The following is a 56,885-nucleotide window of genomic DNA, read 5'->3' as shown; positions in this document are numbered from 1 at the left end:
GAGGGGGGACGACCCCCCTCGAACCCCCCGACGGACTCGGGCGCACCGGCCTCCGCAGGCTCCGGCCTGCCCTCGTCGTACGAGGATGCTGGCGCCAATGATGGTTCCGCCAAGCCCTCGCCGATCGACCAGGCGAAGCTGGGCCGGCTCCACATCCTGGAGGTGCAGCGTCTGATCCGCTTCATGCCCAAGCCGGTGATCGCCCTGGTGAACGGTTGGGCGGCCGGCGGCGGACACTCGCTGCACGTGGTCTGTGACATGACGCTGGCCTCTGCCGAGCACGCGAAGTTCAAGCAGACCGATGCCGATGTCGGCTCCTTCGATGCCGGCTACGGCTCGGCCTACCTGGCCCGCCAGGTGGGGCAGAAGGTGGCCCGCGAGATCTTCTTCCTCGGCCAGACCTACGACGCCCAGCGCGCCTACGAGATGGGCACCGTCAACAAGGTGGTCCCGCACGCCCAGCTGGAGGACGAGGGCCTGGAGTGGGCGCGAATCATCTGCGGCAAGTCCCCGACGGCGCAGCGGATGCTGAAGTATGCCTTCAATGCCATCGACGACGGGTTGGTGGGCCAGCAGATCTTCGCCGGCGAGACCACCCGCCTGGCGTACATGACCGACGAGGCCATGGAGGGGCGCGACTCCTTCCTGGAGAAGCGGGACCCCGACTGGTCCGCCTTCCCGTACTACTACTAAAAGGTGCCACCACCCCTTGTCATCAGCCCCCAAAGGTCGCCAGTCCGGTCGGGGTCCGCAAGCCCACCCGTGGCCATGAGACGCGGTTGGTCGTCCGTACTGGTCCGAGTTTCGCTCGTCTGACGGGCCAAACTCGGACCAGAACTCCTGTCCAAGGGTGTTGTCCGGTTGTTGGCAGGGTCGGCCCAAGCCTTCCGCCAATCCGACGGGGAGCGCATCCTCGTGGCATGCACCGCCGGACCACCATCCCCGAGCCGCTCCTGGACCTGATCCGGGCGCAGGCCGGCGCCGTCACCACCGCTCAGTGTCGGATGGGGCGTCTGTCTTCTACCGCGCTGTCCCGGTTGGTTCGCGACGGCCACTGGGTGCGCGCCGGGAGGGGGCTCTATGTGGCCCACAACCTGGAATGGAGCGTGGGGACCAGACAGTGGTTGGCCGTCCTCGCGGCGGGAGAGGGAGCCGCTCTCGGCATGGAGACTGCCGCGGCACTGCAGGGCTGGGGCCGGCCCACCCGCGAGGTGCATCTGGTGGTGCCGTGGGGGACCAAGTCTGTCCAGCCCGGTCTTTGGCAGACCCACATGACTCGCCTTCCATTCACGGTGAAGGGAAGTCCGCCCAGGACCACCGTGGAGCGAACAGCGCTCGACATGGTGCGCTTGGATCCGTGGCGAGCCACCGCGATTCTGGCTGACGCCGTCAACTCCAGGCAGACCACGGCCCCGCGAATCCTGGCGGAGTTGGAGAAATTCGGGGCCTTCCCCCGGCGCGAGGTGGTGCGCGGCATTCTGGGCGATGTCGGGGCCGGAGCACTCAGTGTCCTGGAGCTGATGTGGTTGCGCCATGTGGAGCGAGCCCATGGGCTGCCGCCGGGTGAGCGGCAGACCCGCAGCCGTGCTGGCTACCGCGACATCAGGTATGGCCGCCTGCTGGTGGAGCTGGACGGTCGGCTCGGACACTCAGGCGCGGGCGCCTTTCGGGACATGAACCGCGACAATCTGCATGTCCTCCAGGGCGAGACCACTCTTCGCTTCGGCTTTGCTGACACGGATACGAGGCCCTGCGCGTGTGCCGCGATGGTGGCAGCGGCCCTGCGATTGCTTGGTCAACCGGTGGACTGGCGTTCGTGTAGCCCCGGATGCGTGGAATCCGAGGCGCTGTGGGATCGCGCCAGCTGAGCTGGTCATCTGCCCTGGTACGAGTTCCGCTCGTCTCGCGGGCCGAACTCGTACCAGGACGGCTGACCAAGAGGCTCAGATCCCGATGAACTCTCGGAAGGGTCCGGCGCCCTCCACCTCCACCGGCCACGGGGCACGGATGAAGTTGTGCGGAAGGAGTCGGACGCGCTGCTCGACGCGCACCCGGTCGCCGTCCGGGTGCAGGCCCCGGATCTGGCCATTGGGTTCGTAGCCCACCTTCCGGCTGACCGCCGCGGAGGCGGCATTGCCCACCATGTAGCCGGAGATCATCTCCTCGGCACCGAGCTCGTCGAAGCCCAGCGCGCAGACGGCTTGGCGCATGAGGGTGCCGATGCCCTTGCCCTGGTGCTCCCGCGAGAGCCAGGAGCCGGTGATGATGGAGCGCACGTGGATGAAGTCCTTGGCGGAGACGTCCTGGACGCCCACGGGTGTGCCCTCATGGCTGGCCAGGAAGATCAGGTGCCAGTCGTCGGGTCGGAAATCCGCAAAGGTGCGCCAGTAGAACTGGGCGGTGTTGAGCGCCAGCTCGTGTTCAGCGGCCTCTGCCCAGCGGCGCAGGAAGGGCAGTTCGGCGGGTTCATAGATCCCCCGCGCAGCCAGGTCCGTGGCGATGGGCGCATCGCTCTCCCGGACGCACCGCAGTTCCAGTGGTCCGCAGGTGATGCGCAGACCGAAGGGCGGGAAGATCTCCTCGAGGGTCCTCATGGGCCCAGTCAATCGCATCCGGTCAGCCGATGATGCCCGCTGCTCGTCGTCCGTTCTCCAGGTAGACACAGGTGCGCGCCTGCAGTCCGACGGCAACGCGTCGGGAGATGGCTGGGCGCAGGAGTTCCAGGGCTTCAGGGATCGGGGCGAAGCGGTACTCGCTGAGCTCCTCGGGCTGCACGGTGATCCGCGCGGCGTCCTCCGGGGCCACCGTGCCGCAGTGGAAGAGGAAGCGCAGCCCCAACTGGCGCTTCTCGTGCGGGCGGGTGTCGATCACCACCAGCCGGCCGCGGGCCACGGTCAGGCCGGTCTCCTCCAGCACCTCGCGTCGGCAGGCATCCCAGGGGGACTCACCATCGGGTTCCATGGAGCCACCGGGGATGCTCCAGCCCGACTTGTAGGTGGGTTTGACGATCAGCAGCTTGCCCTGGCCGTCGAGCAGGATTGCCCCGCAGGAAACCGGGACGGCTGGTGGCGGAAGGTAGTGGGAGGAATCGTGGGAGGACACGTCCCCAGCATGCTCCCATGCCGGGGGCGCGTGCACATCGGCGGCCATGCCCCGGCTGGCTGTCAGTCGGCCAATCCGTACAGGCGGTCACCTGCATCGCCCAGCCCGGGGACGATGTAGCCGTGTTCGTTGAGCTTCTCGTCGACGGCGGCGACGACGAGGGTGCAGGGCACCTCCAGGTCCTCCACCAGCGCGCGGAAGTTCTCGATGCCCTCGGGCGCAGCCAGGATGCAGATGCAGGTGATGTGGTCGGCGCCGCGGTCCACCAGGAACTTCACACAGCCACCCAGCGAGCCGCCGGTGGCCAGCATCGGGTCGAGCACGTAGCACTGGCGGGCCGAGAGGTCCTGTGGCAGGCGCTCGGCATAGGTGACGGGCTGCAGTGTCTCGTCATTGCGCACCATGCCCACGAAGCCGACCTCGGCGGTCGGCATCATGTGCATCATGCCCTCGAGCATGCCCAGGCCGGCGCGCAGGATGGGCACGACGAGGGGCCTGGGCCGGGACAGGCACAGGCCGGGTGCCTCGGCCACGGGCGTCTGCACCGTGGTGGGCTCGACGCGGACCTCGCGGGTGGCTTCATAGCTGAGCAGGGTCACGAGTTCTTCGACGAGCGCCCGGAAGGTTGGGGAGTCGGTGTTCTGGTCCCGCAGGAGGGTGAGCTTGTGGGTCACCAGGGGATGGTCGAGTACGCGCAGTTCCACGCTCCCACTCTGGCACACGACCCCCGGTGGGCGCAGCGTGGGGCCAGCCCGTCGCGTCTGGTGCAAAGTGGCCCGAATTGGGGTTGACTGGTCTGCGAGGATGGTTGTTCAGCTACGCGCCTAGGAGGAATCGTGACCGCGTTTGACGATGAGGTGGACCCCTTCGAGGCCGACGAGAAGACCCCCTCGCCCTATCTCGATGAGGACGTCGTTGCCTTTGACGACGACCTCGATGATGACGACGATCTCGACGACGATGATGACCTCGAAGACGATGATGATCTCGATGAGGACGATGACGACGACCTCGATGAGGACGACGACGAGGATGACGACGACCTCGAGGACGCGCAGGACTCGGACATCGACCTGGTGATCGCCGTCTACCGCGAGGACGGGCAGGCCGTCGGTGTGCCGATGGCGCGTGATTTGGCCAATGACCTGGACGAGCTGTTGACCCAGCTGGTCCGGCTGCCCGGTGACGGTGGGGCCATCGGCATGGTCTCCATCGCTGGTGAGTTCTTCGTGCTGTGCCGCGTTCGTGGCCGCACGGTGCAGGTGCTGCTGAGCGACGCGGTCTCCGCCAACGACTGGCCGATCGCCCGGGATGTCGCCGACTACCTGGGGGAGGACATTCCCGACCCCGATGACGACTCGAGCCCCATGGGCGACTTGGGTCTCCTGGCGGACCTGGGCATCTCCGAGTTCGACCTGGAGAACATCTCCGACGACCTCGACGAGGACTCCGACGAGCTGCTGCACCAGATCGCCGAGCGACTCGGTTTCGCCGCGCAGTTCGAGCGTGCGGTGGCAGCCCAGGGCAAGCGCTGAACCGTGCCGAGCCGCTGGGACGCGGCCATGCGGTCTGCCCTGATGGCGGCCCGAGCGGCAGGGGAGCACGGGGACGTCCCGATCGGGGCAGTGGTGCTTGGCCCGGACGGTGCGGTCATTGCCACCGCGGGCAATGAGCGCGAGCTGACCGGCGATCCGACGGCCCACGCAGAGGTCTTGGCGCTGCGCAGGGCGGCGCAGGTGCTGGGTGAGTGGCGGCTGACCGGCTGCACGCTGGTGGTCACCTTGGAACCGTGCACCATGTGCGCCGGGGCGACGGTGCTGTCGCGCGTCGAGACGCTGGTCTTCGGGGCCTTTGACGCGAAAGCGGGCGCCGTCGCGTCGCTCTTCGACGTCGTGCGGGATCCGCGGCTGAACCACACGCCGCAGGTTCGCGGCGGCATCATGGCGGACGAGTGCGCCGGGCTGTTGCGTGAGTTCTTCGGCCGTTCGCCCGAGGTTGGTTGACCCCTCTGCGGGCGTCACGGTTTTCGATTGGCGCACGAGGCACCACCTGTGGCAAACTTTTCCGCGGTGACGTGTCTGAGCGGCCGAAAGAGCTCGCCTCGAAAGCGAGTGTGGTGCAAGCCACCGAGGGTTCAAATCCCTCCGTCACCGCCAGATGGAAGAAGGGCCCCGATCCTCATGGATCGGGGCCCTTCTCGTCGTACGCGGGCTGTGTCGACTCGGCGCCACACCAGGTGCGGCCCGTGATCGCCAGAGCGGCACAGGCGCTCTCAGGCTGCCTCGGCCGGCACTTCCTCGTCGGCGCGCATGGTGGCGATCTGACGCTTCAGGCGGCGCAGCACCAGGGGTGCGTAGACGGCGACGAAGACGAGGCCACCCACGGTGAGCTCGACGAAGGAGCGCAGGCGCAGGCTGGTGAACAGGTTCATGGACTCGACGGCATTGAGGGTCAGCCAGCAGAGGACGCCAGCCGGGACACAGGCCAATGTGGTGGGGATCATCGTCGCCAGCAGGCCACCCACCCGTCCGCCGGCGCGATGGACCGACCAGAGGAAGATCGGCAGGGCCACCAGCACGGCCGTGAAGATCTGTGCGCCCGCCGCACCCTTGGCGCCCCAGTTCTTCGTCGCCACATAGGTGAACAGGAAGAGCGCGATGGTCCAGACCAGGTTGGCCCAGAAGACGCCGCGCGAGTCGCCGCGGGCGTACAGGTAGCCGGTCAGGGTGTCGAAGACCACACGGATGGCGCCGTACATGCCCACGATGCTGAGCAGGGTGATGGCGGGCAGGTACTGCGGGTTGTAGACGAACAGGATCACCGGCCGCGCCATGATGGCCAGCATCACGCCCATGGGCAGCGACAGCATCCAGGTGATCGAGACGCCCAGGGTGAGGGCCGGGTCACCCTTGCGCGGGTCGGACTTGGCGAAGGCCGGCAGCGCGATGGAGCGCACCGCCATGCCCAGTACGGAGACGGGCCAGTTCGAGATGTTCGCCGCCATCGTGTACTGGCCCAGGGCCGCCTTGCCACGCAGCGGGGCCACGATGATTCGGTCGACGAAGGTGACCAGTACCTGCATCAGGTTGGAGCCGGCCACCGGCACGCCGAAGGCCAGCACCGAGCGCACCAACGAGCGGTCCAGACCGAAGGTGGGACGCCAGCGGGTGAACCAGTACATCAGTGAGATCTGGCAGGCCTGGCCGATGACCGCGCCGATCGGCAGGGCAAGCACGCCCATGCCGGTGCCGAGCAGCAGTGCGAGGGAGAGGCCATTGCTGACCACGAAGTTCACCATGTTGATGATGAAGATGCGCTTCTGGTCGATGTTGCGCTGCAGGATGGAGAAGGGCACCAGGCCGATGCCCGAGAGCAGCACGGAGAAGGCGTAGACCCGGATGAGTGGTGAGCTCTCGGGAACCCCCAGCCCATTGCCGATCACATTGGACAGCCCGACGATCAGGGCGGTCCCGAGGCCGCAGAAGAGCAGCCCCATCGTGGCCGTGGTGGGGATCTTGCGCTTCAGCGTCTCGTCGTCGGAGCGCACCAGATCGGCTCCCAGCCCCATGTCCGCAAAGGTCAGGGTCATCATCCCGACCATCATCGCGACGGAGAAGACGCCCATCTGGTCCGGTGTGACCAGGTTGGCCACCACGATGCCGACGATCAGGGTTCCGGCGCGGGAGATGATGTTGCCGACGATGCTCCACTTGGCGCCGGTGGCGACGGTGGACCCGAGGTCTGCCTGGTCCGGACGGTCGTCGACGGGCGGCCCATCGTGGACGGAGTCCCCAGGGTGGGTGTGGACGGAGTCCCCAGGTTGGGTGTGGACGGAGTCCCCAGGTTGGGTGTGGCCGGAGTCCCCAGGTTGGGTGTGGAGACCGTCATGGGGCTCGGCCAGGGCCCGACGCGGGCGTTGGCGCGGCAGGGGATCGAGACTGTCGGGTGTGACGTCGTGGGTCGGCAGCTGCTCGTCCCGGGAATGGCTGCGCGTGGGGGTCGCGAGCCGATCCTCCTCGGCGTCCTGCATCCTGTTGTCCTTCCGGGGGCCTGTGCGATCGTGCGCCATGCGGACCCTCGGCAGGCTGGAGCGCAGTGCTCTCCGCCCCCGAGCGGCCGACGCCTTGGTCGAGCCCGACTGGGCGTACCACCACCAGTATGGGGGATCGCGTACCGCTTCCCGCACTTTGCAGAGGGGCTCCTCTCTTGCCCAACTCTCAGTGTGGGCTCGATTTCCACGCCCGCCGAGCCTGTGGTGGCATGTCGGGTGACCGATCGACCAGGACTTCGTCGAGTCTCTGGAAGAATGGCCAGCGTGCCCCCCATCGACCTCGCCCTGCTCGTGGGGGCGGTCGTCGCCATGCTGGCGGTCTTCGCCGCACGACTCGGATCGCGACTGGGGCTGCCGGCGCTGCTGCTCTTCCTCTTCCTGGGCATGGCCCTGGGGCGTAGCGGTCTGGGTTATGTCTTCGACGATGCGGATCTGGCGCACGGGCTGGGTTTCGTCGCACTCGTCTTCATCCTCGTCGAGGGCGGTTTCTCCACCAAGTGGGAGAACATCAAACCGGCGATCGGCGCGGCCGGCCTGCTGGCCACATTGGGCATCGGCGTCAGCATCGCCTTGATGGCGGTCTTTGCGCACTTCGTGCTGCAGTTGCCGTGGGCAGTCTCCGTCCTGCTCGGAGCCATCACCGCTCCCACCGACTCGGCGGCGGTCTTCGCGGTCCTGCGCGGTGTGCCCCTGCCCAGCCGAGTACGCTCCACGCTGGAGGCGGAGTCCGGACTCAATGACGCCCCCACCGTGCTCCTCGTGGCCGCCGCATCGAACCTCGCCCTCGGCATCCTCCCGTCCGGCGGATATCTGGGGCTTGCTGGGCTGGTCGCCTTCGAACTGGCCGGCGGCATCCTGCTGGGTCTTGGGCTGGGCCTGGCCGGTGTCTGGGTCCTGCGTCGCATGGCGCTGCCCTCGTCCGGGCTCTATCCACTGGCCGCCATGGCATGGGCGGTGGGCACCTATGGGATCGGTGTGGGCGTGCACGTCTCCGGCTTCGCCGCCGTCTACGTGTGTGCGGTGGTCCTCGGCAACGGGCAGCTGCCCCACCGGCACGCGACGCGCTCATTCGCCGAGGGCGTCGGGTGGATCGCGCAGATCGGCCTGTTCGTGATGCTGGGCCTGCTGGCCGATCCCGGTCGGATCACGCTGCATGCGATGGTGGCCGGGGTGATGGCCGGACTCTTCCTGACCTTTGTCGCGAGGCCGGCATCGGTGCTGTCCTCGCTGTCGTGGTTCCGTGTCCCCCTGCCCGAGCAGGCCTTCGTCTCCTGGGCTGGGTTGCGGGGTGCCGTGCCGATCATCCTCGCCACCGTGCCCATGTCCCAGCGGGTGCCGGATGCCGATCTGCTCTTCGACGTGGTGCTGGTCTTCGTGGTGGTCTTCACCACGCTCCAGGGCCCGACCCTGCCGTGGGTGGCGAACCGACTGGGCCTGGCCGATCCGAATGCGGCGATGGATGTGGACATCGAGGCGGCGCCGCTGGACAAGATCCGCGCCGAATTGCTGCAGATCCGCATTCCCGCGGGCTCCCATCTGGCCGGGGTACAGGTACGGGAGCTGCGGCTGCCGCGCAATGTGGTGGTCTCGCTGGTGATCCGTGGCGACATGTCCTTTGCCCCACGCGGTGAGAGCCGTTTGCAGAGCGGCGACGAGATTTTGGTGGTGACTCCCGAGCGGCATCGCGAGGAGGTGGAACGTCGGATCACCCGGATCGGACGGTGGGGGCGGCTGGCGGGATGGACGGCGCACCAGCCGCGCTGATGTCCTCCAGGTCAGGCCTCGGGCGTGGGGGTCGGCTCCGGCAGGCAGACCGTCGGCCCGTCGATGTCAATGCTGCGCGGCGCCTTCGGCTGGAAGCCCGTGACCGGATTGCCCACCAACACCTCGACGGTGTGGTCAGCGCGTCCGTCAGCCTTGACCTTCGCGTCCTTGAAGAAACCGGCGACGAGCTTCACCTCGGGATTGTTCACGTCGGCACCGATGATCTGGGTGTGGTTCACCTCAACCTCGGTGTTGCCCGTCTTGGCAACCTGGAAGCCGACGGCCTTGAGCTGGGCGCCCACCTTGCCCGCCAGACCACCCTTGGAGCCGCCGTTGTAGACCTTGACGGTCACCTGCTTGGTACTCAGGGCCTTGCCGACGCTCTGTTCCACACAGGGTACGAGCGGCGGCGGCGGGGCGGGCGCGACCACATTGCGATAGCCCCAGCGGGCTCCCAGGATGAGGACGGCGAGCAGCACGAGCAGGGTGATGGGCGTGCCGAGCAGGCGCACATACCGCTGCACAGGAGCTCCTTTGGGGCGTGGTGAAAATTGCTGGGGGTCAGACTACTACCTGCCGTGCAGGTCTACTTCAGTTCCAGCACGCGGGCGTGCATCGTCTGGCGCTGCTGCAGGGCCGCGCGCAGGGCACGGTGCAGCCCGTCCTCCAGGTAGAGCTCACCCCGGTAGCTGACGACGTGCGCGAACAAGTCGCCGTAGAAGGTGGAGTCGTCCTCAAGGAGTGCTTCGAGGTCGAGCGTGCGCTTGGTGGTCACCAGCTCGTCCAGTCGCACCTGGTGCGGGGCGATGGCTGCCCACTGCTTCTGCACGTAGCCATGGTCTGGATAGGGGCGGGACTCGCCCACTCGCTTGAAGATCACTCCTCGAGCCTAGCTGGCGTGTCAGCCCCAAGGGTGGGGCAGGGGCGCGTCGCCACCTTGTGGCGCGCAATTCTGCGCACTTTCTCAGCTTGTCGGTGCCGTGTGCCACCCTAGGACCATGACTGACGCAGCATCCTCCTCGCCCGTCCAGGAGATCACCAGGGGCTACACCTTCGACGAGCCGGCCATCGATCTCGGTGTGCTGGTCGAGGCGGAGACGCCGCTGCCGGATGCGGTGGTGCGCATCCCGCTCGGCATGTTGAACCGCCATGGGCTTGTGGCGGGTGCCACCGGAACCGGCAAGACCAAGACCCTGCAGTTGATGGCCGAGCAGATCAGCGCTGCCGGGGTGCCGGTCTTCGCCGCTGACATCAAGGGGGATCTCTCCGGTCTGGCGAGCGCGGGCGAGAGCAGCGACAAGTTGCTCTCCCGCACCGCCGCCATCGGCCAGCAGTGGCAGGGACAGGGCTTCCCGGTGGAGCTGTACGCCCTGGGCGGTCAGGGCACCGGCATCCCGGTGCGTGCCACCGTGACGAGCTTTGGCCCCCTGCTCCTGGGCAAGGTACTGGGTCTCAACGCCACCCAGGAGAGCGCGCTGGGGCTGGTCTTCCACTATGCCGACAGCAATGGGCTGGCCCTGCTGGATCTGGAGGACCTGCGCACCCTGCTGATGTGGCTCACCAGCGACGAGGGCAAGGCAGACCTGAAGGCGATCGGGGGAATCTCGTCGGCGACCGCCGGTGTCATCCTGCGTGAGATCACGGCATTGGCCGCCCAGGGTGCCGAGGCCTTCTTCGGCGAGCCTGAGTTCGAGACCACGGACCTGCTGCGGATCGATGCCGACGGTCGCGGCATCATCTCGCTGCTCGAGCTGCCCAACCTGACGGATCGCCCGGCGCTGTTCAGCACCTTTCTGATGTGGCTGCTGGCGGAGCTCTTCCATGACCTGCCGGAGGTTGGCGACGTGGACAAGCCCCGGCTGGTCTTCTTCTTCGACGAGGCACACCTGCTCTTCAACGATGCGAGCAAGGAATTCCTGGAGTCGATCGCCCAGACCGTTCGGTTGATCCGGTCCAAGGGAGTGGGGGTCTTCTTCGTCACCCAGACGCCCAAGGACGTCCCCGACGACGTGCTGGCCCAGTTGGGCTCCCGGGTGCAGCACCAGCTGCGAGCGCACACCCCCAACGACGCCAAGGCGCTGAAGCAGACTGTCGCCACCTTCCCCCGCAGTCACTATGACCTGGCGGAGGCACTTCAGCAGTTGGGCATCGGTGAGGCCATCGTCACCGTGATGGATCCCGACGGTGCCCCGACACCGGTGGCCTGGACCCGGATGCGTGCCCCGCAGTCGTTGATGGCCCCCGCGCCCCAGGCCCAGCTGGACTCCTTGGTGCAGGCCAGCCCGCTGCAGACGAAGTATGGCGCCGAGATCAACCGCGAATCGGCCCACGAGGTGCTGACGGCCAAGCTGCAGGCCACGGCCGACGCCCTGGAAGCCGAGGAGAGGGAGAAGGAGCGCGCCAAGGAGGAGGCCCGGCTGGAGAAGGAGATCCGTGAGCACGAGCGGGCCACCGCTCCGCGCGCCCGCACGAAGGAGGAGAAGAGCGTGGTGGAGCAGGTGGTGGGCTCCAGCGTCTTCAAGCAGTTCGCCCGGTCTGCAGGACGCGAGATCGTGCGCTCGGTCTTCGGCACCCGGCGACGCTGACCGCAGGCTGCTCGTCAGCCCTCACTGACGAGCAGCCGCCACCCGTCGGATCACGCTGCCGACGGGACCACCAGCACCGGGCAGATGGAGGTGCGCACCACATGGGCGGCGGTGGAACCCAACAGCACTCCGGACAGGCCGCTGCGTCCGCGCGAGCCGACCACGAGCAGTTCAGCCTCGTGGGAACTGTTCACCAGCACCTCTCCCGCGTGGCCCAGACTGACTCGCACCTCCACCTCGACATCCGGGCCGCCGTCCATCTGCTCCCGCACCATGTCCTCCAGTTCCTTCGCATGGGTCTGCTGGACCTGCACGAAGAGTTCCTGGTCCATGGCCGGCATGCCGTCGACGGTGACCGGGTTGTACTCCCAGGAGTGCACCACCAAGAGCTTGCCGCCGGTACGCCGAGCCTCGGCGATGGCCGCGTGCAGGGTGGGGCTGGAATGGGAGGCGTCGTCCACGCCCACGGCCACGGTGCCGACTGCGTGGGACTCCCTCGCGATGCCGGTCTCCGGCACCACGACGACGGGCCCCCGTGCGTGGGAGATGAGGTGCCGCGAGACCGAGCCGAGCGCCATCGCCTTCACGGCGCCCAGTCCTCGGGTCCCGGTCACCACGACGGCGGCGTCCCGCGTCGCCTGGACGAGTGCCAGAGCCGGCTCGGAATCCTCCAGCAGGACGGCCTCGACGTCGAGGTCCGGATGATCGGTGCGCACCTTCTCGGCGGCCTCCGCCAGACGGTGGCGGGCCGATGCGATGACCTTGCCGGTGAAGTCCGTCGCAGAGTCCCGCAGCATCTGCATCAGGGAACCGCGAGAGGGAACCTGCAGGGGCGGCAGGGCCAGAACCAGGGTGAGCCCGACACCGAGATCCTGTGCCCGACGCGCTGCCCACTCGGTGGCGATGGCGGACTGTTCGGATCCATCGGTGCCCACGACGACTCGACCGGCAGAGTTGATGGTGCTCATGGCTCGCTCCTTTGCGCCTTGCGGTGGGGCGAGCCCGGGGCATCGCCCTCAGCCCCATTCTACGTGGTGACAAGCAGAAATGGGAGGGGTGGGGGCATGATTCCGGGACTCGGGTGCCGAGCGGGCCTCACAGGACCTTCGTGCGCTGCACGCGGGGGTCGGCGGCCAACAAGTCGCTGATCCGCTGGGACTCGGCCAGCAGGGTCTCGGTGTCCAGCTGCCCCTCGAGGAAGCTGTTCCACAGCACCTGGTGGTCATGGGTAGCGCCGGCCTGCTCGATGAACTGCCAGTGGAAGGCCTCCTTGCCGGCGGCCTCCACCAGGTCCAGCTGGCGTTGCAGTACCGGTCCCGGCGTCTCGGGCGTGACATCGGCCCGCGTCATCAGCACCTGGTTGGCGCTGCTGAAGGAACCCGCGACGGCGGCGCTGAAGGCCTCCTGCACCACTGCGGTGGCCCGGCCCTGGCCCCCTCCGGAGGGCTTGGGCGCCATGAAGGACATCGCGGGGCCCGCGTGCAAAGCCGTCGGTGGCAGCGCGGCATCGTGGTCCACGGCCGGGTCGGGGACCACGTCGAGACCGAATTCAGCACCCACCTGGGCTTGGCTGATGATCCAGGAACCGGCCGGCACCATGAGCACCTTGCCGTCCTCGGCCCACATCGGCAGGATCTGCTGCCACGAGCGTCGCGAGCCCCCGGGGCGGACGAAACCTGCCTTGACGGCGGTGTGCATCTGCTCGACGGCCGACCGGATGGCGGGATGACTCCATGCCCGGGGCTCCAGCCCGTCCAGGGCGCGACGCACCTCATGGCCGCCCTGCTTGATGGCCGAGGCCAGAGTGAGCCCCAGAAAGCTGGTGGCCGTCTCACGGGCCCAGCAGAACAGATGCATCTTCTGGGTGCTGGCCTGCTCGCCGAGCGTCAGCAGGTCCTCCCAGGTCTGGGGTGGGGCCCACCCCTGATCGTCGAAGAGAGACCTGGAGAACCAGAGTCCGTGAACCACATGGACCCAGGGCAGTCGGACCAGATGCTTGCCGGAGATTCCCGCCTCCAGCGTGCCGGGGCGCAGGAGGCTGCGCAGTGGCGTGCCCTCGGCATCGGACATCGCGGCAGTGGTGACGGCTGTCAGGTCCCCCAACCCGCTGGCATATTGCCCGGCACCGAGCATGTCGACCCCGCCGTCCAGCACCAGATCAGGCGCATCCGGCGTCCCCATCCGGGTCTGCAGGGAGGCCGCGAGCTGCGCCGTGGGGTTCAGGTCCAGCCGCGTCCCGCGCTGGCGGACAGCCGTGGTGAGCTCGTCCGTCCAGCCCGCTGGCCAGCGGCTCTCGTCGAGCCACATCTCCACGGCCCCGGGTGCCCTGGTGGCGCGTGCCGATGCGGAGTTCGACGGGGGGTTGGGAATGGGTTGGTTTCCGCTACGGCAGCCCTGCAGGGCAGCCGCCGTCGTCACGGCTGCGGTGGCCGCTCCAGCACGGAAGAGCTCCCGGCGTGAGATCACCATTGCCACGCAATCCCGTACCGACGTGCGAGCTGGGGGCCATCCAGCCGGATGGCATAGGACCCGTTGGGCGTCGCCGTGAGCATTCGTTCGGGTGGACCGGGTGGCGGCTCGTCCTGTCCGTCGAGCAGGGGGCCAAAGGACCATACCTGCGTCGGACGGGGGCCCAGGAAGTTGAGGGTGACGCTGACCTGGCCCGTCGGACGGGTGAACATCACCGTGACGGTGGAGGCAGGCTCGTCATGGCTGACCCATGCGCGGGTGGCGAACTCGTGCACCTGACCGCGACGCAGCGTGCGATCGAAGTGGAAGCGGGTCAGGTGCATGTTCTCCCCGTCCTCCACCCGGCGACTGTGCCGCTCGATCCAGCCTCCCCAGAGGGATTCGGTGTCCAGGTCGAAGCTGCCCGAGTTGTTGCTCAGCTGCAGGCCGTAGCCGTCGTTGCCGTCGGTGAGCGCACGAATCCGCCGCACCTGCACGATCTCCTCTGGGGCACGGTGGTCCCGAAAGGTGTAGGCGTAGGTGGCATTGAGGATCTCGTACGGGCCGCTGAGCTCGAAGGGGGGATCCTGGTTCAGCTTGTGCGCGGCGTCGTACCACGGGCGCAGGGGCTCCACCCAGTCCGGTAGGTGGGTGGCAATGGCACTCCACAGTCGATTCGACGGCTTCTCGCGGCCAACCTCAACATTGGCCAACGTCGAGCGGGCAATGACGTGGTCCAGTGCATCGACCAGATCCTTCTGGCGCATGCCATGTGCCTGCCGCTGCCGACGCAGCGCATCCCCGAAACCTTCCACCCTCGCATGGTGGCATGCCGCAGGGGTTGGCACGTCATCGCGCAGCTGATTTCTTCCTGTTGAAGCGCCCCGCAGCGATGGTGTCGGGTGTGTCGAATGCGGCGGGTTGTGGTCGGGTGGCTGGTCTTTTGGCGAATTGATCGGCTGTTCGACGTGGAATATCCTTCACGTGGCCGCGTTCTGGACAATATTTTGTGGAGGGTGAGGGATGAGCTGGTTGCAGGCAACCACCCTGCTCTTCCTCGTCATGGACCCCATTGGCAATGTGCCGATGTTCATGACCGCCCTGAAGAAGGTGGCGCCCAGCCGCCGACAGTGGGTGATCGCCCGGGAGCTCTTGATCGCGCTGCTGATCATGGTGGTCTTCCTCTTTGCGGGCCGGGGCCTGTTGAACACGCTGCAGGTCTCCTCGGAGGCCCTGACGGCTGCCGGTGGCATCATCCTGATGCTGATCGCCGTTCGCATGATCTTCCCGTCGCCCGAGACACCGCTGGAGGAGTCCGGCGTGCACGACGAACCCTTCATCGTGCCGCTGGCCGTGCCCTACACGGCGGGGCCATCCCTGTTGGCGGTGGAGATCCTGCTGATGAGCCAGGAACCCAGCCGCTGGATGACCTGGCTGGGGGCGGTGCTGGCGGCTTGGGCAGCTTCGGCCGGGATCCTCTTCCTGTCCGGTTATCTGGAGCGCATCCTCGGTGAGCGCGTTCTGGTGGCGGTCGAGCGGCTGATGGGCATGATCCTGGTGCTGATCAGCACCCAGATGATCTTCAACGGGATCCAGCAGTTCTTCGGTCTGGCCTGATCGAGTCACCGGCGCTCCCGAACGGGACTTCGGGGCGCCCGTCTGGTGACGGACGCCCCGAAGAAGGTGGACTCACGGCGCAGGTGGGACTGCGACGATTCAGGCGACGGGACGGCTCAGAGGTGCCCCGCGAGCACCTGGCGAGAGTGGGTTCCCCGCACGGCGAGGAGGACTTCGTAGGCACCGCCGCTGGTTGCCAGGGTGATGCGACGACGGCCGAAGCCGCGCAACTTCACGGTGCGCGTCCGGCCGGCCTCGGTCACCTCCAGATGCATCGACTCACGATGGGGGTTGAAGAGCCAGACGCTGATCTGGTCGTCCTTGCACCGAAGGCGCGCCTCCACCTGCGGCTCGCCCACGCGGCCCTCGATCTGCCGGTAGGTCCCGTGCTCAGCATGCAGGGAGAGGTCATAGCCCGGGGTGGCCTGCCAGGCCGCCGTGATCTCCCGAGCAGCGGGCACCACGTGTTGGGCTGGTGTGTCCCCCAAGGTGAACGAGCGGGCGTGGACGGTCAGGTCCTTGCCGTCGCGGTTCTTGAGCGTGGCAACCACGGTGTGTCCCTGCAGGGACAGGTCGAAGGTGGACCGGGGGGCCGCCGACGCCGGGTTGAACCAAGCGGTGATGTGGGGGGATGTCAGAACGCTCATCGGGTCTCCTCCTGAAGATCTCCCTAGGAGTGTTCAGTATTCATGTGCCCCTCCAAAGTCGGTCTCATGAACCACAGGGGACCATGTGGTGAACGTCATACAACGCCGTTGCGCCCTACTGGTGACCGCCGAAGCACCCGCTTTCCAGCCCTGCCTGGAATCGGCTGCCCTCAGACCTCTCGACGGTTGGCCAGCGAGCCGGAGAGCAGCACGACCATGGCGGTGGCCAGCGGCATCACGCACAGGGCCGCCCGGAAGCTGACCGCGTCGGAGATCCGGCCCACCAGCGGGGGACCGACGAAGAAGGCCAGACGCAGGAGCCAGTTGACGATGCTGAGCCCAGAACCGGCGGGCAGTCCCGGCATGTGGTGGGCCGTGTAGTAGACGGCGGGCACCACGGTGGCCACGCCCCACCCGGCGCACGCGAAGCCCAGCAGGGTCAAGGGAATCGACGGGAAGGCCAGGGCCAGGGCCATGCCCACCGTGGCGACGCCGCAGCCCAACCGGGCCGCCCCACGGTCGCCCAGGGCGTCGACCAGTCGGTCGCCGGTGAAGCGCCCGACGGTCTGGGCGCCAACCAGACAGACGATGCCCATGCCCGCGGTGCCGGGGCCGGCGGAGAGCGAGTCGCGCAGGTACAGGGCACTCCAGGTGAAGCCGGCATCCTCGATGCTGGCAGCAAAGGCGCCAACCAGGCCCAACGCCACCAGGTGGCCCATGATCGGGCGTGGGATGCGAACCTTCCCGGTGGGGGCATCCTCGACGACCTCGGGGTCCGGCCCCTTGAGCAGGAAGGGGCGAAGCGCCAGGTTGATGGCCAGCATGATCGATCCGGCTGTCAGGGCGTGCAGGGGCAGTGAGAGGTGGATGCCCGCGAACCAGGATCCCAACAGCCCGCCGCTGACTGCGCCCAGACTCCACCAGGCGTGGAAGCTGTTGTTGATGGAGCGCCCGTAGAGCCCCTGCACTCGCATGCCGTGCGCATTCATCGCGATGTCGGTGTACACGTCGGTGGCACTCATCAGCACGATGAAGGTGGCGAAGGCCAGCGCAGTGGGGGAGTTCAGGACCAGGCAGAACATCAGGATCTGTGCCACCTGGGCCCACGTGGCCACTCGGGCGGTGGTGCTGGCACGCATCACCTTCGAGGTGAACAGTCCCGCGACCAGCCCGCCCAGTGGTCCAAGTGCGATTGCCAGACCGAAGAAGGTGTTGGTGAGGTCAAGGTTGTCGCGGATCAAGGGATAGCGGGGCACCATCGACGCCATCGTCGCGCCGTTCAGCCAGAACAGCGTGGCCACGGCGGCTCGGGCGCGACGCGCGGTGGTGGACGGCTGGCGCTCTGCCATGGGACTCCTGGGCTACTGGGCGGCCGGCGGGTGTGGCGCCAGTCCAGCGACGACTGATCCTGCGGAAGTCTAGATGACCTGGTGGTAAGTGCGAGGGGGCAACCAGTCTGGTCACCTGACCGAGAGCTGAGGGAAAGCGCGATGTCAAGCATTCAAGGAAATCGAGGTGCTGTACTTGTTCCTGCAGGACGATGGCGAGGCCCTGGGGGGCTGAAGCCCCGGAGGCACGCAAAACCTTCGGTGGGGGATCGAACCGCGATGATGGAGCGTATCCCCCCGTCGTCCCGGCTCGTCGACATCTGGGCAGCAATCGTGCGGATGGCGCGGTGCGGCATTCCTGCCGTTGTTCGGGGTGGGCCACATGGCCGGTGGAGTTGCGACCCCGGGCACCCATGGGACCACCTCCCGGACAGCAGCCGGTTTGTGGACGCGAGTCACCCCTGCGCCAACCGGCACCTGGGGCACCTGGCCGCAAGGTCGGGTGAACGGTGCACGACAGCAGCACCGAGGGGACGTGGTCCAGGCCACGTCCCCATTGCTGTGTCCCCATGGAATCGGTGTCTTCTGACCCCGACGACTTCTGACCCTGGCGACTTCTGACCCTGGCGACTTGAGGCAGGGGATCACCCTCAGGGCTCGACCTGTCACAGTGGAGTGGTGCGCGGGGCTCGCCCGCCGGAGAGGAAGCCAGTCATGCCACGTCCCGGTGAACAGGCTCGCAGTGCCCTGGCCGCCTTCCTGCGCGCCCGGGTGGCGGGGCCCGACGCTGAGGAGAGAGCCTGGCGCATCTGGGGCGCTCCAGGGCAGCGCGAATTCAACCCGCAGGACGCCATCTGGGAAGTGAACCAGCATCCCGCCATGTATGCCGGCGGCGTGTGCGCGCTCTTCCTGCAGTCCTTGCACCCCGGACCCATGGCCGCGGTGGCGCAGCACGACAACTACCGATCTGATCCGTGGGGTCGCTTGCAGCGGATCAGCAACCACATCGCGGTGACCACCTATGCGCCGCGTGAGGATGTCGAGCGCCAGTTCGCCGTCGTGCGGGCCGTCCACGACCGGATCACGGGCGTGGACGACTTCGGAAAGCCCTATCGCGCCGACGATCCGCATCTGCTCCGGTGGGTCCACGTCGCCGAGACCTGGAGTTTCCTGACCGCATACCAGCGCTGGGCCGACACGCCTCTGGATGCCGAACGGGCCGACGAGTACGTCCGTCAGGCTGCGCTCGGCGGCCAGCGGTTGGGTGCGACGGGGCTGCCGACGACCGTGCGGCAGCTCGAGGACCAGTTGCTGGCCTACCGCCCCGAACTGGCGTGCACTCCCGACGCGCTCGAGGTGGTCGACTTCCTCACCCACCGTGCGCCGCTGCCTGCCGTCGCCAGGCCCGGCTATCGCATGGTGATTGCGGGCGGGCGGGCGCTGCTGCCCGGCTGGGCTCGGGAGATGCTCGGCTTGGGCAACCGGAACCTTCTTGTCAGGAAGGATGCTGCGCTCGGCGCACTCGCCACGCGCCTGGTGGGGTGGGCGCTGGTCGGGCCCGACGGCGAGCACGACCGGCCGATGGGTGGACCGCAGCGCCGGGAGGCCTAGCGTCCAGGGGCCCCCTGTGGGGTGGGGGCCGGTGCCGCAGGACCTTCCGGCTGGTGCTGCGGCGGCAGCAGGTCCCGCATCGCGTCGAGCGAGAAGAAGTCGACGATCTGCCAGGCGTCCATCGCGCCGGCCATCGGATCGGCTCCCGCATGCAACAGGGCGCGCACCGAATCGTGATCCTGGACGAACAGCGCACAGGCCAAGGCCGACTGCCCGCGTTCGTTCACCCGGTTCGGGTCAGCGCCCCGGTCCAGAAGTCCCTGGACCAGGCCGGAATGGGCGTTGTAGGCGGCCAGGGCCAGCAGGGTGTCTCCCTTGTGGTCGGTCAGGTTCACCGGGATTCCGGCATCGATGATGGCTAGAAGGCGAGCTTCACTGCCCTGTCGGGCCAGGTCGAAAGACTCGTTCAGGAAGTCCAGCTGTTCGTCGGTGAGTTCAAAGCTGTCGTCGGAGCCCATGGTCCCACGGTAACCGGTGGGGCCAGCCGGTTGGTGGGAGCAGCTATCCGGTGCGCTCGTCTGGCCGCGGCGTCGAGTGTTGACCGCTCTGTCCCGAATGGGATCGGATGGCGCGGTCGATGAGCTCGTCAGGCGGTCAGAAGCGTGTCTGCGGAACCGGGCAGTTCTCTGAAGATCAGCCAGAATCCCTTGCGTGTCACCGGATCAGGGGACATGTCCACCGCTCGTGATGGAAGGTAACGTCAATGTCAGCCGACGCGGTGGGAACATCGGGTGGCATGTGGGCTGGTCAACCTCGGGGGAGGCCATGGGCGCGAAGGGCGTCCATGACGAGACCAAGTTCATGTGGTGCCCGGGTTCAACGGTGTGCACCGTGCGTTGCGGCGAACTCGGGGGAGTTCACGGTGGCCTGCCACCACCCGCACCGCACGCGTCAGGGATCTCGGGGGAGGCTCCTTGCACACTGCCCACCGTGTCGGTCTCTTCATGTGCGGACGAGTCTCGTCAGGTGCGGACGGGGCAGCGGCAATCGCTCCCCGAAACCAGAAAGCCCACAACCAGGAAAAGCCCGCCACCGAAGGTGGCAGGCATTCCTGCGGCTGGGCACTGTCGCCCCGGTCAGCTCTCGAAGTAGCCGTCACGCTCGGCGTGGCTGAGCGCATCGGGCACGCCATTGACGGTACGGCCGAGCTGTCGATACTTGCTGGAGACGCGACGCAGATAGGTGTCGACGGTGGACTCCGAGGCGGGAGGATTCATCAGCCGCCCCACGGACTTGCGGGGAATCCCCTGGTGCAGGAGTTCCAGCGCCTCGATCTCACGCGGCGCCAGGCGCGGGGTGAGGCTCGGGTCCTTGATCAGCACGTCGGCAAGCTGGCTGCTGACCGCGAACTCGCGCGCGGCCGCACCCTCGATGGTGCGGATCAGACCATCGAGCGGGTCATTCTTCAAAGCCAGGCCAAGGGCGCCCGCGGCCATGGCGCGCCGGATCGGCAGGGGCCGCAGTTCAGCGGTGTAGACGACGCTGGGCACGCCCATCTCGTCCAGGCGTTCGACCACCTCCGGTCCCTTGAGGCCGTCCTTGAGCTGCAGGTCCACCAGGGCGACGTCGACGGGCTGATCCGCCACCAGACGGTAGAGCTCATCGGGGTCGGTCACGGAGTGGACGATCTTCAGTCCGCCTGCGCTGGCCTGCTCGATTGCCTGCAGGCCGGCCAGGACCACGGGGTGGTCGTCCAGTGCTGCCAGGCGCAACGGTTCGTTCATCCTGCGGTCACCGCCATTCTCACGAAGTCAGGGTCAGAGTCCATTCTTCCACCCAGTGACTGCACTCTACGGCTCCACGACGCCTGCTGCCCATCAGAGGCGTCGAGGACGACGACCGAGGCCTCCTGGCCGATGGCGCTGAAGGTCACCACCTGCTCCGGGGTGGCTGGTGCGCCCAGCAGCGCGGCAATCTCTGCCGCGGCCCGCCTGAGCGGGGGAGGGTCCTCGGCGGTGAGAGAGGACCGCACCTGCCATCCGTTCTGCCGCAACTCCGCGATCCGCTCGCCGAGGCCCTGGTGGTCGGGGCCCAGCACCAACTCGTCGCGCACCCAGGACTCCAGCGTGCGGGCGGCCTCGCGCACCTCGTCGTCGGCGGGGCAGGCGATGTCCTCCGCAACCGAGCGGATCAACGGCAGCACGTCCTGTGTGACGCGCTGAGACCAGAACTGCTCCACCCGGTCACTCTGGTGCATCCTGGCCGTGGCATCCTGCGTCGCCTGCCGGGCATGCATCTGCTGCGCCATGTCTGTGGCCAGCTGGCAGGCCCACGCCAGGGCATGGTGTCCCGCCAGCACGACGACGATCGCGAGCGCGGCGCCGCCGCCCATCACGGTCACCGTGTCGACGATGCCGAAACGCAGGACGGTTCCCACGACGATCACCGCGGTGAACCCGACGCCGATCATGGCCGCATTGCGTCGTGGACGGGAGAACATGGCCAACTGCACCAGGCCGGTCGCACCCCACGTCATCCACAGGTCGTAGATGTCGGTGGGTGGTGAGGGAACCAGGACGAGGTTGACCAGCCAGGCAACCAGGGCCACACCCAGGATCAAGAGCGTCTCAGACCGGGACAACGGGCCGCGCAGGAGTCGGGCCGCGCCCCAGGCGCCCACCAGCAACGCGGCCACCGTGGCAGGCAGCACCGTGCTCAGCGCGTCCGAACGGCTGCCCACCAAGGCCATCACCAGCCCGCAGCTGACCAGGGCGGGGATGGCCGTGGCCACCATCAGGCGGCGGGTGCGTGCATCCGCCGCGGGAGAAGGCAGCTGTGATGGGGTGCCCACGTGCGCCATGGTGGGCTCCTGCGCAGTGGGCCCCTGCGACGTGGAATCTGCTGGGGTGGGGGCCTGCCGAGGAGCATCCTGACGGGGCCACTCCAGATCGATCCGGGTGCCCTCGCCCGGCCGGGAGCTGATGCTGGCATGTCCGCCGATGTCGTCCAGGTGCTCGATGACCGACGACTGCAGCCCCAGGCGCTTGTGGCGGCTGTCCGGGTCGAAGCCGCGCCCGTCGTCGACGATCGACACCCGGCAGCCGGCCGTGCCCCAGGACTGCAGCTCGATCGTGCAGTGCTCGGCGGCAGCGTGGCGCTCCACATTGACGAGGGCCTCGTGAGTGGCCGCGGCCAACGCCGTGGCCACCGCTCGCGGAAGTGGCTCGCCGTCGCCCACCAGAACTGCGCGAACCCGCTGGGTGACCGGATCCTCGGCCAGCAGCGTGCGCAGCGCCACCAGACCCTGCTTGGGGCTGTCGAGGATCCGGATCGCGTCGCGGCACTCCTGGCTGGCGTCCTGGGCGCTCACATGCGAACGCTCCGCCGCGATGGCGTGCAGCGCATGGAGCACATGGTCGTGCAGCAGCCGCTCAGCCTCACGGCGGGCCTCGGTCTCCGCCTGCTGGTGGCGCTGGGTGCTGCGGGCCTTCTCTGTTCGCGCCGCCGTGGCGTCGTGCTCCTCGGCCATGCTGATCAGTCCCAGCGAGAAGGACAGCAGGATGACGATGGGGTAGACGACGAAGATCTCGTCGGCAAGGCGAGCGGGCGACATCTGCCACCACAGCAGGAAACCCAGGATCTCGACGGATGCCAGCCCCGCGACCAGCGCGAACAGGAGGCGCCTGCGCAGCTGACGGCGCTCCACCAGCATGGTGGAGACCACCAGGGGTGCCGCCCAGTACCCCGGTCCCCACACGTCTCCGGGCACCATCACCATGCGGCCGGTGGTCAGCAGGAGATGAGCGGCGCCCAAGGTGGTGGCCTGCAGGAACCAGCTGGTCAGCCCGTGCCGACGATGCAGCACCACGGTCAACATGACGCACTGGGAGACCAGCAGGACCACCACGCCTGCGCGTGCGGTCCAGGGCAGGCTCCCGATCTGCGCCAGGAGGGGGCCGATGGAGAAGACGAGCTGGAATGGCATGGCCAGCAGCACCAGGGTGCGCAGCCCTTCGGAGGCAGCGATCGTCCAACGTGGCGTCGCGGGCTGCGACGGTGCGTCGCTCGCCCAGGGACTCATCTCCACGTCATTCCTCGTAGTAGGGCAGGGGTCCTGCGCCGACAAGTGCAGTACGTGAGTCTGGCAGGACTGTGGGCCAGATGACCCCCGGAAGTGTCCCTCCCTCAGGTGATCAGCAGCGCCATTCACGGGTGGATGGGGTGACTCGGTAGTAGTACGGGCGCGCCGCGCCAGGGCCCGGCGCTCTGGGCATTTTCGTGGCACGTCAATGGAAGCGCCCGGGGCGACGGGGTGATCCCACGGCTGGGAGGTGCGCGCAGCGCCTAGGCTGGGAGGTGTCCGGCCGATGAATCAGGCCGGGGCGTCGTCGACCGACCAGGAGGATTCATGCCCGCGCTCGTCCACACCGTCCAGCGAGTCGTCCCAGCCAGCCCTCAGGAGGTCTTCGACCTGCTGGCCCGGCCTGACCAGCACCGCACCTTCGACGGTGGGGGCACCGTGCAGTCGCAGGTTTCCGGCCCCGAGCGACTGTCTCTCGGGGCAGAGTTCAGGATGGGGATGAAGATTGGCCTGCCCTACGCCACGGGCAATCGTGTCGTGGAGTTCGTGGAGGGCGAGCGGATCGCGTGGCAGACCGGGGTCATCCGCAATGGGCGTCTGCTCCTGGGTGGGCAGGTCTGGCGCTTCGAGCTCCAGGATCGCGGCGACGGGAGCACCCTGGTCAAGGAGAGCTATGACCTCACCTCTGCCCGCGGCGGCAGCCTGATCAATCGAGTGGCCGGCAGCGCCACCGAGGCCAACATGCGCGCCACACTGGAGCGTCTGGCCAAGCACTTCGCGGGCTGAGGTTCGGCCCGTCGCGTGGGTTGTGTCACCCCGATGCGGCGGCGCGTGGGTTTGGGGGCCTCGCGACGGGTGTGGCCCACGCGGGGTGCTGGAACCCACGCGGGAGTCGGTGGGGGTGTCCAATCCCACGCGGTGCACAGAGCGGCAGCCCCGCACCGGGGCCTGCCGTGATGGCTGCAAAGGTCAGGCGGCCGGGCGCGTCAACCGGATCGTGAACCTGGGCAGGAAGACCTGCACCACCGGGCCCACACCGAAGGCGTAGACCAAGGTTCCCAGCCCCACCGGACCGCCGAGCAGCCAGCCCAGGGCCAGCACCGTCACCTCGATCACCGTGCGCACCACGCCGACGGACCGGCCGGTCAGCTCGCTCAGTGAGGTCATCAGGCCGTCGCGGGGCCCGGGGCCGAGCTGGCTGCCGATGTACATCGCGCCGGCGACGCCGTTCAACACCACCCCGCCCACCAGTGCGGCCACGCGCCAGCCCCAGCCGTCCAGCGACTCGGGCAGCAGCGCCAACGTCGCGTCGAGTGCGGTCCCCACCACGAAGATGTTGAGCACGGTGCCCAGTCCGGGCCACTGGCGCAGCGGGATCCACAACAGCAGGACGATCATGCCCACGAGGATGGACACCGATCCGATGCTGAGTGGGAGGTGGTGGGACAACCCCACGTGCAGCACATCCCACGGAGCCATGCCCAGACCGCTGCGCAGCACGATGGCGATCGAGGCGCCGAAGATGACCAGCCCCACCACCAGCTGGGCCAGGCGCAGCGGCATGCGTCCGGCCCGAAGCTGTTGCAGGGGGTCCAGGTTGAGCAGCGCGGGGTCTTCGGCGGCCATCGGGCCATCATCGCGGGGACGTGATGAATTGCCCGGATCGTCTCTCAGGCCGAGATGTGCAGCTGGTCCCCGTCGACCTTGACCTTCGCCCGGCCCAGCGGCTGCTCGGCCGGGCCTGACTGCACGCTGCCGTCAGAGGCGGAGAAGATCGAGTTGTGACAGACGCAGACGATGCCCCGCTCGTCGAGCTGGCTGACGACGCACCCGGCGTGGGTGCACTTCTTGTCGAAGGCCTTGAAGGTGCCGGCCTCGGGCTGGGTGACGACGAAGTTGGCGTCAGGCAGGATCACACCGCCGCCCACGGGCACCTGACTGACGGGAATGCTCACCTCAGGGCCGGACTGGCCGCATCCGCTGGCGGCGACGGCCGCGACGGACAGACAGCCCAGCTGCAGGGCTCCACGACGGGTGATCTCGAAGGGCATGACGACGACTCCGGTGCGAAGCAGATCCCCGGGCGGGACCGGCGGGTGCAGCCAGTCAATCCCGCCCCGGCACGCCGGTCAAGGCCTCACTCGTTGCGCCAGTGCGGCACCTGGGGCGGAGCGGTGCGGGCCAGTCCCTCGCGGATGTCGATCAGACGCTTCGCGTGCTCCTGCAGGGCCAGGTCCTCCAGCAGGGTGGGATTCCAGGAGCGGACGTGCTTCTTGTGCATGCCGGTGTGGTCCAGGGCAACCAGCACCATCAGGCAGTGCGTGGTGAGCTGCAGCTCACCCTCCTTGGGGTCGCCGGAACGGACGTGGACGCTGACATGCATGGAACTGTGGCCGGTGTGGATCAGCCGGGCCTCCACCTCCACCAGGTGGCCGATGTGGATGGGGCGGTAGAAGCGCACGCCACCGGCGAAGACGGTGATCGCGGGGCCCTGGTGCCAGGTCTCGGCCACCAGGTTGGCTGCCTCGTCGATCCACTCCATCACGATGCCGCCGTGCACCTTGCCGCCCCAGTTGACGTCCTGCGGCTTGGCCAGGAATCGCAGGGTGCGCTGCAGTGCCTCGGTCTGGTCCGTGTAGACCTGCTTGGCCATGTCCTCCTCGATGGCCTTGCGGCCGTCGATGCGTCGGATGGCGATCTGCTGCTGTTCGCGCTCCCAGTCGTCCTCGGGCTCGAAGGTGGGGACCTCGACGGACTTCCCGTTGCCATCGGTGGCGACGAAGATCATCAGGCACTGGCAGGTGATGTCCAGCTCACCCGTGCGAGGGTTGCCCGAGCTCACGGTGCAGACGATGTGCATGGAGCTGCGCCCGGTGTGCACGATGCGGGCCTGCACCTCCACCAGCTCGCCCACGTGCACGGGGCGCTTGAAGCGGATGTTGCCCACATAGGCGGTGACGCAGTAGCGGCCGCTCCACGCGACGGCTTCGGCATAACCAGCCTTGTCGATCCAGGCCAGCACGGTGCCGCCCTCGACGTGGCCCTTCTCATTGCCCTCCATCGGGGCGGCAAGGAATCGAAGGGTGGAGTGGCGCTGGGTTCCGGGCATGCATCGTCCTCGTGTCGTGGCTGGAGTCAGGCTAAGTGTGATCCAAGTCACGCGCTTCCACAAGGGCATGCAGCAGGGGACGGACCGCACTGTGGTCCGCCCCCTGCTGCATGCCCTTGGGGTGCCCGTGATGGCCGGTGGGGCCGCGACGGGCTCAGCCCTCCAGCGCAGCGTTGATCATGGCGGCCTTCAGGAAGGTCGCCGGGCTTTCCGGGTGCTGGATGAAGTCCGCGATCAGGCCCAGGGCCTGGTTGTCGTCGCGGTAGTAGGCGCGGATCGTCGGCCACTGGGTGGCGGCGGTGTGGCGCAGTTCGTCGGGGTTGGTAACTGTCTTCATGGTTCTTCCTCCTGCAACCCGTCGCAGCATGGACGGGTTCTTTGACGCGGGGATGCGCGGATGTCCGGAGGGGCCCGGTTCGCGACTGTCCCCAAGGTATGGGTGGCACCGTCTCGGTGGGTGCCGTGTCGGGACTGCCCGGTTTCCACCTCGGGCTGTCCGTTCGCATGACCTCGCATCGCCGTGGGGCGGCGTGGTCAGGTCGCGTTGGTGCGACCAGTTGTACAACGCTACCCCCTGGCGAAACATTCCCCCAGCCGTCACGCGCCTTGCGCGGTGCTTCGACAGCTGCCGCTCAGGAATCGTGCGGTCGCAGGCCCAGTTTGCGGGCAACGGCCTTGCCGCCGATGGCCCGGACCTGGTCCGGATCGCCCACGACGATGAGGCGGTCGGTGGCGCGGGAGAGCCCGACGTAGAGCTTCTCCGCGGCGCGGTCGCGGTCTGCGGTCTCGTTGACGCAGAGCACCACGGCGCGTCGCTCCAGGCCCTTGAAGGCGAGCACGTGGGAGTAGAAGACGTCCTCGCCCGCCCAGAATTCGTCCCAGTAGGCGTCATAGCCCACTGCCGCCTGACGTTCCACCTGGACGGGGTGGCGGCGGCCCAGGGTGAGCAGTGCGATGTCGCTCTCGTGCCAGCCCTCGTCGAAGAGTGCGTCCACCTGCTCGTCGGCCGTGCTGATGGCATCCTCAGGGTCGCAGGCGACGAAACTGACCTCGGGCCCCGCCTCGCCGCGCAACTGCATCGGCGGGGCCAGTGGGGCGAAGGTTTCCGCGATCTGCCGGGTATTGCGCAGGTTGTGGTCCAGGACCAGGGGGACGAGTGGCACCGGGGGGCGTCCGAAGCGGGGGAAGACTCGTTGGCGTTCGTCGGCGTAGACGAAGATGCCGCCGGCCTCCTCGTCGCGCAGGGCGGTGAGCAGCGGGGTCCACCAGTCATCGGCGAAGTCCTGGGCCTCGTCGACGATGATCGCGTCGAAGCGCTGCTCGGTGGGTAGTTCGCGGGCACGCTCGGCCATCAGGCGTGGGAGTTCGTGTTCCCAGAAGTCGGAGTCATCGCGGCCGGCCATCTCGATGCCCCACGCGCGGCCGAGCTGCTCGAAGGTGCCCACGAAGGCCGGCTGCTTGGCCCGCGACCCCTGACAGAGCTCGCGGGTCAGCAGACTGGCCAAGCCGTAGGAGTAGCACAGCACCGCGACGCGCTGGCGCTGACCGCTGATCCGCCCGGTGGCCAGGTCCTTGGCCTGCTGGATGGCCAATTGCGTCTTGCCCGAACCGGCGCCGCCGCGGATCTCCACCCGGTTCAGCAGGCGAGTGGCGCGCAGCAGTTGGGTCTGTTCCATGGTGAGTCGACGAGCCACCTCCTCGCGGTCGGCGGCGAGCAAGCCGGCATCGCGGTGGGGGAGGGCGCGCCCCATCAAGATCTCCTCGACGAGGTCGATGTCGTCCTGGCTTGGCGCGACGGCGTCATTGCGATGCCGCCAGGTGGTGTCCCAGATGCGGTCGCCCAGCTCGTCGAGCTGGTTGGCGCCGGTCACCTGCCAGGCGGGGCAGTCGGGGGTGGCGAAGTCCTCGTCCAGTGGTGTGCGGGCCAGGACCACATGGTGGCCCCACCGGATCCGGCGTCGGCTGCCCCAGCGGGGATCGGATTCGACGTAGTGCCGCAGGGCGTAGACAGCGTCGCGTGCCTGGCTGACGGGGTGCACCACCTGGTCGCACTCATTGCGTCGAATGCGCCAGTTGTGCCCGTCGTGCCAGACATGGCTGCCCTTGACCTCCACGACGACGATCCCCGATTGGGGCATGAGGACCACCAGGTCTGCCTCGTGGTCCTTGGTCTCGTCGCTCACGCGGAAGTTGGCCAGCACCAGGCAGTCATCCTCCATCTGGCGCACGACGCGGTCGTGGACCTCGCGCTCCGAGGGATTCGTGAACTGCGCGGGCGTGGTGGCGGTACGGGCCGTCATGCGTGGTGTCTCCTGGGTCAGGCGGCCCCGAACCGCTTTCTATTGCGACCACCATAACCCTTGGTCAAATGATCAATCTCTTTCTGGGCAAGGGATTCCGGAGATCATCAGAGGTTCGGAGCGTGGTCGTGGATCGGTCAGGGGCAGAACTGTCGGTGCGGGGGTGTTGACTGGGATCGTTCGATGATGAGGAGGGTTCGTGCGCGCACTGTTCGAGAATGATCCGGGTCGGCTGACCGCCCCGACGCCCCTGGGGCAAGCCGATCGGATGGATCCCGCCCTCGCCCGCGGCATCGATCCGACGCTCCGAGCCGAACTCGTCGCCCTGGTGGGGCAGGAGTGCGTGCTGGACCGGGCCACCGACCTGGTCAGGTATGCCTCGGACGCCAGCCCCTATCGTCGGACTCCGCGGGCCGTGGTGGCACCGCGCACAGCCGAGCAGGTGGCGGCGGTCCTGCGCCACTGCGCGGACCGCGGACTCAATGCCACCTTCCGCGCCGGGGGTACGAGCCTGTCCGGCCAGTCCCAGTGCGACGGAGTGCTGATCGACGTGCGCCAGCACTGGAGCGGGATGCAGGTGGAGAACGACGGTGAGCAGCTGCGGGTCCGCCCCGGCACGGTGCTGGAGCACGCCAACACGGTTCTGGCCCGGCACGGGCGGCGGCTGGGTCCCGATCCGGCCAGTGCCCGCGCCGCGTGCATCGGTGGCGTCGTGGCCAACAATGCCGCCGGCATGAGGTGTCGACTGGAGCGCAGCGCCTACGCCACCCTGCGGGAGGTGACCTTCGTGACGGCCTCCGGGACGCTGGTGAACACCCAGGAGCCGGGTGCGGAGGAGCGCTTCCGCACTGCGGAGCCCGCGCTGGCCGCAGGACTGATGGCGATCCGGGAGGAGATCCTGGCTGAACCGGAGCTGGTGCAACTCCTGCGACGCAAGTACTCGATCCGCAACACCACGGGCTACACCATGCGCGCCTTCCTGGACGGCACCACGCCCCTGGAGATCTTCAAGCGCCTGCTGGTGGGCTCTGAGGGCACCCTGGCCTTCATCGCGGAGGTGGTGCTCGACACCTTGCCGCTGCCCGCCGTCTCCGGCATCTGCTGGGTGCACCTGCCCGACACGGCCACGGCCGTGGACTTCGTCGCCCAGGTGCGCGAGCTCGGGCCGGAGGCCGTGGAGATGATGATGTCCACCAGTCTGGTCACGGCGGCGGCCAGAATGCCCGAGGCCCCACAGGCATGGGCCGATCTGCCCCCGAATGCGGTCTCGCTGCTCGTGGAGTTCGGCGCCGCTGATTCAGAGGAGTTGGACCGGCTGGAGGCGGCCACCCGGAAACTCGCCGCTGCCCATGGTCCGCTGCTGCCGGTTCAGATGGAGACCAGTGCCGCCTTTCAGCGGATGAGCTGGAAGATCCGCAGTGGGTTGTCCACCGATCTCGCCCTCAACAAGCCCGCAGGTGCCGTCAACGTCAACGAGGACGTCGGCTTCCCCATCGAGAACCTGGGTCCCGCCGTGCTCGACCTCGCGGCGCTGCTGCGCCAACACGGCTTCAGCGACCAGGTGGTGGGCCATGCCGCCTACGGCAACATGCACTTCACGCTCGCCGCACACCTGGACACCGACGAGGGACGCGAACGGTATGCGGCCTTCATGGAGGATTTCGTGCACCTCGTGGTGGACGTGTACGGCGGATCGCTCAAGGCCGAACACGGCACCGGCATCAACATGGCCCCCTTCGTGGAACGGGAATGGGGGCCCCGGATCACCGAGATGATGTGGCGTCTGCGTCGTCTGGCCGACCCCCGCCAGGTGCTGGGCAAGGACGTTCTGCTCAGCCAGACCGAGCAGGTGCACCTGTTGTCCTTCAAGCACGATCCGGTGGCCCACCCGCTGCTCGACGGATGCGTGGAGTGCGGCTTCTGTGAACCGGTCTGTCCCAGCCGCAATGTGACCACCACGCCCCGTCAACGGATCGCGTTGTGGCGGGAGATGGCACGCCAGGAGGAGCGGTCCCCCTTGGTCACCACCCTGCTGGAGGAGTACCAGTACGAGGCCATCGACACCTGCGCCGTGGACTCCTCGTGCGCCGAGGCCTGCCCCTATGGCATCGACACGGGCGCCGTGATGAAGCAACTGCGCGCCCAGCAGAAGAGCGCCTCCGCGCAGCGAATCGCCACCGCCGTGGGTGAGCACTGGTCACCGGCGCAGCGCGTGGCCCGAGCGGCGGTCGTCGTCGCGGACGGGGTGCAACAGCGTGTGGGCACCGCGCCGCTGCAGGCCCTGACCGGTGTGGCCAGGAGGGCGGTGAGCAAGGACCTGCTGCCCACGGTGCCCGGTCCGATGCCGCGTGCGGCGCGCGCACTGCCCGTGACGGCGCCGGACCAGGCCGCCGCGGTCTACTTCCCCGCCTGCGTCAACCGGATCTTCGGCCGGGACCCGGGCGTCGACGAGCCCCTGGGGCTGGCCGACGCCCTGGTCGAGGTCTCGGCGCGGGCCGGGCGGCCGGTTTGGATCCCCGGTGACGTGCAGGGGGAGTGCTGCGGGACGCCCTGGGGCAGCAAGGGCTTCACCAAGGGGAGGGACCGGCGCCAGCAGGCGCTGGCCGAGGCCCTGTTGCGCTGGAGCGATGAGGGTCGTCTCCCCGTGGTGGTCGACGCCACCTCCTGCACCCACGCGGTGGTCCAGGAGATCCCCAGACATCTCACGGGGGAACTGGCCGAACGTTTCGCCCGGGTCCGGGTGCTGGATGCGACGGTCTGGGCCAGTGAACTGCTGCCCGACCTCCAGGTCCAGAGCACAGTGGGGCAGATCACTGTGCACCCCGGCTGCTCGGCGGCACATCTGGGCATCACGGACGACCTCGCCCGGCTGGCTGGCGCGCTCGCGGAGCGCGTCCACATTCCCATGGCCTCCGCCTGCTGCGGCACCGCGGGAGACCGGGGCCTGCTGCACCCAGAACTCGTCGAGTCAGCAACCCGGCAGGAAAGGCAGGACCTGGGGGATTCCGAGGTCTACGCGTCCGCCAACCGAACCTGTGAGATGGGACTGCGGCAGGCGACGGGCAAGCCCTTCGAATCGCTGGTGATCACACTGGAACGACTGACCCGACCCGAGGCCGGGGCCACGCCGGACCCGCTGCCGGATTGAGTTGCAGCCGCACGAAGTCGTCGTCAGCCTGAAGGGTGCCGCCCAGCCGGTCCATCTGGCTCGTCCACTGCGATCGCTGGTCGGGGCTGGTTGGGCCCAGGATCACCAGGCACGCCCCCTTGCCCGTCGCGCTCAGCGTGACGGGTTGGCCGTGCACGTGCGGATCTCCCAGGATGCCGACGAGCAGGTGGGCCAGGGTCAGGGAGGCCGCGGGATCATCCCGGTCCAGGGTGGAATCCAGCTGCCAGCCGCGGCGGCGCGCGCCGGCCATCAGGTCGAGCAGGGGTTCGTGTTCGGGCCCCAGCACGAGTTCGTCGCGCAGGGAGACCTCCATCGTCCGGGCAGCGATGCGGATATTCTCGTCATCCGGATCGATGCGTCCCTCGGCCACCTCGCGCAGCAGCGGCAGCGCTTCGTCGGTCACCCGCTTGGACCACAGATGGTCTAGCTGGTAGGCGTGCTGCAGCGCCGCCGTGCGGTCCGCCAGTTGCAGCGCCAGCTCGGCCGCCTCCACCTCGCGCACCGCCTGACTGCGCGCCACCAGGAGCACCAGCACGGTGATGGCCACCTCCCCCGCGCCCGTGGTCACGATGCTGACCAAAGGGGCAAAGTGCTCGATGTCGGGGGCCAGCCACAACAGGCCAGCGGTCTGCAGCAGGGCCCATCCACCAGCCAGCCACGCGCTGATCCGCAGCGGGGAGGCCAGGGCCACCAGATGGATGATCGGCGAGGCCACCCAGGCCAACCACAACATGTATGTCGTCGTGATCTCGGTGGGTACCACGGCGACGTTGACCAGCCACGCCGCCATCGAGGCGAGCACCAGCGCAACTGCCACCGGCTGTTGCAGCGGCTGGTGCACCAGCCGGAGGGCACATGCGGCCCCCGCCGCCAGCAGCACCAGTGCCATGGGTATCAGCAGCTGCGGTGCGGGCATGTGCGGGCCGGCCAGCAGGGCGGTTCCGGTGGCGGTCAGGAGCCCGGGCCAGACCGTGTTGACCAGGGCCTGACGGGTCTGGGCGCTCGGCGTGATGTGCCAGGCACGCGCCAGAACGCTGACCTCCTGGCGCGGCCAGATCAGCATCGTGATGGGTCCGGAATCGTCGTGGCCGGACTGGACTGCCGCGCCGCTGGCCAACAGCTCGCGGTGCAGCTCTTCCGGCACGGTCACTGCCCGCGCTGCTGGCTTCTCCTTCCCGGGCAGTCCCGGCCGGATGGTGAGGCGGATGCTGCCGCCCTCCTGCTCCAGGCAGACTCCGGGGCTGGCCAGGGGGGTGCGTTCCACGATGGAGGAGCAGATGTCCTGGACCACCCTGCCCAGGACATTGGCCACACCGGGGGGGCACTGGCTGCCCGGCCCCCGCGACGGAGGTCCGGGGCAGGTCCAGATCCGCCAGGTGGTCGGCCAGCTGGATCGGGGAGTGGGCTGAGGTGTGTTCGGACATGGCGCGGCACGCGGTCCGGGCATCATCCACTACGTGCACCCGGTCTGCCTCCGGCCAGATCCGGGCCAACCCGTGCAGCGAGTGCAGGACGTGGTCGTGCAACAGGCGGGCGGCCTCACGGCGCCGGGCATCCTCGAGCTCCACCCGATCCTTTGCTGTGCGAGCCCGGCGCTGGGCGCGCAGGGTGCGGTCACGGGAGGCGGCGATCAGGAGTAGCGCGTCGCCGAAGAGCAAGGATTCCAGGATGGGTTGTGCCGTCCACACCAGGTCCACGGCGAACAACCAGGACGGTTCCCAGGAGAGCAGCAGGAGCAGTCCGCAGAAGGCGGTGCACATCGCGAGGGCGAAGGTGAAGTACCCGCGGCGATCAAGATTGGCCATGGCCAGGGCCAGCAGCGGGACGCCCCAGTATCCGACCCCCCACAGGGTGGCGTCGGCGCCCGCCCTGGTGAGCAGCATCCAGGCCAGACCTGCCGCGCTGGCCACCAGCAGCAGCCAGACCAGAGAAGGGCGGCACCGACGCAGGCTGAGCAGCGTGGCGCAGGCGAGCTGGGCACCGCAGAGGGTGACGAGACCGGGAATCGTCGCCGGGTGGGTACGGACCAGGTCCACAGCCATCGGCATGGTGGTGCCGAGCGTCGTCATCACGAAGACGGCAAGGCCGAGGACGCGCACGGCCCGGCGCGTCTCGTCGCGCGCCGAAGTGAGGCGGTGTGGTCGGGGCACGGGGGCTGCCTTCTGTCACGGGAGCGCCGCCATGGGGTGGGGGACGGCGCATCGCAATCCTTGCAGCCGAGCTCCGGCTGTGGGAGGCAGTGTTTGGCCGGTGCACGGCCCCAACACCAGACGCGAGTCTGACGTACCGTCGTCACAAGGGGCGTGTCCCCCGCTTTGGGGACAAACAACCGCCGAATCTGAATCCCACCTGAACTCGCCATGGTCGCAACCTGCCGCGGTGGCTGCCTGTCGACGCGAAGTCCAGGTGTGGGGCCCTAGCCGAACAGGCCGAGCCGCACGAAGTCCGGATCCGCCTCGTAGCGTCCCTCCAGCTGGTTGACCGCCACGGCCCAGTGCGCCATCTGTTCGGGGGAGGCGTCGAAGACCACCAGACTCGTGCGGGTGGCGGTGGAGCTCAGATTGGCGAGCTGGCCCGGCTCCACGGGCTCGCCCAGCAGTTCGAGCAACTGACAGGCGCGTGCAATGGCCTCGTCGGAGTCGTCCGGGGTCAGGGTGGACCGTACGGTCCACCCACGGGAGCGCACATGGGCGAGCTGCGGCGCGAGTTCCGATCCCCGGGGGCCCAGCACCAATTCGTCGCGCAGGGCCGCCTCGATGGCCAGGGCACGATCCCGAACCGACTCGTCCGTCGGGTCAACGAGACCCTCGGCGACGGCCTCGATCAGGGGCATCGCCTCCATCGTCACCTTGCTGGACCAGTACTGGTCCAGCTCGCTGGCGTGCTGCATTCGGGCCGTCGCGATGCGTGCCTGGGTGGTGTGCTCGGTCACTTGCGCGTCCTGTGCGACGGCGTGGTGGGTGACCATCAGCGCCACCACTGCCATGCCGGGGCGCAGCACCCCGACGATCAGCATGATGGCGAACCACAGTGGGCTGGCCTGCGGGAATCGGACCAGCAGCGCGGTGCACAGCACAGTGGCCCACCCCAGCAGGATCACGACGCTGAAGGAGAGTCGGGAGCTGAGCACCACGAGGTGCACCAGGGCGCTCGCGGCCCAGGCCATCCAGAAGAGGTAGAAGGTGTGCGGGCGGTCTGGCAGCAGCCACAGATTGGCGACCCAACCGGCAATGGCGGACACCAGCAGCACGGTGATCCCGCCGAAGCGCAGCGGACGGCGGGCCAGGACCACGGCCCCGGCAACGCCAACGGAGAGGGTGGCCAGCGCCGTGAGGTGGCCCAGCCAGGCGGGATCCAGGAAGGGCGCCCACAACAGGGTCATCAAGATGCCGATCACCAGCCCCGGCCAGGCCGCCCGGGTGAGCGCGGCGCGGGCGCGGTCGTCAGGGCCCCGGCGCCAGCGGCGAGCCTGTGCATCGGGCCGACTGGGCCACCGCAGTGACAGCCGTACGCCTCCGCTGGGCGTCGCCTCGGTGTCCACGTCTCCGCCGATGTCATCCATCAGTTCGAGCACGGTCTCCCCGGGCGGAGAGACCCGCGAGGCGCGGTGGGCGGGACGGAAGCTGCACTGGTCATCGCAGAGCTGCACGACGACGGAGCCGGCGTCCTCCCCGACGACGACGGTCACCGGACGTTCCGGTGAGCGCTGGACCCGGGGAGCGGCGGCATGCACCGCTGCCACCAGGGCACTGGCCACATGGGTGGGCAGGGGCGGACCGGAGCCGGTGACGGTCGCCGCCAGGGTTCCCGCGGTCGCCTCGTGCTGGAGTAGGGTCTCGATGTGGGTGGGGCCCACGCCGGGGGCGCGCTGGTTCATCGCCCGGTGGGCAACGCGGCACTCCTCCTCGAGCTGGGAGCGGCTGGCCTGCTGGTGGGTGCGCCCCAGCGCGTGCAGCGCGTGCAGGAGGTGGTCGTGCAGCAGTCGGTTGGCCTCCTCCCGGCTGGAGGACTCGAGTTCCTCGTCGGCTCGGTGCAGGGCGGCCTCCTCGTGCCGTCGCAGGCTGCGGTCGCGGGCGGCGGAGATGAGGCGCAGCGCGTGGCCGAACAGCACCATCTCCGCAACGGGCTGCACGGTGAACGCGACGTCGGAGATCAGGAGGCGAGCGTCGGGACGGCCTGTGCTGAGGATGGCGGTCGCCACCAGCGATCCCTCCAGGAGGGCAAACAGCACGTAGCCCGGTGGGGAGAGCATCAGGAGCGCGAGGGCCAGCGGTGCCAGGACCCAGTAACCCGGTAGCCAGTGGGTGACGAGCACAGGATCGGCCACCACCGAGGTCTGCGCCATGCCTGCCACCAGCAGGGCGAGCGGCAGCCAGGGCAGGGAGACGCTCGGCCGACGCAGGAACATGGCGCCCAGCGGGACCAGCTGGCTGAGCAGGACCATCGCCACGCCCGGAGCGGCCGCGGGGGAATTCTCCACCAGGACGCGGCCCCACTCGATGCTGCCCATGGCCAAGGAGGCCGCCACCCCGATGATGCCGATCAGGCGCAGGGCGCTGGTGGCGGTGCCCGGCACCAGGCGCCGGGCGGGCAGGCGCTCTGCAGGTGCTTCCTGCGCAGCGGTGCTCATGCGGTGCCCCCCAGATCCAACCGGACGAAATCGGGTTCTGACTCGATCGTGCCGCCCAGGACAGCCAGTCGCTCCCGCCAACGGCGACGCTGTTCGGTCGCCGCATCGATGATGACAGCTCGCGAGACGTCGCCGGTTGCGGACACCGTGACGGGCTGGCCCGGGTGCGTCGGCGGGCCCAGCACGGCCAGCAGGTGACTGGCTCCCACCAGCGCCGCGCGGCTGTCCTCCGGGGACAATGTGGAGGTCAGCTCCCATCCGTTGGAGCGGGTCTGGGCCAGCTGCGCGAGCAGGGGTGCCTGGTCCGGGCCCAGCAGCAACTCGTCGCGCAGCACGCCGTCCAGGGCGATGGCACGCTCCCGGACCCGGTCCTGCGCCGGATCGAGTTCTCCGTCGGCGACGGACTTCAGCAACGGCAGTGCTTCCTGTGTGACCCGTTGGGACCAGAAACAGCTCAGTTGGCTGGACATCCGCAGCTGCGCCGTCACCGACCTCAGGTGGGCGATCCGGGCGGCGCTCTCCGCCTCCTGCGCAGCGGCTCGGCGGGCGACGACGATGACGGCGAGTGTCACGGCGCACTCGCCCGCACCCCCGGTGATGGTCGACGAGAGGGTCCACACCCAGATTGGATCCCCGTAGCGCCACACCAGGCCCAGTGCCTGGATGGTGGTCCACAGTGCCACCACCACGGTTCCCACAGCGGGGCGCGAGGAGAGCACCACCAGGTGAACCAGTGCCGACGAACCCCAGGCCATCCACAACAGGTAGTCCAGCGGGGGCGGTTCTGGCACCACCCACAGCTGCACCACCCAGGCCGCGGTGGCCGTGAGCAGCAGGGTCGCCAATCCGGCGGGGCCCAGGGGGCGGCGGCGCAGCAGCAGTGCCGCCATGACGCCGATGCCCAAGGCGATGCCCGCGCTGGTCATGGCGACAACGGGTCTGTCCACCCGGGGGCCCGCCAGGGCGGTCATGGCAATGCCCGTGGCCAGGGCGGGCCAGGCCGTGCGGGTCAGGGCCCGGCGGGCCCGCCCCTCGGGGGCGAGTCTCCAGGTGCTGGCCGCAATGTCCACCTCGTGCCGGGGCCACCGCAGGCTGACCCGGGTGCCCTCACCCGGCGCGCTGGTGGTCACGGCCTCACCGCCCACATCGGTCATGCGCTGGGTGATCGAGCGGCCCACACCCATGCGGCCGTTGGGCAGATGGGCCGGGTCGAAGCCGATGCCGTCATCGGTCACGTCCACCTGGACTCCACCGGGCAGGGGCAAGACCTCAATGGAGCACTGGGTGGCGCGGGCATGCCTGGTGACATTGTTCAGCGCTTCGTGCACTGCGTCGGCGATGGTCTGTGCGACGCCCTGCGGCAGGGGAGCGGACTGGCCGACGATGACGGCACCCGCTTGGCGGACTGCAGGATCGGCCCGCACGATCTCCTCCACGGAGGTGGTGCCGGCAGGACTGGTCTGAGGGCCCATCCGTCGGTAGGCCTCGCGGCACAGCTCCACCGTCTGCAGGCGCGTGCGCTCGGTGCTGTGGGCCAACGCGTGGAGGGCGTGCAGGACGTGATCGTGCAGGAGGCGCGCTGCCTCGCGCCGAGCACTCGCCTCCAGTTCCTGTTCCCGCTGCACCTGTTGGGCATGTGCCTGCTGGTGCAGACTGCGGTCGCGCGCTGCGCCGACGCTGAGCAGGGCATCGCCGAAGAGGAGCCCCCCCGCCACAGGAGTGAGGATCCACACCATGTCACTGGCCGCCACCCAGTCCAATGGCCCCACGGCTGAGCCCATCTGCACCAGCAGGGCGAGTGAGCCCAACAGGGTGAATCCCAGGTAGTCGCGCCGAGACATGGTCATCATCGCGACGATGACGATGGGAAAGAACCAGTACCCCGGGATCAACAGCGATGACGGGTCGTAGCCGCCGCAGTGCCGCAGCACCCACTGCACGCCCAGCAGTTGCAAGGCGAGCAGGGCCGGCGCCACCACTCGGGTGGGGCGGGGGCGCATCAGCGACGGGAGGCAGCCCAGCTGGCTGAGCAGGAGCAGGAGCAGCCCCGGCGCCGTGGCCGGCGCCTCAGAGTGCAGGGTTGTGATGAAGGGCAGGGTTTCCGTGCTGCCGATCAGCAGCAGGGCCGCGATCCCCAGCACGCGCAGGGACTTGACCGTACCCGTGAGGGGTGCCGCCGAGGCGCGTGGGGAGGGGCTGCGATACACCGGGGGCTTCCTGGCTGTGGGGGATTCGGTGCACGGGAGATGTGCGCCTCACACTCTTTCACGGCCCCGCCGGGAGTCCACCGTGGGCGGGGAATGGAAAGCAACCCCGCAGGTGGCAGGGATCAGGCCGGTGCGCACTGCCCTTCCATCGAGCCACCCACGGTGTTCTCACCGCCGGTGGGCCGGCGGGTGTTCTCGCTGCACTCCAGATTCCCGTCGATGGTGTTGCCGATGAAGGCCTGGAAACCGGTGTTGCGCTGAGACTGCAGGTTGCCGTCGATCCGGACGCGCTGGATGGCGGCGCTGACCCCGTCGGAGAGCTGCACATTGCCCTCGACGTGTCCTTCGGTGATCTTGAGGTCACCGTGGCCCCGGCCCTCCACATTCCCCTTGACGACCACCTTGTCCAGGACCAGGCGGCCACCCTTCTCGACAGTGACATTGCCGTCGACGGTCAAGGCAGTCAGGGCGCAGGAACTGCCGCTGCGCACCAGCACGTCGTCGGAGACATCGGCATCCTTCCAGCTGACCGTGCAGTCCTTCGGGTCGAGCGGCCCGGGGGCAGCCTGGCCCTGCGGAGCCGCACTGGTGTCCGGGACGGGCGCCCCGGTCATCTCGGCGGGGCTGCTGTTCTGCGTGGCGGGCGCCGCTGGCTGGGAGCCCGAGCAACTGGGGAGCAGGGCGACGACTGCGGCGACGAGGACGGCGGCGGACATGGTGTTCATGGCTTCCTTCGGACTGCGGGCGGATGGTGAGTACCTGCCGGATTCTGGGTCTCGAGCGGGGGAGCGGTGCTCGAGGTTCGGGGGAGCCAGCATCGATGATGCCTCGTCGGCCCACTCCATGGCGAGCGGCCGAGAGCTTTGGGCAGGGCTGGTGACCCCGTCTGGCACGGCCCCTGTCACAGTCGGCCAGCTCCGCTTTCTGCTCTTGGCGTACTGGTCACCGTCCCCGTTCGATGGGCTCGTGACTGGGGGTACTCTCCGAAACAGTGCACGGGGTCCCCACCTCGTCCGCCAGACCATCCGCGGCGCCGACGCCGAGCGAGACCCCAGTTGCAGGAGGACAATTCGTGGCCATCAACATCAATCTCGACGTGCGCCAGGATGTTGAACCCCTGAATCAACCCATTCCTCGCACCTTCGTCGGCTTCGACCCCAAGATGAGCGACGAACAACTGTGGAATGCCAATCGGGGTGCTTGGCTGCTGCCCGAGGAGGCCGCCCAGGAGAAGTTCGCCACGTTCAGTCACGACGGGACGATTCGTCTGGTGGCGGAGCTGGAGGGCATCGAGTCCGTCGAGCAGGATGGCGAGGCCGTGCATGCGCTGATGGGTCGTCTCCTGCACCGCGGAGACCCCGTCCGGGACAGCCTGGTTGGCACGCCCGTCGAGGCCACCGCCGCCGGATTCACCTTCACCGACACCACGGAGCAGGACGAGATGACTGCGGCCGAGCGATACAGCCCCAGCGAGAGGAATCGACGGACCTTCCTGGTGCGCATGAATGCAGACCAGTGGTTCTGGACGCCTGAGGACGAGGAGGAGATCATCCGGCGGACCGCGGCGGGCGCACCCGTCCGCGAGACATGGCCGTCGGGTGGTCGTCGCCAGGGCATCGAACCGGGAGACCGGATCTACCTCGTCTATGTCAAGGACGGCCAGTTCAGCGTGCGCGGCAGCGGCCTGGTCTCCAGCCGGATCTACGCTGGCGAGCACTGGGACGATCCGATGCGCACCGCCAACTACATCGACATCGACTGGGACACCGTCCTGCCCATGGACCGTGCGATTCCGCGCGATGTGCTGCTGGACAAGGTTCCCGGCTACGCCTGGAATCCCCAGAAGGGCGGTGTGGAGCTCCACGAGCCGATGGCCAGTCAGATGGAGGAGTTCTGGCAGGAGGAACTGGGTGAGGAGAACCCCGCTCCGGTGGAGGCGGTCGTGGGCTGGGAGCACGACGACGCCCGCCGTCGGGTGCTCAACACCGCCGCCCGCGAGCGAATCCTCGAGACCTTCGAGTCCGACGGCTGGGAGGTGGCGGAGACCAATGAGGAGCGGCCCTTCTGTGCGGTGGCCTACCGGGATGACCTGGTGCGCTATCTCTTCGCCAAGGGTGCCGAGACGGTCGGACGGCCGGTGCTGTTCACGGCGCAGGAGGTGGAGCACATCCAGGCCCATCCTGACTCCTGCGTACTTGGTCTGCTGAGCGACGTCGAGTTCGAGCAGGGCAGCGTCGTGGAGGATGCCTCCGGTATCTTCACCGTTTCGGACCTCACGGTGGAGGAGGGGCGTTTCCAGCCCGTCCTGTTCAAGTACGAGACCGCCCCGGCCGCAGAATGACGAGGGGCCCGGCTCTTCGCCGGGCGGAATGACGACGGGCCCGGCTCTTCGCCGGGCGGAATGACGACGGGCCCGGCTCAGCGGTCCTTGAAGGGATCCGGGAGGGCGACGTAGATCGTCTCGAGGTATTCCTCGATGCCTTCTCGCCCGCCTTCGCGGCCCAGACCGGAGTGCTTGATCCCGCCGAAGGGTGCGGCCGCACTGCTCAGGACGCCCTGGTTCACCCCGATCATGCCCACCTCCAGCTGCTCCACCAGCCGCAGTACCCGAGCCATGTCCTGGGTGAAGACATATCCCGCCAGTCCCATCGCGGTGGCATTGGCCAGCTCCAGGGCCTCCTGCTCCGTGGCGAATGTGGTGAGCACCGCCACTGGACCGAAGAGCTCCTCGGCCAGGATGGGGGCATCGGACGCAACCCCGGTGAGGACGGTGGGGCGGTAGAAGTGACCGGGCCCGTCGATCCGTTCCGCGCCGGTGAGCACCCGGGCGCCGGCGGAGACCGCCTCCTGCACCAGCTCGTCCAGCCCCGCGAGGGCATCCTCGGAGATCATCGGGCCCACCTCGGTGCCCTCGGCCAGTCCGTCTCCCACGTTCAGGCCGGCGAAGTCCTCGGCCAGGCGACGGGAGAACTCGTCGGCAATCGACTCGTGGACGAAGAAGCGGTTTGCAGCGGTGCAGGCCTCCCCGATGTTGCGCAGCTTGGCGGCTCGGGCCCCGGCCAGCGCCACGTCGAGATCGGCGTCCTCGAAGACCACCAAGGGGGCATTGCCACCCAGCTCCATGGAGGTGCGCAGCACCTGGTCGGCCGCCTGCTTCAGCAGCGTCTGCCCCACGCCGGTGGATCCGGTGAAGGAGAGCTTGCGCAGCCGGGAATCGGCGATCAGTGCGTCGGTGACGTCGTGCTGGGTGCTGGTCACCACGTTCACCACGCCCTTGGGCAGGCCGGATTCCTGCAGGACCCGGACGAGCAGCAGGGAGGTCAGCGGGGTCATGCTGGCCGGCCGCAGCACCACGGTGCAACCGGCTGCCAGCGCCGGGGCGATCTTGCGGGTGGCCATCGCGAGGGGGAAGTTCCACGGCGTGATGAACAGACACGGCCCCACGGGACGTCGCGCCACCAGCTGGCGCATCGCACCTTCCGGTGAGGCGTTGTAGCGGCCGCTGATCCGGGAGGCCTCCTCGCTGAACCAGCGCAGGTATTCCGCGCCATAGGCCACTTCTCCGCGGGCCTCGGCCAGCGGCTTGCCCATCTCCAGGGTCATCACGCGGGCGAAGTCCTCGGTGCGTTCGGTGACCGCCTCGAAGGCGCGGCGCAGCAGCTCGGCACGCTCCCGGGCCGGGGTGCTGGCCCATTGGGCCTGCGCAGCCACCGCGGCATCGAGGGCCGCGATGCCCTGGGCCACGTCACAGTCGGCGACGCTCGCGATGGTCTCTCCGGTGGCAGGATTCTCGACGTCGAACTGGCCGCGCGCACCGTCAATCCACTCCCCGTCGACGAAGAGCTGGGTGGGCTGGTCCTCGGGCAGGCTGTGACTGGTCATGCCTCGAGTCTTGCACTCGTCTGCGGGGCAGACCAGAGCTCGCGGGGCTCGCGGGGCAGACCAGAGCTCGCGGGGCTCGCGGGGCAGACCAGAGCTCGCGGGGCTCGCGGGGCTCACCAGAGCTCGCGGGGCTCGCGGGGCTCACGCGACGAGTAGCTTCGCCGCCCCCTCGGCCGGGCCGGTCTCCTGCGAGGCCGTCTGGTAGCTGAGCCGCACGAAATCGGGGTCGATTTCCACGGAACCGCCACGTACCGCGGTGGTCTCACGCCACCCGATCCACTGCGACTGGGTGGCCTCCAGCACAACGGCACTCCCCGTGGTGCCACGGGTGCTCAGCGTGATCATCTGGCCATCCCGGTGCGGCGGGCCGAGCAGCTCGAGCAGGGCCATGACGCCCATCAGGCCGGCCTCGCTGTCGTCGCCGGACAGGGCCACCTGAATCGCCCAGCCCTGGCGCCGCCGCAGCCCCAACAGTTCCAGCAGCGGGCCGTGGCTGGGGCCCAGGCGCAACTCGTCGCGCAGGGCCACCTCCAGCCGAAGAGCCTTCTGGCGCACCATCGGATCATCCGGGTGGGCGATGCCCTCGGCCAGGTCCCGCAGCAGGGGGAGCGCCTCAGTGGTGACGCGGTGGGACCAGAAGTGGTCCATCCGGTTGTCCACCTGCAGATGTGCGGTGGCGGCGCGCACATGGGTGGTGTCCGCTGCAGCGTCGTGCTCGTGCGAGGTGATCCGGCGGGCAACCGCCATGCCCACCAGCACCGCGAGCAATTGCCACAGCACGGCCATCAACGTGGTGCCCAGCGCCACCCAGTGGGCCATCAGGTCAAAGCGCAGCTGCATGCTGACGAAGACGGCGGCGCTCCAGATTGCCGAGACCAGGAGTCCACGACGCAGGCTGCCGGACAGCGCGACGAGCTGTACCACGGTGGTGCCGAGCCACAGCACCCACAGCTGGTGCACGGTGGCCGGATCGCTGGGGACGACGGCGATGTTCAGCCCCCAGACTCCGAGCGTCGCGAGCATCACGACGGCGGCGCGCACCGGCTCCAGGGCGCGCTCGCGCAGTCGGGCTGCATGGAAGAAGCCAAGCCCGGCCAGCGTGGCGCCGGCCAGCAGGGCCAGCCCCGGCGAACTGGTGTGCGGAGCCATCACGACCGACATCAGGAGACCGGCGAGCAGGCCGGGCAGCGCAGCCGTTGCCAGTGCCGTACGCACCTTGTCGCTCGGCTCCTCCAGGATGCCCGGATTGCGTGTCTGCGCATTGCGTGGCCAGCGCAACACGACGGAAGTGCCCTGGCCTGGGGTGGAGCGGACATCGGCCTGACCCCCGATGTCATCGAGGCGCTCCAGCACGGAGCGGCGCACGCCCAGTCGGCCGTCAGGGAGGTTGTGGGGGTCGAACCCCTGGCCGTCGTCGATGATGCTCACGGTGCACTGGCGACCCAGCTGGGCCACCACCACCTGGCAGTGCTCCGCCTGCGCGTGGCGGGAGACATTGCGCAGCGCCTCATGGGCGGCAGCCTGCAGTGCCTCGGCCACGTGCGTGGGGACGGGTTCACTGCGGCCGACCAGTTGTGCACCGGACTGCACCAGGGCCGGATCACGGCTGAGCAATTGCTCCACCCGGGTGGTCTCGCCCTCTCGCGTTGGAGCGGTCATCGCCTCGACGGCGGTGGAACACTCCGCGCGAACCATCTCCGCGCTGATGGTGCTGCCGGGGGTGTTCAGGGCGTGCAGCGCGTGCAGCACGTGGTCGTGCAGCAGGCGGCCCGCTTCGGCCCGAGCTCGTGCCTCGGCCTGCTCATCGGCCAACTGGGCGCGGGCGTGCTGCTGGGCAGCGGAGGTGCGCTCCTGGTCCCAGACCAGGCCCATCAGCCCCTCGCCGATCAGGACCACGCTCAACAGCGGCGGCCACATCAGCACCACGGGAGCGATCTGGAAGGCGCTGACCGGCAGCCAGCTCAACCAACTGGCGATGGCCTCGCAGACGGCCAGCAGGATGACCACGGCCAGGGCGCCCATGCGGTACAGATTGCGTGGGAGGTTGGCGATGGCAGCCACCAGCAGGGGAATCGCCCAGGAACCGGGCGTCCACAGGGCGATGGGGTCCAGGCCGAAACGCCAGTAGTTCATCAGAGCCACGGCCGTCACCAGGGGCAGGCTCGTGGCGGCCAGCATCCGGGGCCCGACGGGGCGCAGCAGGCAGACCAGGGACAGGGCGAAGTAGGCCGCCAGCAGGGTGAATCCCAGGTGCGGGGCGCGCCCGGACAGGCTGGGCTGGCCGTACAGCGGCATGACGCCGAACAGCACGGAGCACAGCCAGCTGAGCAGGCCGAGGGCGCGCAGGCCCGCGGACACGGCGCGGCGCGGGCGGAGATCGTCGCGCGGGGAATGCGACATCTCCTGATCCACAGCAGAAGACACGGGGGCTACCTTCTCTGGCCCGAGGGGCGGGGCCTTGGACAACTGTTCAGATTCTGGCACTGCCAGCGCCCGGCGACGCACCGCAACGCCCCATCCAAAGCAGAAGCACAGGGGCCCTCTGCAGTGCTGGCGCACGGGGGTCTTCTGCAGTGCTGGCGCACAGGGGCCCTCTGCAGTGCTGGCGCACGGGGGTCTTCTGCAGTGCTGGCGCACGGGGGGCTACTACGGTGTTCGCCCACGGCGTGTTCGCTGTGGGCGCGCAAAGTCCCCAGTAGGAGTCGCGTCATGGCAGCGTGAGGGGCATGGACACGACTGTTGCCCCGTTCGACTTCCTCGGCACCTGGGATTCCCCCGTGGTGGCCACGGCCATCCACACCGGGCACGAGCTGCGCCCGGAGGTGGCCGAGCTGATGGTCCTCGACGAGCAGGAGCGCTTCCGTGAGGAGGACCCCTTCACCCACTTGATCGCCCAGCTGGTGCCCGCCCGGGTCAAGGTGAACCGCTCCCGCTTCGAGGTGGATCTCAATCGTTCTCCTGAGAAGGCCGTGTACCGCACCCCGGAGGACTGCTGGGGCCTGGATGTGGCGTGGCGGGGAGCTGCCCGAGGACGTCGCCCAGCGTTCCCTCGAGGAGCACGAGACCTTCTATGCGGCGCTGGCGGAGCGGCTGGACGAGCTGGCCGAGCGCGGGCCCTTCGTCCTGTTCGACGTGCACTCCTACAACCACCGACGTGACGGCGCCGACGCCGACCCGTCACCCCAGGAGGAGAATCCCGAGGTGAACGTCGGAACCGATCGCTCGACCGCGAGCAGTGGGGCGACGTGGTGGACCTGTTCAACCAGACAATGGCCGCCGCGCCTGTCAGCTGGGGCCAGCTGGACGTGCGCGAGAACGTGCGATTCAAGGGAGCACACCTGGCCCAGTGGGTGCACGACCGCTACCCGGGGCGCGGGTGTGCGCTCGCACGGGAGTTCAAGAAGACCTTCATGGACGAGTGGACCGGCGAGCACGATGCGGAACGCATTGCGGAACTTTCCCGGGCCCTGGCCAGCACCGTCGAGCCGCTGACCCAGCTGCTCGCCACGCGCAGCTGAGGGGGATGGCCATGACCACACCCACCGAATCCGCGACGCTCGCCAAGCCCGACGCCCGCGTCGCCCTCGCCAAGCCCGACGCCCGCGTGGATGACGAACTCGCGCAGCTCTCCGAGACCTTCCGCTTCCTGCTGGACCTCACCCCCGTCGACGCTGCCGACTGGAGACGTCGTTGGGTGGCAGGTGACCACACTCAGCCCGACTTCACCTACCGCGAACTGTCCACCGATCCCGACGTCGTGCTCGCCACCCTGGAGCGGATCGACATCGGTGAGGTGACCGATCCGACCGTCGCGGAACTGTTGGAGCACAAGCACCGGGAGCTGCGCCTGCAGGCCGAGCTGCTGCGCACCCGCAACACCCCAGACTTCCTGCCCCTGGCCATCGAGCTCTACGGCTCGGTGACGCCGGAGCTCCGCGACATCGCCAAGGCCATCCTCGACGAGGTGAGCGCCGAACCTGAGCCCTCCGACCCCGTCACCGCGGCGGAATTCCACCAGCTCGCCCAGGCGGAAATCGCCTGGTACCAGGAGCAGGACCCAGATGTCGTGATGCACGCCGAACTGCGTGAGGACGTCAACGGCGTCCTGGTCAGTGGCGACTCACTGCTGGTGGGGACGGACTCCGCAGTCCAGCGTCGCCGGGTCAATGCCCTGCTGCAGCACGAGATCGGCACCCACCTGGTGACCCAGGTGAACGGCGCCGACCAACCCGTGCGCTGCCTGGGTGCCGGTCTGGCGGGCTATGACGAGACCCAGGAGGGACTGGCGGTACTGGCCGAGATCGCCTGCGGGGAACTGACCCGCACGCGCCTTCGCCAGCTGGCGGGCCGGGTGCTCACCGTCGACGCGATGCTGGACGGGGCCAGTTTCGAGGACTGCTGGCAGCAGCTGGTCAGTCGTGGCTTCAAGCGGGGCAGCGCCTTCACCACCGTGATGCGGATCCACCGCTCCGGGGGTTTCCCCAAGGACGCCTGCTATCTGCGCGGTCTGGTGGACCTGCTGGTGCACGTGGAGCAGGGCGGGCACCTGGATCTCTTCTACCTGGGCAAGTTCGCGCTCTCCGATCTGCCGCTGGTGGAGAAGCTGGACGCCGCCGGCCTGCTCACCCCCGCGCGCATCACCCCGCACTATCTGGCCGATGCGATGGCCATCGAGCGGTTGGAGAGGGCGGCACAGTCGCCCCTCCAGGCCTTGGTGGCGGCGCCGGCGCACGAGTGATCCTCGACGCGAGACCCCCAGCACACGAAAACCCAGCACATACGTCAGTACCCGAACACCCAGCACACGAACACCCAGGGCCCTCGGCCCGGAGTCAGGAGAAGGCATGAAGATCGGATTCGTCGTCAACGACATCGCGACGGAGCAGGCCGGCTACACCACCACCCGGCTGGCCCTCACGGCTTCCCAGATGGGCCACGAGGTGGGCCTGATCGGGCTCGGGGACTTCAACTACCTGCCCGACGGATCGCTCGGCGCGCTGGTGCACTCCAGCTCTGACAAGACCTACCGCTCGCACAAGCGCTACCTGGACGACCTCAAGAAGGACGAGGGTCGCCAGACCGCGCTGGGCGACTTCGACGTCATCATGCTGCGCTCCGATCCCGCCTCCGATCCGGAGCGTCCGTGGGCCAGCACGGCTGGCGTCGCCTTCGGTCAGCTGATCGCCTCCACCGGTGTGCTCGTCGTCAATGACCCGGAAACCCTGGCCACGGCCATGAGCAAGGCCTACTTCCAGCACTTCCCGGAGATCGTGCGACCCAAGACGCTGATCAGCCGCGACGAGGGCCAGATCGCCACCTTCGTGAAGGACCTGGGCGGGCAGGCCGTCCTGAAGCCGCTGCAGGGTTCCGGCGGTTCCGGCGTCTTCCTGGTCACCAAGGAGGAGTCACCGAACCTCAACCAGATCATCGAGGCCATCGCCCGCGACGGCTATGTGGTGGCGCAGGAGTACCTGCCGGCCGCAGCCGAGGGTGACACCCGCCTGTTCGTGATGGACGGCAAGCCGCTGAAGGTGGACGGCAAGTACGCCGCCTTCCGCCGCGTCAACGAGTCCTCGGACATGCGCTCCAATGTCTCCGCCGGCGGCCACATCCGCGAGGCCGAGATCACCGGCGAGATGCTCAAGATGGTGGAGGTGATCCGCCCCAAGCTGGTCAGCGACGGCATGTTCCTGGTGGGGCTGGACATCGTCGGCGACAAGCTGATGGAGATCAATGTCTTCACCCCTGGTGGTCTGGGCAGCTCGCAGAACATCTACGACGTGGACTTCACGCCGAAGGTGATCGGGGCGCTGGAGCGCAAGGTGGCGATGCAGGCCCACTACCCACAGGGTCTGCCGAACAAGACGCTCGCCGCCATGTGAGTCCCTGCCGGTCACGATGTCCCAGGTCTGCGCGGCCGGGCACCCACGAATCGTCGCGGGTGCCCGGCCTCCGCTGTCTGGTGTGCCGGTCTGGTGACCGAGGAGGTGGGTGATGGCGCAGTGGTGGCGCTGCCCAGGTGCAACGGGCGGCGCACGGGCGTGAACTCCCGTCGGCCCCGGACCCCGACGAGCGGGTCGTCTGGCTGGTCTACTCCTCCGGGGTGGCGGCCATCAGCCAGGACCAGATGAACTCGGCGGAGTCGCGGCTGCTGGAGGCACTCGGCCGCCAGGTTCCGGGGCTGCACGTCGTCGGGGGCATCTATCCCTATTCCGTGCAGAACCGGGGACTGACGCGGGGGGCGGTGGTCGGCGCGCTGGTGATGGTTGGTGGACTGGTCCCGTCGTGCGGGGCATCTGTTGCTGGCCGAATGGCTGGTCAACCTGCGCAACATCTTCCAGGTCCTGGTGAGTGCCGATCCCCGGTACGGGCCGATCTTCTCCGCAGGCGTGGCCCAGACCATGACCGAGCGCCTGGTGGCCTCGGGCTACCGGGAGGGGACCGGGGAACCCGTCGTGCTCCTGGGCTGGAGCGGTGGCGCGCAGATCGCCCTTGGCGCCGCCTGGTTCCTGGCCGGACAGGGGATCCCCGTGCACGTCGTGACGCTGGGGGGTGTCTTCACCGCAGATCCGGGGTTGGATCGTGTGCAGCACTTCACCACGGTGCACGGCAGCCGTGACATGGTCTATCGGCTGGGTCCGATCGCCTTTCCGGGGCGACGGCGGTGGGCCAGACGGTCGCCGTGGAGGCGTGCCATTGCGCAGGGCCGGGTGAGTGACCAGCGGATCGGGCCGCTGAAGCACGTCGGGCGCGGCTCCTATCTGTCCGGTTACCGGATCGACGGGGTTCCCGGATTCGAGCACACGGCCCGTCAGCTCAGCCTTGCGATCGAGCGGAGTCTTGAGATTGGCCGCGGCTCTGGCCCCGCACCAGGGCGATGACGGCGACGACCACCAGTGCGACGAGGATGATGGCCAGGGCGGGGTGAACCCGCCACAGGGTCATGAAGGCGCCGATCCCGATGAAGCCGGCGCTGGCGTAGACGGTGGCCCAGATCATGCAGCCCAGCACCAGCGCGGGCAGGTAGCGACGAAGGGGCATCCGGGTGAAGCCGGCTGCCAGGTTCACCATCGTCTGCACACCGACGGTGAGGAAGCTGAGCGTCACGGCAGGGGCTCCCCAGCGGTTCAGCTTCTCCTCCGCGGCCTGGAATCCCGGGCGATGGGCCAGCGAGGCACGTCGGGACTGGTCGCTGCTGCGTCGCAGGAAGCGTCCGAGCAGGTAGGTGGCCGAGGCCCGGGCGGTGACGATCACGAACAGCGCCGCCGCGACGACGCCGAAGGGAGCATCCCAGCTGAGGGGATTCCACCAGGCGCTCTGCAGGGGAAGGATCGGCACCCCGCCACTCTATGCGGCCCCGGTGATGCCTGTGTGCGAACGAATCCCTCGGGATGCGTGGGCTGTTGGCGGGTGGGGGTGGAAAAGCGACGAGACCCCGCCGTGGGGTCGGGGTCTCGTCGGGAATGTGGGGTGGCTCAGGCGTTCACGAGCTCCTCGGAGCGCGTGGCGCCGTGGTGCTCGGTGCGGGTGGCCGACGGGCGGGTCAGCAGCTGGTCGATGCTGAACCGGCCGGCGCCGGTGGCCGCCAGGGCCAGGCCAGCAGCGCCGATGGCGCCCACGAGTTCCCAGCCGCCGTCGCCGACGAACAGGCCCTTGCCGGCGTGGGCAAAGAGGTAGGCACCGAACATGTTCAGGGCCACGAGCAGGCCGGCCACCGGGGTGAAGGCGCCCAGCAGGAGGGCCAGGCCGCCCAGGAGCTCAACGACGGCCGCGAATCCAGCGGACAGTGTGGGGGCGGGGACGCCCATCTGGTCGAAGTTCGCGGCGGTCCCGGCGATGCCCCACTCGGAGAACTTCTGCCAGCCGTGGGCCATCAGGATGGCGCCCAGGGCGATGCGGGCGATGAGCAGTGCGGTGTCGCGAAAGGCGGCCGGCGGGGTGGTCAGGTGACGCATGGGAAATCCTTTGGTGCTTCGGGGGTTGGGGAGCCCGGGGTATCCCGAACAGGATGCCCACACTACAGTTTAGATTTCAAGTATCAAATTCTGGATCACCGCCGGGGGTGGCGAAAATCCCTGGCGGGTCAGGAATTGCGATCGGTGCGGTGGGTCGAGGGCGCGTCACAGCTCATGACGAGGGGTGCTGGCTGCGTCCGACGTGCTCAGCGGTGCGGCCCGGCGCGGACCAGCGCCATTGGGCAGGGAGAGCACGATGCGGGCGAACTCGTCATCGGCCACCACGTCGACGAACTGCGACGCCCACCGTTCCCGTTGCGTCGGATTGGGCGCCAGCACCACCACCGAGATCTGGTTCGAGCTGGCGCTGAGCGTCATCTGCTGCATCACGTGCTTGGGTGGACCCATGTGGTGCAGCACCATCGCCGCCGTCTCCAGCTGGCTGTGGGTGTTCTCCTGGTTGAGGGTGGAGATCATCCGCCAGCCCTCGGCGCGACGGTCGGCCAGGGCGGCCAGCAGGTTGTGGGCGTCGGGCCCCAGCATCAACTCGTCGCGCAGGGTGGCCTCGATCAGCTCCGCCTGGCGACGCAGGTCCGGATCGCTGGAAAGCCGTCGACCCTCCGCGACATCCCGCAACAGGGGCAGTGCCTCGCCCGTGACGCGGCTGGACCAGTACTGGTCCAGGTGATTGCGGGCGCTGATCCGGTTGGACTCGTGATGCAGCGTGTGCTGGATGTGCTTCTGTGTGGCCTCCCGCTCCGCGATCCAGCGGCCCAGGTGCAGGGCGGCCAGTCCGAAGAATCCCTCGCCCAGCCCCACCGAGATCACCGGGTGCAGGTACTCCCACGGAAGTTGCCAGCCCAGACGGGCGACCATCAACAGCGTCATGGCCCCGGTCCACGCGGCGGCGATCAGCAGGGCCGTGCGCAAGCGCATCTGCAGCATCACCAGCTGCAGCAGGGAGGCACAACCCCACGAGAGCCACAGGTAGTGCACCGTCTCGACGTCATTGGGCACGCACATCAGGTTCGTCGCCCACGCGGCCATGGAGATGCCCAACAAAACCGCCGAGTCGATCTCCGTCAGGGGATGCTTGCGCAGGCGATGGATCTGCCAGGCGCCGGACAGCGTCACCACCGCAGCCGCGATCGCCACCGGCCACTGCGGATTGGCCAACGGCAACAGGATCAGCGTGAAGACCGGCACCATCGCCAGGTTCGGCCAGGCGGTGCGGCTGAGGACCTGACGAGCCTGGCCCGCCGGATCGGCGCTGGACAGGCTCGGCGGTTCGTCCAGGGAGGGCCAGGTCAGTTCCACCGTCGTTCCGCGACCGATGGCCGACGTGATGGCGGCACGGCCACCCACCTCGCGCAGGCGCTCGCCGATGGAGCGTCGCACGCCCAGACGGCCCTGTGGGACGCTCATCGGATCGAATCCGCGGCCGTTGTCCATGATCGTGCACGTCCACTGCTGTCCGTGGTGGCTGATCTCCACCACGCACTCGCTGGCGTGGGCGTGGTTCTTCACGTTGCCCAGGGCTTCATGGGTGGCGTCGGCCAAGGCGCGGGCAACGTGCTGGGGCAGGCGGGGGGCCGAACCGATCAGGGTGGCGTTCACCTGGCCCAGTGCGGCATCCGAGGCGATCAGCTCTGCCAGGTCGACGGCCGGCTCCACGTCGGGCGTCATGTGGGCCGACATCGCCGCCACCGCGGACTCGCACTCCTCGGCGGCCATGTGCTGCGGCAGGTTGGCATCGCGGCTCAGGGCGTGCAGGGCGTGCAGCACGTGGTCGTGCAACAGGCGGGCCGCTTCGCGCTTGGCCTCCGCCTGCGAGGCTGCGTTTCCGCGCTCCTCCTCCGCCTCGGCGGTGCGCTCCGTCGACGCGTCGCTGCGCCGGGCCATCTGCAGCAGCCCGTCGGCGAACAGGACGAGCGTGGCGACGATTAACACGATGCCCGGGATGGGTTCCATGGCCCATCGGTCAACCGGTGCACCCACCAGGTACTGGACGGCCACGTCCGCCACCGCGATCCCCGGGAACAGGGTGGTCAGTGTGATCAGGTATTCGCGCCGGTTCAGCACGATCACGGCCGTCATGGCCCACGGCAGGCTCCAGAAACCGGGCGCCCAGAAGTTCTCCGGATAGATCGTGGAGCGCCAGGGCATCATGGCCGCGACGCCGACAAAGAGCGGGATCGCGGTGGCGACGAGTACGTCGCGGGAGAAGCAGCGTTTCAGGAGAACCGGCACCATCAGCAGGTGGTGGAAGATCACCAGGGACAGGCCGATGATGGCATTGGTCGGGTGCTGGATCTCCTGGCTGAGAAGGGTGTACAGCGCTCCCGGGATGAGCAGGAGCCACACCCCGATCGCGGTCAGGCTGAGGCTGCGCAGTACGGCTGCCTCGGCCGGGCCGGCGGGTGTGCGGCCGGGGATGTCACGCCAGTTGCGGTCGAGCCGGGCCAGCAGTCGGCCCAAGGTTCGGCGCAGGCGGGGGTGTGACTGTGTGTTGGTGCGCGCGGCGGCGGCGTCACCAACCATCTCGTCCACACTCCCCGTCGTCAGTCGGGGGCGGCGCGAGGTGCTCGTCCCCAGTTCTCCATCCAATCCTGCGCACGGTCCAAGGGCAAAGCGATGTTGGCTCCAATTTCGCCCTTTAGCGTCCAGCAGGGTCACATCGTCAGCTCGCGTCCAGCTGACTGGCCGCGCGACCCAGTATTGCGACTGACTGGACATGTCCGTTCGGGTAGGTGATTTGGGGGTGTCGGTCCCGTTGGGCGGAAATTCGGTTGGTCCTCCGGGGTGCGTGGTGGGGGCTTCGGGATGTTTGGTGGGGGCGTGCCGTCGCGGGGTGGGATGCCGTCAGTGGCCGGTCCGTCAGGAGCGCAGTTCTCCCCGCACCCGCACGTCGGCCCGGCCGCCCACCCACAGCTGCATGCCGTCGTCGTGCAGGTGGATCCGGCCCGCGCGCCCCAGCTGGCCGCCCTGGGTGGCCTGGTAGCTCGGCGGCACCAGCCCCTTGCCGCGCAGCCACTGGGCCACGGCGCCGTTCAGCGATCCCGTGACCGGGTCCTCAAAGGTCTCGGCGAAGCCCCGCACCTCATAGGCGGTGGCGGAGTCGCCCGGTTCGAGGCCGACGATCCCCAGGTGCGCGCCCGGCCGGTGGGGCAATGGACGCACCGCCCGGACGGCGTCGGCGTCGCGCAGCTGGAGCATCTGCCACGGCGGGCCGTTCATTCCCCACGCGTGGTCCACGACATCGGCGGGGTCGATGCCGAGGACGCGGACGGCCTCGGCAAGGTCGTCGTCGCTGAGCGGTCCGGTGCGGGTGCAGGGCGGCGTGGCGAAGGCGAGGGTCTCGCCGTCGACGCGGACCTCCACCAGGCCGGCGCCGCACTCCTGGACGATGCGGCCACCCGTGGGTTGGCCACCGAGCTCCACCCAGGCGCGGGCCGTGCCCAGCGTCGGGTGGCCGGCGAACGGGAACTCTGCGTCGGGCGTCATGATCCGCACGCGGTAATCGGCGCCCGGCTGCGTGGGGGAGAGCAGGAAGGTGGTCTCCGAGAAGTTCGTCCACGAAGCGATCGCGGCCATCTGATCGGTGGTCAGGCAATCCGCGTCGGCGACCACGGCGACGGGGTTACCCGTGAACGGCCCGGTGCTGAAGACGTCGACCTCGAAGAAGGAGTGGCGCATGGGTCGATTGTGGCGCGATGGGCAAGCAGTCGGATCCGTGTGGATTCCTTTGGACTCCAGGACTCTGATGGTGGGCTGAAGTCTCATTCGCTGTCGCGTATTGAGACGGACGCGAAGTTTAGGGTCAGGCTCAGATCAGGTGTGAGCGTCGTATTTCCCACCACAGAAGGAAAAACATGTCCAACCAGGTTCCCCCTCCACCGCCCCCGCCGAATTGGCCGCAGCACGACGGGCGAGCTCCCTTGAACTCGGGGTCCACCGCGGCTCCAACCGCTCAGCGACCGCTCTACAAGAAGAAGCGATTCTGGGCGGTGGCGATCCCAGTAGGCCTGATGGGCATGGCGCTGCTGAATCCTGCCCCACCGAGCACCAACCCGGTGGCAGCTCCAGCTCCGACGGTGACCGTGACCGCAACCCAGACTGTGGCTGCCCCCACGGTCGCCACCACGGCTACCGCCACGACGACGGTCACCGCGACGGCGACCACAACCGCCACTGCTACGGTCACGGCCGATCCGCCCCTGACCGTGGTGGAGCAGGAGTCGACTTCGGAGCAGACCAGCAAGGCTGGCTTCGCGCAGGCTGCAGTGGAACAGACTCGCGCGTCGGACTCCGGCTCGACGGACACTCGGTTCAGTAGTTGTACCAAGGCGAAGGCTGCCGGTTACGGGCCCTATCGCCAGGGGGCGGACCCGGAGTACGACTGGTATGACGACCGCGACAATGACGGGGTCGTCTGCGAGTAGCTGTTCGTGGACGGGGCGCGGGTGCCGGGAGACTGACAGGGGCGTGCGTCGACAAATGGTTGCAGCTCCCGACTGGGGTCCTTGGCTGACCGCTGTCCTTCTGCGCGTGCGCCTGTGAGAATCCTTGTATGGATCAGAAATGGTGGCTCGCCACCATCGTCTTTCCTGTTCTCCTGGCTCTACTGGGAGCGTTGCTGACCTACTACCGATACCGGCTCGAGATTCGTCGCTACTACGGCCGCGAGGTCTACCTGGCGGGATCCGGGCTCCTGCACCGGCTTCACATCCTCAACAACACCCACCTCGGTGAGCAAGAGCATCCTGACCGGGAGTCCCATCTGCGAGCATCGTGGAAGGCACGCGACGCAGTGTGGGAAAGCCAGAGCCAGATCAGGCTCATCGGCAGCCCAGCGCTGCTGGCAGCCTCCGAGGCGATGGTGGCCGAATACAACACGAGTTCCCCGGCATTGGGGGATCGGCGTCAGCCGATTGACCGTGACCGGCGGCGAGAACTCCGCAATGCCTTCATCGAACAATGGCGTCGTGAATGCCCAGGACTTCCAGGAGGGCGACGGGCCTTGGCGATGGCGGCTCGTCGATGACGCAGAACGCCCCCGGCTCTCACATGGGCGGGTTCGACCGGTCCTCGCAACACCCAGAGATTTTGGGAGTTGCGAGGACCGTGTCATTTGAGGAGTTGAAGGCAGCATTCTTGGCTGCGGTGGACGGGTGTGACGGGGACCTTCGGGCTGCTGCTCGACAGGTCGGGGCGAACCCGAACACGGTGTACTCATGGGCTCGTCAGGCTGGGATTCGTGGGAGGGGAACCCAAGGACGCGGGCCGCATCCGCGTCGGGGTGAGTACGAACGTCTTCGCAAGGCTGGGGTTCCCCGAGTGAGAGCAGCGGCTCAGGTCGGGGTCAACGTCCGTACGGCGAAGGACTGGGATCGTGGCGTGCGCCGCACGGGCAATGCCCGCGTCTACCCCGACGGCCGGCGGATCGACTACACCACCGGTGAGGTCACCATGGTTGCTGTGAAACCTGCTGGCCCCGGGATAGGGGAGCTGACGCGTGAACTTCATCCTCGCTATCTGACGCTCCAGGAACGGGAGAAGATCGCCGACCTGGACCGAGAGGGCGCGTCGATCCGGCACATCGCCAGGACCTTGGCTCGTCCGGCATCGACCATCAAGCGCGAGCTGGACAATCATCGCGATCCCACGGGCCGGTATCGGGCCTATGAGGCGCACCGGGCCTGGACCGCGTCCCGGGCCAGGCCGAAGCCCTCGAAACTGGCGCAGCCGGGTCCGTTGCGGGACTACGTCGTGGCGAAGTTGGGGTTGCAATGGTCGCCCGAGCAGATCGCGCATGCGATCGTGGAGGCCTATCCCGGCGACGAGAGTATGCGCGTGAGTACCGAGACGATCTATCAGGCGATCTACCTGCAGGCCCGCGGCGGACTGAAACGTGAGGTCGCGATGGCGCTGCGCACCGGCCGGGCCCAACGCAAGCCCCACAAGAACCCAGACGAACGCAGGTCCCGGTTCGTCGACGAGATGGTGATGATCTCCGAGCGGCCCACCGAGATCGCCGACAGGACCGTCCCCGGCCATTGGGAAGGCGACCTGATCCTGGGCAAGGACCATGCCTCGGCGATCGCGACACTGGTCGAACGCCAGACCCGCTATGTGATGCTCGCCCACCTTCCCGGGAGCCGACACGACGCGGTCACCGTGCGTGACGCACTCATCAAGACCCTGTCCACCCTGCCGCAGCATCTGCGCGGGTCGTTGACCTGGGACCAAGGCGCCGAGATGGCACTCCACAAGTCGTTCTCCATGGCCACCAACATGCAAGTCTACTTCTGCGACCCGCACAGCCCGTGGCAGCGAGGATCCAACGAAAACACCTATTGGTACAAGATGGCGGAGCCGGAAGCGTCTTCGACGGGAGTCGCTCTGGCACGGGCCGCCCGGTGACTCGGAGAACACGTGCCATCAGGCTTGCCGTTGATT

Annotated in this window: 47 protein-coding genes, 1 tRNA gene and 3 pseudogenes (1 of these 51 running past the window's edge); 22 read left to right on the top strand and 29 right to left on the bottom strand. The window is 68.4% G+C overall.

The annotated features are described in order from the left end of the window. Both ACTQ49_RS10620 and ACTQ49_RS10615 read left to right on the top strand, forming a co-directional pair. Positions 1-693 carry the 3' portion of a 1,4-dihydroxy-2-naphthoyl-CoA synthase gene (locus tag ACTQ49_RS10620; RefSeq protein ID WP_441827812.1) on the top strand. The gene continues 324 nt to the left of window position 1, outside the view, so 693 of the gene's 1,017 nt are visible here — the last part of the coding sequence; the start codon falls outside the window, past its left edge; the stop codon is at positions 691-693. A 227-nt stretch (positions 694-920) separates the two neighbouring features. After that, the gene (locus tag ACTQ49_RS10615; protein WP_441827811.1) at positions 921-1,868 is read left to right on the top strand and encodes a type IV toxin-antitoxin system AbiEi family antitoxin domain-containing protein; all 948 of its coding nucleotides are present in this window, start codon (positions 921-923) and stop codon (positions 1,866-1,868) included. A gap of 75 nt (positions 1,869-1,943) precedes the next feature. Here ACTQ49_RS10615 and ACTQ49_RS10610 read toward each other — a convergent pair whose 3' ends face one another. From ACTQ49_RS10610 to upp, 3 genes are all read right to left on the bottom strand, one after another. Then, complete coding sequence (locus ACTQ49_RS10610) at positions 1,944-2,594, bottom strand: GNAT family N-acetyltransferase (RefSeq protein ID WP_441827810.1); 651 nt, start codon at positions 2,592-2,594, stop codon at positions 1,944-1,946. A 22-nt stretch (positions 2,595-2,616) separates the two neighbouring features. Beyond that, the gene (locus ACTQ49_RS10605) at positions 2,617-3,102 is read right to left on the bottom strand and encodes an NUDIX domain-containing protein (RefSeq protein WP_441827809.1); all 486 of its coding nucleotides are present in this window, start codon (positions 3,100-3,102) and stop codon (positions 2,617-2,619) included. Positions 3,103-3,164: 62 nt separating this feature from the next. Then, positions 3,165-3,806 carry a uracil phosphoribosyltransferase gene (upp, locus tag ACTQ49_RS10600; RefSeq protein WP_441827808.1) on the bottom strand — a complete coding sequence of 214 codons (642 nt, stop codon included), beginning with the start codon at positions 3,804-3,806 and terminating at the stop codon, positions 3,165-3,167. A gap of 153 nt (positions 3,807-3,959) precedes the next feature. Between upp and ACTQ49_RS10595 the strand changes: the two genes are divergently transcribed. From ACTQ49_RS10595 to ACTQ49_RS10585, 3 genes are all read left to right on the top strand, one after another. Further along, on the top strand, positions 3,960-4,637 hold the full coding sequence (locus ACTQ49_RS10595; protein WP_441827824.1) for a tRNA adenosine deaminase-associated protein: 678 nt from the start codon (positions 3,960-3,962) through the stop codon (positions 4,635-4,637). A 27-nt stretch (positions 4,638-4,664) separates the two neighbouring features. After that, a complete protein-coding gene (gene tadA, locus ACTQ49_RS10590) occupies positions 4,665-5,105 on the top strand; it encodes a tRNA adenosine(34) deaminase TadA (protein WP_441827807.1) in 441 nt (146 codons plus the stop codon). A 65-nt stretch (positions 5,106-5,170) separates the two neighbouring features. Continuing rightward, positions 5,171-5,258 (top strand) — tRNA-Ser (locus tag ACTQ49_RS10585). 116 nt (positions 5,259-5,374) lie between these two features. Here ACTQ49_RS10585 and ACTQ49_RS10580 read toward each other — a convergent pair. Continuing rightward, positions 5,375-7,132 (bottom strand): lipopolysaccharide biosynthesis protein, encoded by a 1,758-nt coding sequence (locus ACTQ49_RS10580; protein WP_441827806.1) that lies wholly within the window; start codon positions 7,130-7,132, stop codon positions 5,375-5,377. Positions 7,133-7,408: 276 nt separating this feature from the next. On the opposite strand from ACTQ49_RS10580, the gene ACTQ49_RS10575 reads away from it, so the two are divergent. Next, entirely contained in the window at positions 7,409-8,917 is a 1,509-nt protein-coding gene (locus tag ACTQ49_RS10575; protein ID WP_441827805.1) for a potassium/proton antiporter, read from the top strand. Positions 8,918-8,928: 11 nt separating this feature from the next. Here the strand turns inward: ACTQ49_RS10575 and ACTQ49_RS10570 are convergent, their stop codons facing one another. Both ACTQ49_RS10570 and ACTQ49_RS10565 read right to left on the bottom strand, forming a co-directional pair. Beyond that, on the bottom strand, positions 8,929-9,441 hold the full coding sequence (locus ACTQ49_RS10570) for a LytR C-terminal domain-containing protein (protein WP_441827804.1): 513 nt from the start codon (positions 9,439-9,441) through the stop codon (positions 8,929-8,931). Between the two features lie 62 nt (positions 9,442-9,503). Continuing rightward, positions 9,504-9,797, bottom strand: a complete 294-nt coding sequence (locus ACTQ49_RS10565; RefSeq protein WP_094765659.1) for a type II toxin-antitoxin system VapB family antitoxin — start codon at positions 9,795-9,797, stop codon at positions 9,504-9,506. 118 nt (positions 9,798-9,915) lie between these two features. On the opposite strand from ACTQ49_RS10565, the gene ACTQ49_RS10560 reads away from it, so the two are divergent. Further along, entirely contained in the window at positions 9,916-11,502 is a 1,587-nt protein-coding gene (locus ACTQ49_RS10560) for a helicase HerA-like domain-containing protein (protein WP_441827803.1), read from the top strand. Positions 11,503-11,552: 50 nt separating this feature from the next. Here ACTQ49_RS10560 and ACTQ49_RS10555 read toward each other — a convergent pair whose 3' ends face one another. The 3 genes from ACTQ49_RS10555 to ACTQ49_RS10545 all read right to left on the bottom strand — a co-directional run bounded on the left by ACTQ49_RS10555 (position 11,553) and on the right by ACTQ49_RS10545 (position 14,717). Beyond that, positions 11,553-12,470, bottom strand: coding sequence for a universal stress protein (locus tag ACTQ49_RS10555; protein WP_441827802.1), 918 nt, complete (start codon positions 12,468-12,470; stop codon positions 11,553-11,555). Between the two features lie 127 nt (positions 12,471-12,597). Beyond that, positions 12,598-13,971 (bottom strand): ABC transporter substrate-binding protein, encoded by a 1,374-nt coding sequence (locus ACTQ49_RS10550; protein ID WP_441827801.1) that lies wholly within the window; start codon positions 13,969-13,971, stop codon positions 12,598-12,600. Next, positions 13,965-14,717, bottom strand: coding sequence for a hypothetical protein (locus tag ACTQ49_RS10545; protein WP_441827800.1), 753 nt, complete (start codon positions 14,715-14,717; stop codon positions 13,965-13,967). Before ACTQ49_RS10545 ends, ACTQ49_RS10550 begins: the two co-directional genes overlap by 7 nt. Before the next feature lie 256 nt (positions 14,718-14,973). Between ACTQ49_RS10545 and ACTQ49_RS10540 the strand changes: the two genes are divergently transcribed. Beyond that, positions 14,974-15,567: a MarC family protein gene (locus tag ACTQ49_RS10540; RefSeq protein ID WP_441827799.1), complete on the top strand. Its 594-nt coding sequence runs from the start codon at positions 14,974-14,976 to the stop codon at positions 15,565-15,567. 116 nt (positions 15,568-15,683) lie between these two features. Here the strand turns inward: ACTQ49_RS10540 and ACTQ49_RS10535 are convergent, their stop codons facing one another. Together ACTQ49_RS10535 and ACTQ49_RS10530 are read right to left on the bottom strand one after the other, a co-directional pair. After that, positions 15,684-16,214 carry a hypothetical protein gene (locus ACTQ49_RS10535; RefSeq protein WP_441827798.1) on the bottom strand — a complete coding sequence of 177 codons (531 nt, stop codon included), beginning with the start codon at positions 16,212-16,214 and terminating at the stop codon, positions 15,684-15,686. A gap of 170 nt (positions 16,215-16,384) precedes the next feature. Beyond that, positions 16,385-17,563: an MFS transporter gene (locus ACTQ49_RS10530; protein ID WP_441827797.1), complete on the bottom strand. Its 1,179-nt coding sequence runs from the start codon at positions 17,561-17,563 to the stop codon at positions 16,385-16,387. 693 nt (positions 17,564-18,256) lie between these two features. Here ACTQ49_RS10530 and ACTQ49_RS10525 point away from each other — a divergent pair. Continuing rightward, positions 18,257-19,153 carry an oxygenase MpaB family protein gene (locus tag ACTQ49_RS10525; protein WP_441827796.1) on the top strand — a complete coding sequence of 299 codons (897 nt, stop codon included), beginning with the start codon at positions 18,257-18,259 and terminating at the stop codon, positions 19,151-19,153. On the opposite strand, the gene ACTQ49_RS10520 is transcribed toward ACTQ49_RS10525, so the two are convergent. The 3 genes from ACTQ49_RS10520 to ACTQ49_RS10510 form a co-directional block, all read right to left on the bottom strand. Beyond that, positions 19,150-19,611 carry an ankyrin repeat domain-containing protein gene (locus tag ACTQ49_RS10520; RefSeq protein ID WP_441827795.1) on the bottom strand — a complete coding sequence of 154 codons (462 nt, stop codon included), beginning with the start codon at positions 19,609-19,611 and terminating at the stop codon, positions 19,150-19,152. The genes ACTQ49_RS10525 and ACTQ49_RS10520 overlap by 4 nt on opposite strands. Before the next feature lie 618 nt (positions 19,612-20,229). After that, the gene (locus ACTQ49_RS10515) at positions 20,230-20,877 is read right to left on the bottom strand and encodes a response regulator transcription factor (RefSeq protein WP_441827794.1); all 648 of its coding nucleotides are present in this window, start codon (positions 20,875-20,877) and stop codon (positions 20,230-20,232) included. Beyond that, entirely contained in the window at positions 20,874-23,174 is a 2,301-nt protein-coding gene (locus tag ACTQ49_RS10510) for an ATP-binding protein (protein ID WP_441827823.1), read from the bottom strand. Before ACTQ49_RS10510 ends, ACTQ49_RS10515 begins: the two co-directional genes overlap by 4 nt. Positions 23,175-23,501: 327 nt before the next feature. Here ACTQ49_RS10510 and ACTQ49_RS10505 point away from each other — a divergent pair, with 327 nt between their 5' ends. Next, on the top strand, positions 23,502-23,960 hold the full coding sequence (locus ACTQ49_RS10505) for an SRPBCC family protein (protein ID WP_441827793.1): 459 nt from the start codon (positions 23,502-23,504) through the stop codon (positions 23,958-23,960). A gap of 183 nt (positions 23,961-24,143) precedes the next feature. On the opposite strand, the gene yczE is transcribed toward ACTQ49_RS10505, so the two are convergent. The 5 genes from yczE to ACTQ49_RS10480 form a co-directional block, all read right to left on the bottom strand. Continuing rightward, positions 24,144-24,800: a membrane protein YczE gene (yczE, locus tag ACTQ49_RS10500; RefSeq protein ID WP_441827792.1), complete on the bottom strand. Its 657-nt coding sequence runs from the start codon at positions 24,798-24,800 to the stop codon at positions 24,144-24,146. A 44-nt stretch (positions 24,801-24,844) separates the two neighbouring features. Further along, entirely contained in the window at positions 24,845-25,225 is a 381-nt protein-coding gene (locus ACTQ49_RS10495) for a Rieske (2Fe-2S) protein (RefSeq protein WP_441827791.1), read from the bottom strand. Between the two features lie 86 nt (positions 25,226-25,311). After that, positions 25,312-26,283 carry an acyl-CoA thioesterase gene (locus tag ACTQ49_RS10490; protein WP_441827790.1) on the bottom strand — a complete coding sequence of 324 codons (972 nt, stop codon included), beginning with the start codon at positions 26,281-26,283 and terminating at the stop codon, positions 25,312-25,314. 154 nt (positions 26,284-26,437) lie between these two features. Then, complete coding sequence (locus ACTQ49_RS10485; protein WP_441827789.1) at positions 26,438-26,620, bottom strand: hypothetical protein; 183 nt, start codon at positions 26,618-26,620, stop codon at positions 26,438-26,440. 295 nt (positions 26,621-26,915) lie between these two features. Next, positions 26,916-28,583, bottom strand: a complete 1,668-nt coding sequence (locus ACTQ49_RS10480) for an NERD domain-containing protein (RefSeq protein WP_441827788.1) — start codon at positions 28,581-28,583, stop codon at positions 26,916-26,918. A 199-nt stretch (positions 28,584-28,782) separates the two neighbouring features. Between ACTQ49_RS10480 and ACTQ49_RS10475 the strand changes: the two genes are divergently transcribed. Next, a complete protein-coding gene (locus ACTQ49_RS10475; protein WP_441827787.1) occupies positions 28,783-31,731 on the top strand; it encodes an FAD-binding and (Fe-S)-binding domain-containing protein in 2,949 nt (982 codons plus the stop codon). Here the strand turns inward: ACTQ49_RS10475 and ACTQ49_RS10470 are convergent. Beyond that, the gene (locus ACTQ49_RS10470; protein ID WP_441827786.1) at positions 31,670-33,016 is read right to left on the bottom strand and encodes a hypothetical protein; all 1,347 of its coding nucleotides are present in this window, start codon (positions 33,014-33,016) and stop codon (positions 31,670-31,672) included. The two genes, ACTQ49_RS10475 and ACTQ49_RS10470, sit on opposite strands and share 62 nt — an antisense overlap. A 13-nt stretch (positions 33,017-33,029) precedes the next feature. Here ACTQ49_RS10470 and ACTQ49_RS10465 point away from each other — a divergent pair, with 13 nt between their 5' ends. Then, a complete protein-coding gene (locus ACTQ49_RS10465; protein WP_441827785.1) occupies positions 33,030-33,161 on the top strand; it encodes a hypothetical protein in 132 nt (43 codons plus the stop codon). 1,007 nt (positions 33,162-34,168) lie between these two features. Here the strand turns inward: ACTQ49_RS10465 and ACTQ49_RS10460 are convergent. The 3 genes from ACTQ49_RS10460 to ACTQ49_RS10450 form a co-directional block, all read right to left on the bottom strand. After that, on the bottom strand, positions 34,169-36,382 hold the full coding sequence (locus ACTQ49_RS10460) for a hypothetical protein (protein WP_441827784.1): 2,214 nt from the start codon (positions 36,380-36,382) through the stop codon (positions 34,169-34,171). Beyond that, positions 36,379-38,589 carry a sensor histidine kinase gene (locus tag ACTQ49_RS10455; protein WP_441827783.1) on the bottom strand — a complete coding sequence of 737 codons (2,211 nt, stop codon included), beginning with the start codon at positions 38,587-38,589 and terminating at the stop codon, positions 36,379-36,381. The genes ACTQ49_RS10460 and ACTQ49_RS10455 overlap by 4 nt, the downstream gene beginning before the upstream one ends. Before the next feature lie 122 nt (positions 38,590-38,711). Beyond that, positions 38,712-39,314 (bottom strand): hypothetical protein, encoded by a 603-nt coding sequence (locus ACTQ49_RS10450; RefSeq protein WP_441827782.1) that lies wholly within the window; start codon positions 39,312-39,314, stop codon positions 38,712-38,714. 347 nt (positions 39,315-39,661) lie between these two features. On the opposite strand from ACTQ49_RS10450, the gene ACTQ49_RS10445 reads away from it, so the two are divergent. Continuing rightward, the gene (locus tag ACTQ49_RS10445; protein ID WP_441827781.1) at positions 39,662-40,930 is read left to right on the top strand and encodes a hypothetical protein; all 1,269 of its coding nucleotides are present in this window, start codon (positions 39,662-39,664) and stop codon (positions 40,928-40,930) included. Between the two features lie 77 nt (positions 40,931-41,007). On the opposite strand, the gene ACTQ49_RS10440 is transcribed toward ACTQ49_RS10445, so the two are convergent. Both ACTQ49_RS10440 and ACTQ49_RS10435 read right to left on the bottom strand, forming a co-directional pair. Next, positions 41,008-42,471: an NAD-dependent succinate-semialdehyde dehydrogenase gene (locus ACTQ49_RS10440; protein WP_441827780.1), complete on the bottom strand. Its 1,464-nt coding sequence runs from the start codon at positions 42,469-42,471 to the stop codon at positions 41,008-41,010. Positions 42,472-42,612: 141 nt separating this feature from the next. After that, positions 42,613-44,871 carry a sensor histidine kinase gene (locus tag ACTQ49_RS10435; protein WP_441827779.1) on the bottom strand — a complete coding sequence of 753 codons (2,259 nt, stop codon included), beginning with the start codon at positions 44,869-44,871 and terminating at the stop codon, positions 42,613-42,615. Positions 44,872-45,197: 326 nt separating this feature from the next. Between ACTQ49_RS10435 and ACTQ49_RS10430 the strand changes: the two are divergent. The 6 genes and pseudogenes from ACTQ49_RS10430 to ACTQ49_RS10405 form a co-directional block, all read left to right on the top strand. After that, a pseudogene (locus ACTQ49_RS10430) lies at positions 45,198-45,431 on the top strand (N-formylglutamate amidohydrolase); the annotation flags it as partial. Between the two features lie 43 nt (positions 45,432-45,474). Further along, positions 45,475-45,648 (top strand): annotated as a pseudogene (locus ACTQ49_RS10425) (hypothetical protein); the annotation flags it as partial. Between the two features lie 92 nt (positions 45,649-45,740). Next, a complete protein-coding gene (locus ACTQ49_RS10420) occupies positions 45,741-45,989 on the top strand; it encodes a hypothetical protein (protein ID WP_441827825.1) in 249 nt (82 codons plus the stop codon). An 11-nt stretch (positions 45,990-46,000) separates the two neighbouring features. Continuing rightward, positions 46,001-47,209 (top strand): flavohemoglobin expression-modulating QEGLA motif protein, encoded by a 1,209-nt coding sequence (locus ACTQ49_RS10415; RefSeq protein WP_441827778.1) that lies wholly within the window; start codon positions 46,001-46,003, stop codon positions 47,207-47,209. Positions 47,210-47,315: 106 nt separating this feature from the next. Then, positions 47,316-48,353 (top strand): glutathione synthetase, encoded by a 1,038-nt coding sequence (locus ACTQ49_RS10410; RefSeq protein WP_441827777.1) that lies wholly within the window; start codon positions 47,316-47,318, stop codon positions 48,351-48,353. A gap of 387 nt (positions 48,354-48,740) precedes the next feature. Beyond that, positions 48,741-49,352 carry a hypothetical protein gene (locus ACTQ49_RS10405; RefSeq protein WP_441827776.1) on the top strand — a complete coding sequence of 204 codons (612 nt, stop codon included), beginning with the start codon at positions 48,741-48,743 and terminating at the stop codon, positions 49,350-49,352. Here the strand turns inward: ACTQ49_RS10405 and ACTQ49_RS10400 are convergent. The 4 genes from ACTQ49_RS10400 to ACTQ49_RS10385 form a co-directional block, all read right to left on the bottom strand. Beyond that, positions 49,288-49,809: a DedA family protein gene (locus ACTQ49_RS10400; protein WP_441827775.1), complete on the bottom strand. Its 522-nt coding sequence runs from the start codon at positions 49,807-49,809 to the stop codon at positions 49,288-49,290. The two genes, ACTQ49_RS10405 and ACTQ49_RS10400, sit on opposite strands and share 65 nt — an antisense overlap. A 137-nt stretch (positions 49,810-49,946) precedes the next feature. After that, positions 49,947-50,426, bottom strand: coding sequence for a DoxX family protein (locus ACTQ49_RS10395; RefSeq protein ID WP_441827774.1), 480 nt, complete (start codon positions 50,424-50,426; stop codon positions 49,947-49,949). 165 nt (positions 50,427-50,591) lie between these two features. Continuing rightward, the gene (locus ACTQ49_RS10390; protein ID WP_441827822.1) at positions 50,592-52,967 is read right to left on the bottom strand and encodes a sensor histidine kinase; all 2,376 of its coding nucleotides are present in this window, start codon (positions 52,965-52,967) and stop codon (positions 50,592-50,594) included. A gap of 336 nt (positions 52,968-53,303) precedes the next feature. Beyond that, the gene (locus ACTQ49_RS10385) at positions 53,304-54,122 is read right to left on the bottom strand and encodes a PhzF family phenazine biosynthesis protein (RefSeq protein WP_441827773.1); all 819 of its coding nucleotides are present in this window, start codon (positions 54,120-54,122) and stop codon (positions 53,304-53,306) included. Between the two features lie 311 nt (positions 54,123-54,433). Here ACTQ49_RS10385 and ACTQ49_RS10380 point away from each other — a divergent pair, with 311 nt between their 5' ends. The 3 genes and pseudogenes from ACTQ49_RS10380 to ACTQ49_RS10370 all read left to right on the top strand — a co-directional run. After that, positions 54,434-54,868: an excalibur calcium-binding domain-containing protein gene (locus ACTQ49_RS10380; RefSeq protein WP_441827772.1), complete on the top strand. Its 435-nt coding sequence runs from the start codon at positions 54,434-54,436 to the stop codon at positions 54,866-54,868. Positions 54,869-54,996: 128 nt separating this feature from the next. Beyond that, positions 54,997-55,470 carry a hypothetical protein gene (locus ACTQ49_RS10375; RefSeq protein ID WP_441827771.1) on the top strand — a complete coding sequence of 158 codons (474 nt, stop codon included), beginning with the start codon at positions 54,997-54,999 and terminating at the stop codon, positions 55,468-55,470. 293 nt (positions 55,471-55,763) lie between these two features. Next, positions 55,764-56,780: pseudogene (locus ACTQ49_RS10370) on the top strand (IS30 family transposase); the annotation flags it as partial. Between the last annotated feature and the right edge of the window lie 105 nt (positions 56,781-56,885).

This window comes from Luteococcus sp. Sow4_B9 (genome assembly GCF_052116585.1).
GTDB lineage: Bacteria > Actinomycetota > Actinomycetes > Propionibacteriales > Propionibacteriaceae > Luteococcus.
The sequence above is the reverse complement of the archived record's forward strand: the minus strand, read 5'-3'. Positions and strand labels throughout refer to the sequence as shown.

What these genes read in the sequence shown, in the direction of transcription:
- ACTQ49_RS10615 (WP_441827811.1), top strand. Translation starts at nt 921, where the DNA reads ATGCACCGCCGGACCACCATCCCCGAGCCGCTCCTGGACCTGATCCGG.
- ACTQ49_RS10610 (WP_441827810.1), bottom strand. Translation starts at nt 2,594, where the DNA reads ATGAGGACCCTCGAGGAGATCTTCCCGCCCTTCGGTCTGCGCATCACC.
- tadA (WP_441827807.1), top strand. Translation starts at nt 4,665, where the DNA reads ATGCGGTCTGCCCTGATGGCGGCCCGAGCGGCAGGGGAGCACGGGGAC.
- ACTQ49_RS10580 (WP_441827806.1), bottom strand. Translation starts at nt 7,132, where the DNA reads ATGCAGGACGCCGAGGAGGATCGGCTCGCGACCCCCACGCGCAGCCAT.
- ACTQ49_RS10575 (WP_441827805.1), top strand. Translation starts at nt 7,409, where the DNA reads ATGGCCAGCGTGCCCCCCATCGACCTCGCCCTGCTCGTGGGGGCGGTC.
- ACTQ49_RS10560 (WP_441827803.1), top strand. Translation starts at nt 9,916, where the DNA reads ATGACTGACGCAGCATCCTCCTCGCCCGTCCAGGAGATCACCAGGGGC.
- ACTQ49_RS10555 (WP_441827802.1), bottom strand. Translation starts at nt 12,470, where the DNA reads ATGAGCACCATCAACTCTGCCGGTCGAGTCGTCGTGGGCACCGATGGA.
- ACTQ49_RS10550 (WP_441827801.1), bottom strand. Translation starts at nt 13,971, where the DNA reads ATGGTGATCTCACGCCGGGAGCTCTTCCGTGCTGGAGCGGCCACCGCA.
- ACTQ49_RS10545 (WP_441827800.1), bottom strand. Translation starts at nt 14,717, where the DNA reads ATGCGCCAGAAGGATCTGGTCGATGCACTGGACCACGTCATTGCCCGC.
- ACTQ49_RS10540 (WP_441827799.1), top strand. Translation starts at nt 14,974, where the DNA reads ATGAGCTGGTTGCAGGCAACCACCCTGCTCTTCCTCGTCATGGACCCC.
- ACTQ49_RS10535 (WP_441827798.1), bottom strand. Translation starts at nt 16,214, where the DNA reads ATGAGCGTTCTGACATCCCCCCACATCACCGCTTGGTTCAACCCGGCG.
- ACTQ49_RS10530 (WP_441827797.1), bottom strand. Translation starts at nt 17,563, where the DNA reads ATGGCAGAGCGCCAGCCGTCCACCACCGCGCGTCGCGCCCGAGCCGCC.
- ACTQ49_RS10525 (WP_441827796.1), top strand. Translation starts at nt 18,257, where the DNA reads ATGCCACGTCCCGGTGAACAGGCTCGCAGTGCCCTGGCCGCCTTCCTG.
- ACTQ49_RS10520 (WP_441827795.1), bottom strand. Translation starts at nt 19,611, where the DNA reads ATGGGCTCCGACGACAGCTTTGAACTCACCGACGAACAGCTGGACTTC.
- ACTQ49_RS10515 (WP_441827794.1), bottom strand. Translation starts at nt 20,877, where the DNA reads ATGAACGAACCGTTGCGCCTGGCAGCACTGGACGACCACCCCGTGGTC.
- ACTQ49_RS10510 (WP_441827823.1), bottom strand. Translation starts at nt 23,174, where the DNA reads ATGAGTCCCTGGGCGAGCGACGCACCGTCGCAGCCCGCGACGCCACGT.
- ACTQ49_RS10505 (WP_441827793.1), top strand. Translation starts at nt 23,502, where the DNA reads ATGCCCGCGCTCGTCCACACCGTCCAGCGAGTCGTCCCAGCCAGCCCT.
- yczE (WP_441827792.1), bottom strand. Translation starts at nt 24,800, where the DNA reads ATGGCCGCCGAAGACCCCGCGCTGCTCAACCTGGACCCCCTGCAACAG.
- ACTQ49_RS10495 (WP_441827791.1), bottom strand. Translation starts at nt 25,225, where the DNA reads ATGCCCTTCGAGATCACCCGTCGTGGAGCCCTGCAGCTGGGCTGTCTG.
- ACTQ49_RS10490 (WP_441827790.1), bottom strand. Translation starts at nt 26,283, where the DNA reads ATGCCCGGAACCCAGCGCCACTCCACCCTTCGATTCCTTGCCGCCCCG.
- ACTQ49_RS10485 (WP_441827789.1), bottom strand. Translation starts at nt 26,620, where the DNA reads ATGAAGACAGTTACCAACCCCGACGAACTGCGCCACACCGCCGCCACC.
- ACTQ49_RS10480 (WP_441827788.1), bottom strand. Translation starts at nt 28,583, where the DNA reads ATGACGGCCCGTACCGCCACCACGCCCGCGCAGTTCACGAATCCCTCG.
- ACTQ49_RS10465 (WP_441827785.1), top strand. Translation starts at nt 33,030, where the DNA reads ATGTCCTGGACCACCCTGCCCAGGACATTGGCCACACCGGGGGGGCAC.
- ACTQ49_RS10460 (WP_441827784.1), bottom strand. Translation starts at nt 36,382, where the DNA reads ATGAGCACCGCTGCGCAGGAAGCACCTGCAGAGCGCCTGCCCGCCCGG.
- ACTQ49_RS10450 (WP_441827782.1), bottom strand. Translation starts at nt 39,314, where the DNA reads ATGAACACCATGTCCGCCGCCGTCCTCGTCGCCGCAGTCGTCGCCCTG.
- ACTQ49_RS10440 (WP_441827780.1), bottom strand. Translation starts at nt 42,471, where the DNA reads ATGACCAGTCACAGCCTGCCCGAGGACCAGCCCACCCAGCTCTTCGTC.
- ACTQ49_RS10435 (WP_441827779.1), bottom strand. Translation starts at nt 44,871, where the DNA reads ATGTCGCATTCCCCGCGCGACGATCTCCGCCCGCGCCGCGCCGTGTCC.
- ACTQ49_RS10420 (WP_441827825.1), top strand. Translation starts at nt 45,741, where the DNA reads ATGGCCGCCGCGCCTGTCAGCTGGGGCCAGCTGGACGTGCGCGAGAAC.
- ACTQ49_RS10415 (WP_441827778.1), top strand. Translation starts at nt 46,001, where the DNA reads ATGACCACACCCACCGAATCCGCGACGCTCGCCAAGCCCGACGCCCGC.
- ACTQ49_RS10410 (WP_441827777.1), top strand. Translation starts at nt 47,316, where the DNA reads ATGAAGATCGGATTCGTCGTCAACGACATCGCGACGGAGCAGGCCGGC.
- ACTQ49_RS10395 (WP_441827774.1), bottom strand. Translation starts at nt 50,426, where the DNA reads ATGCGTCACCTGACCACCCCGCCGGCCGCCTTTCGCGACACCGCACTG.
- ACTQ49_RS10390 (WP_441827822.1), bottom strand. Translation starts at nt 52,967, where the DNA reads ATGGTTGGTGACGCCGCCGCCGCGCGCACCAACACACAGTCACACCCC.
- ACTQ49_RS10385 (WP_441827773.1), bottom strand. Translation starts at nt 54,122, where the DNA reads ATGCGCCACTCCTTCTTCGAGGTCGACGTCTTCAGCACCGGGCCGTTC.
- ACTQ49_RS10375 (WP_441827771.1), top strand. Translation starts at nt 54,997, where the DNA reads ATGGATCAGAAATGGTGGCTCGCCACCATCGTCTTTCCTGTTCTCCTG.